The organism is Streptomyces sp. NPDC091289, from assembly GCF_044757365.1.
GTDB lineage: Bacteria > Actinomycetota > Actinomycetes > Streptomycetales > Streptomycetaceae > Streptomyces.
In genome coordinates, this window is record NZ_JBIVUT010000011.1 from 226,337 (window position 1) to 268,828 (window position 42,492).

Here is a 42,492-nt window from a genome sequence, read left to right on the forward strand (position 1 = left end):
TTCCACGCTCACACGGTGTAACTAGGCTTCAGCAGAGCGGAGACACGTACAAAAGGTTTTGTACGGGTTCTGACGGGTTGACAGCGGGACCGGAACGGGGAGAGCCAGGTCATGCAACCGGGAAAGCAGAGCGGCATCAGGCGAGTTACTTCGTGGCAATTGGTCGGGGCGCAGCTGCGCCACTTCCGCAAACTCGCCGGGCTGACACAGGCCGCCCTCGCCGAGCAGCTCGGGGTGGGCGAGGACACCATCGCTTCGATCGAGCAGGGGCGTCGGGCTCTTCAGCTGGACCTGGCCATCCAGCTCGATGAACTACTGGAAACCAAGGGCGCGTTACGGGTCGCGGTGGAGCGGATCCCGCGGAAGGAGCGCTATCAGGCGCTGGTCAAGGACTTCGTCCAGTACGAGCAGAACGCGGCGAGCCTGCTCTGGTACGAGACCCAGCTCGTTCCGGGGCTGCTGCAGACCGAGGCGTACGCGCGCTTCATCTTCGGCTGCGCCTACCCACCGATCGAAGAGGAGGAGATTGAGAAGCGGGTGACGGACCGGCTCGGCCGCCAGAAGATCCTGGAGCGCAAGCCCCGGCCGATCCTCCACTTCATCCTGGAGGAGAGCATCCTGCACACCGAGATGGGCGATCCCGACGTGATGCGGGAGCAGCTTCTTCATCTGCGGCGCTGCATGGATCTGCCGTTCGTCACCATTCAGATCATGCCCCGCAACACCCCCCGGCACGCCGGGCTCTCAGGGCCGCTCATCCTGCTGGAGACGCCCGAACACGACGGGCTCGCCTACGTCGACGGCCAGCTGCGTGGAGAGCTGTACGACGAACCCGCCGACGTCAGCGCTCTTATGCAGAGGTATGGGATGCTGCGTTCCCAGGCGCTCACCGTCGCGGAGAGCACCCGGCTACTGGACGCACTGCTTGACGCACTGCTTGGAGAGACATGTCCCGCGCAGCACACCCCGCCCCCGGTCCGACGGCCCTCCACTGGTTCAAGTCCAGCTACAGCAACGGTGACGGCGGAGCCTGCGTCGAAGTCGCCGCCCACCCCGCCGCCGTCCACATCCGCGACTCCAAGGTGACCGACGGTCCCGTCCTCACCGTCGAGCCCGCCGCCTGGAGCGCCTTCGTCCACGGCAGCAGCGCCGCCCTCTGAGCGCCCGGCACCGCCCCGGCCGCCGCCGCGGCCGGGGCGGTTCGCTGTCCGCCCGCTACCTCAGTAGCGCACCCACAGCTCGTACACGCCCGGCTTGCCCGCGAACGGGTTGCAGATGAAGACGCGGCTCCACAGGGCGTTGTCGGCGCCGGCGTTCCCCACCGCCTGGCACTCCGCCAGGCTGGCGTGGTGGCTGCGGAGCCAGAAGCCGGGGCCCGTGGCGGAGGCGGTCGAGGCGGTGCCGAGGAGCATCGCTCCGGCGGTCGCCACGGTCACCGCGAGAGCGGCAATACGTCTGCGCATGTCGGTAACTCCGTTTTCAGTCAACGCACATGACTGTGCGTCAGTGAATGAATGAGTCGAGCCGATCCGAACAGCGCGCGCCGCCAGGAGAAAGCTAGCGAGCCGGACACGCCCGCACAATAGGTCTGGACCAATAAGGCATTGCATATGCCCCATGGCCGTAAACCTGTGTCATGAGCGAAGGTGGCCGGGTGACTCTCCTGCTGACCCGTTCCCAGATCACCGACCTGCTCGACCCCGACACCGTGATGAACGGGCTTCGCGCAGGCTTCACCGCGCCCGCTCCGGACGTCCGGCCGTTGCGGGTACGCACGGATCTTCCCGGCCCGGGTACGGCGACAGCGCTTCTGCCCGGGTTGATCGACGGCATCCCGGCCTACACGGTGAAGGTCAACGCGAAGTTTCCCGATGCGGTTCCCGCGCTGCGGGGCCTCGTCTGTCTGCACGACCTGGCGGACGGGGAGTTGCTGGCCGTACTGGACTCGGCCTCGGTCACCGCTTGGCGCACCGGACTGGCCGCGGCTGTGGCGACCCACGTCCTCGCCGACGCGCATGCCGAATCGGTGAGCGTCGTCGGCGCGGGGGCCCAGGCCCGCATGGTGCTGCGGGGGCTCGTCCGACTGCGCACGGTGTCCCGGCTGACCGTGTGCGACACCGATCCCGCGCGGGCGGCCGCGTTCGCCGCCGAGCACGAACAGCTCCTGGGGATTCCGGTCGAGACGGTCACCGAGCCACGGCACGCCGCCGCACGCGGGGACATCGTCGTCCTCGCGACCTGGTCACGCAGCCCTCTGCTCTACGCCGCTGATCTGCTCCCGGGCCTGCACGTCACCACGCTCGGCGCCGATGAACCCGGCAAGGTCGAACTCTCCGCCGACGCCCTGCGACGGGCCCGCACCGTGGTCGACGATCTCCGACTCGCCGTCTCCATGGGCGCTCTCGGCAACAGCGGGCTGGACGCCGACGCGGCTCACGCCACCCTCGGGCAGGTGCTCGGCGGGGAGCGGTCCGGGCGCGAGACGAGCGACCAGATCACCGTCTACGCGCCCGTCGGGCTGCCCTGGCAGGATCTGGCCCTGGCCTGGCCCGTCTACCGGGCCGCCGCCGGAGAGGGCTCCTGCCCACGGGTCGACTTTCTGGCCTGACCGCGACGGGTGACGGGTGACGGGTGACGGTTCGGACGCAGGAACGGCCCACCGGGGCTTCCCGGTGGGCCGTTCCTGTGCGTGTCGCCTCAGCTGAACCGGGCGTCCTCCACGGTGCTGGTGACCGTGCCGGCGGTGGAGGTGGTCGCCCCCGCCGCGCCGTCGACCAGCTTGCCGAGGTCGCCGACGTCGTCCAGCGCGCCGAGGCTGACGGGCGGTTCGGCGGCGTGCGCGGTGTCGCCGCCTCCCGGGGGCGGGCTGATCGCGGCGATGACCGCTCCGGCGGCGAGAGTGACAACGGCAAGTACGCTTCGCTTCTTCATGCCGGGTTCAACGGTTCGTCCCTCGGAAAGGGCACGCCCGTTTTCGGCCCACGGTCCGCACGGGTCCCCACGCGCGGGCGGGCCTCAGAAGCCGCCGCCGTCGAACCCGCCGCCCCCGAAGCCTCCGCCGTCGCCGAAGCCACCGCCGCCGAAGCCCGAGGAGTCGAAGTCGGAGCCGGAGAAGTCGCCGCCGCCCCATTCGCCGCCCGCGCCGCCGCCGAAATCACCGCCGCCGTACTCGGAGGCGTACGCCGGGGTGGCGAGCATCGAGCCGAGCATGGTGCCGACCAGGAGGCCGGGGAGCAGGCCGCCGCCGAAGTAGCCGCCGGCCCAGGGGCCGTACGCCGGGCCCGCCTCCCAGTACGGGCGGCGGTTGCCGTCGCCCACGTCGACCGTGCGGCTCATCGGGTCCTCGCCCCGGCTGAGCCGGATCTCGTCCGCGCCGCAGACCGGGACCTCGCGGGCCGCGCCGCCGGACGGGGTCCACAGGACCTCCGTGACCGCGGGGCCGTGGCGCGGGTCGAAGAAGCACGGCGGGAGGCGGGCCGGTATCTCCGCGCCGGTGCGGCGGGCCTCCAGGACCGCGAGGGAGTAGCGGCCGTCCTCCAGGGACTGGGTGACTCCGCGGACGTCCGAGGGGTGGGTGGCCTTGTCCATCTTCGTCTTGGCGCTCTCGTAGGAGTCCAGGGCGCGTTCGTAGTCGCCGCGCATGGTGTCGTCCGCGCCCGGTTCGGCGGGGTGGAAGTCCAGGCGTTCCAGGGTTTCGCCGTACGCGGTGATGTCCTCGTCGACGACGACCCGGAGCTTGTCGAGCGCGATGCGCTCCTCTTCCTCCGTGCGGCGCTTGTTGCGGCGGGAGATCGCGTACGCGCCCGCGCCGCCCGCCGCGACCAGCACGCCGAGCGTGATCAGGCCGCCGACCGGGGCTCCGGGCTCGTCCGCCGCGCCTCCGCCGCCGGACCAGGAGGCGGGGGCGGTGCCCCGGGCCTGTTCGACGGCGCGGTCGACGAAGGCGTTGAGCTGGGAGGTCGCGTCGGTGGCGGTGGCCGGGTTCTCCACCGATGCGGTGAGGTTGTCGACCGCGCGGGTCGGCATGACCTGCGGGTCCGCGCCCGCGTCGAAGCCGTCGCCGAGCCGTATCGCGTAGACGCCGGTGATGCCGGTGTCGCTGCGCAGGGTCTGGAGGAGGCCTTCCTCGGGGAAGGCCGGGGTATCGGGGAGGACGGCCACGAACACCGGCTTGTCGGCGTCCGTGATCTTGTTCTCCAGGGCCTTCTCGTCAGCGACGGAGAGCTGATCGCGGGCGCCCGGGTCCACGTACACCGGGTCGTCGCGCAGGGCCTGGGCGGCGTCCTGGATGGTCGCGGCGGGCGCGGCGGGCGCGGCGGGCGCAGCCGACGCGGGGGAGGTCAGGGCGAGAGCCGCCGCTGCGATGATGAGCAGCAGGCCCGCCAGCAGCGCGGGGAAGAGCCTTTTCCTCATACTTCACGCTACTCCAGACGGGCGACGAACGCCGTCGCCCGTCTGGAGCACCGCTCTGCTACGCGGCTCGGTAGGCCGTGCGCAGCTTGGCCACCGCTCCGGTCAGGTCACCGGTGAGCAGCAGGTGGTCCGCCTCCGCGAACGGCCTGGACACCGCCTGGGTGAACTTTCCGCCGATCTTCTGCTGGACCAGCAGCCGGGCCTGGTCCACGATCGCCTTGCCCGCCGAGGTCTTCCCCAGGTGCGCCTTCTCGGCGACCTGGGCGGCCACCGCCAGGGCCGCGAGGGTGAGCTCGCCGCCGGCCGGGGGCTTCTTCAGCGTGGTCAGGCCCCAGCCGTACGGGAACTGCGGGTCGTAGGTCATATCTCCCACGTTGATGGGAAGCTGCGCCTCCGACTTCGGCCAGGTCACCGGGAGCTGTCCGGTGAAGGCACGCCTGCCGTAGATGACGTCGGCCACGCCGTCGCCCTCGGAGCCCGGCAGCCAGGAGGCCACCAGCGCGTTGATCTTCCCCAGCTGGTCCCCGATGAGCTGCGGGCGGCCCGAGACGATCAGGACCGCGCACTTCATGGCCGCGCAGACCTTGTCGACCGCTGCCTTGTCCGCGGCCGTCAGCTCCAGGTCGTGGCCGTTGCCCACGTCGCCGATGCCTTCGGCGTACGGGGTCTCCCCGACGACCACCACACCGACGTCGTACCCGTCCGTGGTGGCGGACGCGTCCTGCGAGAACGTCACGGACTCCGGGGTCTTCGCCGCCTTCTTCATGCCCTCCAGGATCGTCGTGCCCGTGGTGGTCTTCCCGGAAGAGCCCTGCCAGCTGATGGTCCAGCCGCCGGCCTGGTTGCCGATGTCGTCGGCGTTGGACCCGGCGACGTACACCTTCTGGTTCGGCTTGAGCGGGAGGACTCCTCCCTCGTTCTTCAGGAGCACCTGCGACTTCGCCGCCGCCTCACGGGCCACCGCGCGGTGCTCGGCCGAGCCGACCTTGTCGAGGTGGGTGGTGTCCGCGTACGGCTTCTCGAAGAGGCCTAGGCGGAACTTCTGGGTGAGGATGCGGGCGACCGCGTCGTCGATCCGTGCCTCGCTGATCCGGCCCGCCCCGACCTCGTCCTTCAGCGTCTTCGTGAAGTCCTGGTACGCGGTCGGGACCATGATCATGTCGAGTCCGGCGTTGACCGACGTCCGCACATCGCTCGCGTAGTCGCCGGGGATCTGGTCGATCGCCTGCCAGTCGCTGATGACGAAGCCCTCGAAGCCCATCCGGTCCTTGAGGACGCCGTTTATCATCTCGGCGTTGGCGTGCATCTTCACCGGGCCCTGACCGTCGCCCAGGATGTCGAGCGAGGAGTACGAGGGCATGACCGTGCCGACGCCCCGCTTCACCGACTCGGCGAACGGGGAGAGGTGCACCGCCTCCAGCTCCTCGCGGGTGACCTTGGTGATGCCCTGGTCGATCGTGTACGAGCCGGTGGTGGCGGAGCCGTACTCCGTACCGCCGTCGCCGACGAAGTGCTTGGCGCTGCCGAGGACCTTGTCGTTGCGGTGCAGATCCTTGCCGGACGGGCTGCCCTGCATGCCCTGGATGACCGTCTCCATGGCCTCGACCAGGGCCGGGTCCTCGCCGAAGGCCTCGTAGGACCGGCCCCAGCGTTCGTCGCGGGTGACGCAGACACAGGGGGCGAAGTCCCACGGGACGCCGGTGGCGCGGACTTCCTTCGCGGTGACCGCGCCCGTCTTCTCGGCGCTCTTCGGGTCGCGGCCCGCGCCGAGGCCGATGTTGTGCGGCATGATCGTCGCGCCGACGACGTTGTTGTGCCCGTGCACCGCGTCCACACCGTAGATCAGCGGGATCTGGAAACGGGTGGCCTGCGCGCGCAGTTGATAGGCGTCGACCATCTTGGCCCAGGCCGCTGCCGTGTTGGGGGTGGGGACCGAGCCGCCGCCGGAGAGCAGTGAGCCGAGGTCGTAGGCGGCGATGTCGCCCGGGGTGCGGAGCGCGTTGCGCTCGGCCTGGGTCATCTGGCCGGCCTTCTCGGCCGGTGACATCCGCGCCAACAGGTCCGCCACCCGCTGCTTCACAGGCAACTTCGCGTTCTGGTACGGGAGTCCGTGGGCGTCGATGACGACCTGCGGGTTCTCCGCGGGGGCCTTCGCGCCGGTGACGGTCAGTTCCAGAGGGATCGTCCTCGCCTCGGCCGGCTTCGACGCCTTCGCCGTGCGGACCGTCACCTGGTGCGTGGTGCCGGAGGCGGTGCCCGCGGGGAAGGTGTGGCTGCCGGTGACCGGGGTGTAGTCCTTCCCGGCCACCCCCGTGCCGCCCTTCGTGGCGTACGTGACGGTGACGGGCTCCTCGATGGGGGCGGAGCCGGTGGTGGCGACGGAGAGCGTCAGCTGGGCCGTTTCGCCGTTCTTCACCGGGCGGACGGCAGTGTCCGTGACCACGCTCGCCGTGAGGGCCGGGGTCGCCTTGCCGTACAGCTCGACGGCGTCCAGGGCGAATTCACCGGGGCTGCCGCCGGGCAGGGTGAGGGCGTAGCCCCACATCTCGTTCAGGCCGAGGACCTGGTCGATGCCGCCGACGGGCTGGTAGTCGGCGCGGTAGACGAAGTCCGCGAACGGGATCTCAACCAGGTGCCAGCCCTCCCAGTCATCGGTGAAGGAGGTGGTCCACAGCTCGGACGCGCCGCCGTTCGCACCGCCGTCCTTGATCTCGAAGCTGATCTTCTTGCCGGAGCCGGGTGGCAGTGGCGCGGTGTTCTGGCCGTACCACCAGAAGCGGATGCCCTGGTGGGCGGTCCAGTTCTGCGGCGGGGTGTCCACGGCGAACTCATGGCTGAACCCGCCGTACGCGCTGATGTCGTAGGAGCCTTCGAGGACCTTCTCCCCCTCGGGGGCGTCCGCGCGTTCGGCCAGCTTCAGCCGCGGGTGGTCGTCCGCGTCGCCGCCCCAGGTGAAGATCGCGTCGGCGGGCGGCTGACCGCCGAGCGGCACCTCTCCCTCGAAGCGGTCGACGAGGACGGGGGCCGGGTCGTCGGCCGCCGCCGCGGGGCCGGTGGCCGAGCCGGCGAGGAGCGTGGCCAGCACGGCAGCGGCGGCGAGGGCGGCCGTCGCGGGTCTGGCTCTGCCCTTACGGGGGCGGGGGCCGGGGTGCGGGGTGCGGGGCATCTGAGAGCGCTCCCATATATCGGGGCCGGGGTCGGGTATATCGGAGTCGAGGTCGGGGTTGCCGAACGTACAGGTGGGTCAGGGGTGTTGGCGGTGGTGCTGGTGCGCTACGCGGTGTCGTCGCGGGTGAGACGTATCGTGTCGCGGTACCACTTGGCGCTGTCCTTGAGCGTGCGGACCTGGGTGTCGTAGTCGACGCGGACGATGCCGAACCGCTTGTCGTAGCCGTACGCCCACTCGAAGTTGTCCATCAGCGACCAGGCGAAGTAGCCCCGGACGTCGGCCCCTTGCGCGCGGGCGGCGACGACGGCGTCGATGTGGTCGGCGAGGTAGGCCGTGCGGTCGGCGTCGGGGACCGAGCCGTCGGCGGCGACGGTGTCGTCGAAGGCCGCGCCGTTCTCCGTGACGACGGTCGGGAGCGCGTAGTCGCGCTGCAGCCGCACGAGCAGGTCGGTGAGTTCGGTGGGCGTGATCTCCCAGTCCATCGCGGTACGGGGCAGGTCGCGCTCCACGACGCGGGTGACGGGCAGGCCGTCGGCGTCGGTGGGTGATCCGTCCTCGGTGACGCCGGAGAACTGCATGCCCCGGTAGAAGTTGACGCCGAGGACGTCGAGCGGGGCGGCGATGGCGGCCAGGTCGCCTTCCCTGACCGGGAGTTCGATGTGCTGGGCGGCGAGGTCGGCGACGATGTCCTCGGGGTAGCGGCCGTGGACGAGCGGGTCGAGGTAGAGCCGGGTGCCCATGCCGTCGGCGCGGCGGCTCGCCTCGCGGTCGGCCTCGCTGTCGGTCTCGGGGGTGGCGGTGCCGAGGTTCAGGGTGATGCCGAGTTCCAGCGGGTCGGCCCCGGCCGCGTCCCGCAGCGCACCGGCGGCGAGGCCGTGGCCCAGGAGCAGGTGGTGGACGGCGGCCATGGCGTCGCCCAGGTCGCGGCGGCCGGGGGCGTGCAGTCCGTAGGCGTAGCCGAGCATCGCCGAGCACCAGGGCTCGTTCAGCGTCGTCCAGTGCTCGACGCGGTCGCCGAGGGCCTCGTACGCGAGGGCGGCGTACTCCGCGAAGCGCAGGGCGGTGTCGCGTGCGGGCCAGCCGCCCGCGTCCTCCAGCTCCTGGGGCAGGTCCCAGTGGTAGAGGGTGATCCAGGGGGTGACGCCGCGGCCCTGGAGCTCGTCGACCAGCCGCTTGTAGAAGTCGAGGCCCTTCGCGTTCGCCGGGCCCCGGCCGCCGGGCTGGATGCGGGGCCAGGCGAGCGAGAAGCGGTACGTGTCGACGCCGAGGCCCGCGATCAGCTCCACGTCCTGGGGCATCCGGTGGTAGTGGTCGCAGGCCACATCGCCGTGCTCGCCGCCCTCGACGGCCCCGGGCACCCGGCAGAAGGTGTCCCAGATGGACGGGGTGCGGCCGTCCTCGGCGGCGGCTCCCTCGATCTGGTACGAGGAGGTGGCGACGCCCCAGCGGAAGTCGGCCGGGAGTCCTCGTACCGGGGCGGGACGGAGGAGTCGCTGCGGGGTGGGGGCGAGGTTCATCGGGCTCCGTAGGCGTAGAGGCGTAGGCGTACGTGGGCGGGGCGGATGGTCAGCGGGCGGGTCCCGGCGTCACCTGGCCCGGGACGCCCGACTGTCCGGGCCGAGGTGCCCCGTGGCCGGGTACGTGCAGGTGGCAGGCGACCGCGCGGCCGGGTTCGTCAGTGGGCGGGGCCAGCACCGGGACCTCGGCGGAGCACGGTGCGAAGGCCTTGCCACAGCGCGGGTGGAAGGCGCAGCCGGTGGGCATCGCGGAGAGGTGGGGCGGGGAGCCGGGGATGCCGGTCAGTTCGCGGCGGGGGCCGTGGAGCGCGGGGAAGGAGTGCAGGAGCCCGTCGCTGTAGGGGTGGCGGGGGTCGCGGTAGATCTCCGCCGCACCCGCTTCCTCCACGATGCGGCCCCCGTACATGATCGCGATCCGGTCCGAGAATTCGATCAGGAGGGAGATGTCGTGGGTGATGAACACGACCGAGAAGTTCAGCCGTTCCCTCAACTGGACGAGCCGTCGCAGGATCTGCCGCTGCATGACGACGTCGAGCGCGGTGGTCGGCTCGTCCATGATGACGATCTCGGGTTCCAGGGCGAGCGCCATGGCGATCATCACGCGCTGCCGCATCCCGCCGGAGAGCTGGTGCGGGTAGGCGGCGAGCCGGTCGGCGGAGATGCCGACGAGGCTGAGCAACTCCTTGGCCCGGTCGGTCCGTTGGCGCTTCTTCAGCTCGGGGCGGTGGGCGGCGAGGACGTCGGTGAGCTGGCTGTGGACGGTGTGCACCGGGTTGAGGGAGTTCATCGCCCCCTGGAAGACGATGGACAGCTCCTGCCAGCGGAAGGCGCGCAGCTGGTGCGGTTCGAGGGAGAGGATGTCGACCCGGTCGCCGCCGGGCCGGTGGTAGTGGACCTCTCCCCCGGTGATGACGCCGGGCGGGGACAGCAGCCGGGTCACCGCGTAGGCGAGGGTGGACTTGCCGGAGCCCGACTCGCCCGCGAGGCCGAGGACTTCGCCGCGGTGGAGGGTGAGGTCGATGTCGCGCAGGGCGTGGACGGCGTTGGCGTCGGTGCCGTAGTCGACGTTGAGTCCGCTGATGGTCAGGACCGGCTCGGCGCTCATGGGCGCGGCTCCTTGATGGTGTTCCGACGAGGTCCGGGGGCGTCGCCGGTGGACTTCCGGGCTACGGGGGTGAAGCCGACGCGCATCTTGACCTTCCGGGAGGATCCGGTGGCGGTGCGCAGGCGGGGGTTGACGAACTCGTCGATGCCGAAGTTGATGAGGGCGAGCGCGGTGCCCAGCAGGGCGATGCAGAGGCCGGCCGGGACGAACCACCACCAGGCTCCCTGGGCGAGGGCTTGGTTGGACTGGGCCCAGAAGAGCACGGTGCCCCAGTTCCAGTGGGAGATGTCGGCGACGCCGATGAAGGCGAGGGTGATCTCGGTGAGGACCGCGAAGATGACCGTGCCGACGAAGCCGGAGGCGATGACGGCGGTGAGGTTCGGCAGGATCTCGAAGAGGATGATCCGCGGGGTCGATTCGCCGGTGGCGCGGGCGGCCTCGACGTAGTCGCGGCGGCGCAGTGACAGGGTCTGGGCGCGCAGGATCCTGGACCCCCAGGCCCAGGAGGTCAGGGCGATGGCGACGGCGATGACGATGTCGCCGGTGTCGGGGACGAAGCTCGCGACGATGATGATCAGCGGGAGTCCGGGCAGCACCAGGAAGATGTTGGAGAGCGCGGAGAGGATCTCGTCGACGGCCCCGCCGAGGAATCCGGCGCTGACGCCGATCAGGACGGACAGGACGGTCGCGATGACGGCGGCGAGGAGTCCGACGACGAGGACGCCGCGGGTGCCGACGAGGATCTGCGAGAAGACGTCCTGCCCGGTGTGCGTGGTGCCGAACCAGTGGTCGCCGGAGGGCGGCTGGAGCAGCTGGTCGCTCATGGCGTCGGGGTCGTACGGGGCGAGCCACGGTCCGGCGATGGCCAGCAGGACGAAGAACGCCAGCAGGATCAGGCCGGTGCGGGTCTTCCCGCCGCGCAGGAACCGGAGCCGGGCGCGGCGGGTGGGGGCCGCTGGTGCGGGTGCGCCGTCGAGGACGGCGACGTCGGTGGCGGTGATGGACATGGGGCCTCAGCCCTTCCGGGTACGGGATCGGGCGGCGTGAACGGCGGGGGCGGGCACGGTCACGCCTCCTTCCGGGTACGGGGGTCGAGGGCGGCGTAGACGAGGTCGGCCAGCAGGTTCGCGGCGAGGACGGAGAGCGTGATCACCAGGAAGACGCCCTGCATCAGGGGGTAGTCCTTGCCGCCGACCGCCTGGAGCAGCTGGAAGCCGATGCCCGGGTAGGTGAAAACCATCTCGACGAGCAGGGTGCCGCCGACGATGAAGCCGAGGGAGAGGGCGAAGCCGGAGATGTTGGGGAGCACCGCGTTGCGGGCCGCGTAGCCGAACATCACGCGCCGCTCGGACAGGCCCTTGGCCTGCGCCACCATCACGTAGTCCTCGGAGGAGACGGTGACCATCATGTTGCGCATGCCGAGGATCCAGCCGGCCACGGCGCTGAGGACAATCGTCACGCCGGGCAGGACCGCGTGGTAGAGGGCGCTGGAGATGAACGGCCAGTCGAAGGCCGGGACGAGCGCGTTGTCGTAGCCGCCGGAGTTCGGGAACAGCGACCACTTCTCGGCGAACAGGGCGATGGCGACGAGGCCGAGCCAGAAGTACGGGATGGAGGAGATGAAGGTGGTGACCGGCAGCAGGCTGTCCAGCCAGGAGCCGCGCTTCCAGCCGCTGTAGACGCCGATGCCGGTGCCGAGCACGAAGCTGATCAGGGTGGTCGTGCCGACCAGGGCCAGCGTCCAGGGCAGGGACTGGCCGATGACCTCGCTGACCGGGGTGGGGAAGAAGGTGAAGGAGAGGCCGAGGTCGCCGTCGAGGAGGTGGGCCCAGTAGTCGGTGTACTGCTGCCACATCGACTGCTGTTCGTCGAGGCCGAAGAGGGCCTTGAGGGAGTCGATGGCCTTGGTGTCGAGCTGTCCCTGGTAGCGGCTGAGGAGGGCCTGGACGGGGTCGCCGGGCATGAGCCGGGGGATGAGGAAGTTGATGGTGATGGCGGCCCACGCGGTGACGGTGTAGAAGGCGAGGCGCTGGAGGATGTACTTCACCGGGTGGCCTCCTTCGCGGCGGTGCCGTTGACGCCCTCGTACGTCCGTGTGCCCGTGCCCTCGTACGTCCGTGTGCCCGTGCCCTCGTACAGCCAGCAGGCCGCCCACTGCCCGTCGGGCAGGTCGAAGCGCGGCGGGAGTTCGGTGCGGCAGCGTTCCATCGCCTTGGGGCAGCGGGGGTGGAAGCGGCAGCCGGCGGGCGGGGTGATCAGCGAGGGCGGCTCGCCCGTGCCGGTCTCCTCCTGTTCCTCCTCGGCGACGATGCGGTCCGGGTCGGGCGCGGAGGCGATGAGGAGCTGGGTGTAGGGGTGGGCGGGGTGCTGGGTGACGGTCTCGCTGTCGCCGCCCTCGACGATGCGGCCCGCGTACATCACGAGGGTGGTGTCGGCGAAGTAGCGGGCGGAGGCGATGTCGTGGGTGATGTAGAGGATCGCCAGGTGGAGGCGTTCCTTGAGGTCGCGGAGCAGGTTGAGGACGCCGAGCCGGATCGATACGTCGAGCATGGAGACGGGTTCGTCGGCGAGGAGGACCTGCGGGTCCGCGCCGAGCGCCCGGGCGATGGCGACGCGCTGGCGCTGCCCGCCGGAGAGCTCGTGCGGGAACTTGTCCAGGAACTGCTGGGGCGGGGTCAGCTGGACCCGGTTCAGCAGGGCGGCCAGGTTCTCCTCCAGCTCCGCCTCCCCGTTGCCCGCCCGGCCGTGGATCTTCAGGGCGCGGGTGAGGTGGTAACGCACGGTGTGCACCGGGTTCAGCGAGGCGAAGGGGTCCTGGAAGATCAGCTGGACCCGGCGTACGTAACGGCGGAAGGACCGGCCACGACCGGCGACCACCGGCGCCCCGCCCAGCCGTATCTCGCCCGAGGTGAGCGGATGGAGCTGGGCCAGCAGGCGGGCGACGGTGGACTTGCCCGAGCCGGACTCCCCCACCAGGGCCGTGACGGTGCCGCGTCTCAGCCGGAGCGAGACGTCGTCGACGGCGTGGACGCTGCGGCGCTCGCGGGCGAACAGGTCGCGGGCGGTGCGGCGCAGGGGAAAGTGTTTGGTGACTCCGCGCGCTTCGAGCACCACATCGGTGCCGGTCGGCGCGTGCCCGGAGCCGGACGTCGCGTTCTCGGCGCCGGTCCGCGCGTGCTCGGGCTGATCGCTGATGGTCATGGCCGGTTCTTCCCGTCCTTCTTCCCGTCTTTCCCCGTGCCTACTTGGAGGCGGGCTTGAGGTTGAGCACGATCTCCAGCGCGGTGGGCTGGGTGTGCTGCGGCGGGGCGTACGGGTTGGCCTCGGTGGGCCAGCCGATCCAGTTCTTCGTGGAGTACTCGGCTCCGATGGGCGCGGCGGCCGTCGGGATGACGGGCGCCTCCTCGACGAAGATCTTCTGGATGGTGTTCAGGGCCTTGGTGCGGGCCGCGTCGCCGGTGGCGTTGGCGTACTCCTTGAGCGCGGCGGTGGCCTCGGGGCTCTTGAAGCGCCCGAAGTTGCCCTGCTGGGAGCTCTTGCCGATGGGCTGGAGGATCGCCCCGTCCATGATGTTCTGGTACATGTCGTAGGGGGTCGCGCCGCTGTTGGTCCAGTGCAGGGTGGCGTCGAAGTTGCCGTTGGCGACGTCCGCGCCCCAGGCCTCGGCGGTCTGCGTCTTGACCTTCGCGTCGATGCCGAGTTCCTTGATGTTGTCCTTGATGATCGCGAGCCCGGTGATGTAGTCGTTCCAGCCGGCCGGGTCGGTGAAGGTCAGCTTCACGGGCTTGCCGGACGGGTCCTTCAGCACACCGCCGCTGAGGGTGAACCCGGCCTCGCTGAGCACCTTCTTGGCTCCGGCGACGTCGGGCTTGGTGGTGGCGTCCTGGTATTCGGGCGCGAGGAAGGGCTCGCCGGCGGGCAGCGGGATGCCGGTCGGGTTGGTGATCTCCGGGTAGAGCGTGGCCTGGGCCTGGATGTGGATGGCCTTGCGGTCGACGACCATCGCCATCGCCTTGCGCAGCGCCGGGTTGTCGAAGGGCTTGCGGGCGGTGTTGAACCACAGGCCGTGGATGCCGAGGCCGGAGGGGAACCAGAGCTGGTGGTTCTTGGGGTCCTTGTCGATGAACAGCTGCTTGTGGTTCGGCATGAAGACGAAGGACCACTCGACCTTGCCGGTGGCCAGCGCGGTGGTGGCGGCGCTGTTGTCGTTGTACGCGGTGTAGCGCAGCTCCTTGACCTTGGGTGCGCCGTTCCAGTAGCTCGGCGTGGCGGTCAGGGTGGTGGTCTGCGGGGTGAACGTCTTGAGCTTGTACGGTCCGGAGCCGACCGGGGTGCGGTTGGGCCAGGTCTCCGGGTTCTTGACCTTCTCCCAGATGTGCTTGGGCACGATGAAGGTCTGGATGATCTTGTTCTGGTTGACGAACTGGGACTCCTTGAAGGTCAGGACGACCTTCCCGTCCTCGACCGCGATCCCGTCGAAGGGGATGCCGTTCCAGTTCAGCGCCGAGTGCTTCTTCAGAAGCTTGAAGGTGAACTCCACGTCGGCGGCGGTCAGCGGCTTGCCGTCGGCCCACTTCGCCTTCTCGTCCAGGGTGAAGGTGACCTTGGTGAAGTTGTCCTCCCAGGCCCATTCGCTGGCGAGCCAGGGGTCGGCCTTCTCGGTGGGCTTGATCATGTTCGTCATGGCCAGCGGCTCGTAGATCATGTAGCGGTAGCCGAGGACCGCGCCCGCCGAGGTGTTGAGGAACGGGTTGCTGTTGTTCGTCTGCGGTCCGTCCGGCTTGCCCAGGGTCAGTACGCCGGTGGCGGCGCCGCCCCCCTTGTTGGCGCCCGAGTTGGCGTTCGAGCAACCGGCGGCGAGCGCCACCACGACGGTGGCTGCGGCGACCGCTCTGAGGGTGGTGCGACGGCGTACGGACATGGCGACTCCAGGAAGGGGCTGCCGGGTCGGAGAGATCCCGGCGGGCGGAAGGTGCGAAGAGAGCGGGGCGCGGCCGTGCGGCCGGGTCCGTCACGGCGCCGAGTGGCGCACGACCAGTTCGGTGGGCAGCACGGCCGGTCCGTCCGGTACGGGCGTGCCGCCGAGGTGGGAGAGCAGCATCCGGGCCGCCGTCTCGCCCATCCGGCGGGTGGGCTGGCGCACGGTGGTCAGGGGCGGTTCGGTGTGTTCGGCCATCGGGATGTCGTCGAAGCCGACGACGGCGATGTCGTCCGGGACCCGGCGTCCGGCGGCCCGCAGGGCGCGGAGCACGCCGGCCGCGCTGATGTCGTTGTGCGCGAAGACGGAGTCGAACGCGACGCCGCGCGCGAGGAGTTCCTCGACGGCGAGCCGGCCGCCGCGTTCGGTGAAGTCGCCTTCGACGACCAGCTCGGTGGGCAGGACCGAACGGAATCCGGCTGTCCGGTCCCGTACGCAGCCGAAGTTCTGGGGGCCGGTCAGGATCAGGGGCCGGGAGCGTCCGGCGGCGCGCAGGTGGCGGGCCGCGGACGCGCCTCCCTCGTGGTTGGTGGTCACGACGGAGGGGAATTCGGGGTGGTGGCCGCGATCGTCGATGAGCACGATCGGCAGGCCGTCGCGGTGCAGTTCGGTGAGGTGGCCGAGGGTGTTCTCGGGCTCCACGACGACGAGCCCGTCGAAGGCGCGCGCGGACACCTGGCTGGTGAAGCGCTGGACGGATTCGGCCCCGCGGTTGCAGGTGAAGAGCAGCAGCCCGTAGTCGGCGGCCTCGACGGTGTCGACGACGCCCTGGAGCAGTTCGCCCATCCACGGCCAGGTCAGCGAGGGCACGAGCATGCCGACCGTACGGCTGGAGCCACGGGCGAGACCGACGGCTCCGGAGCTGGGTACGTAGCCGAGCTGTGCGATCACTTCACGAACGCGGGCGGCCGTGGAGCGGTCCACCTCGCCCTTGGTGTTGATGACCCGCGACACGGTCGTCTTGCTGACGCCGGCCTCACGGGCGACATCGGCGATGGTGACGCGCATCTGGGCCTCCGTTGGACCAGGCAGGGGCAGGACGGGGTGGTAAAGGGAGGTACGGGGAGGTATGGCAGGTACGGGGCAGGGCGGGGCGGGGCGAAGGGCATGCCGGGAGACGCGTCCGGTACCGGTTCCGGAACCGGTACCGGCGTTGCGGCAGGAGTTAACCCCGCCGACTCAGGGCCGTCAATACTTCACGTCGAGATTGGTCCGGACCCATCTGCTGACCAGGCAGGGCGCGTTGTGCGTTCACCTCTTGAACGCACGGGAGCCGCCGTCCCGACCTGCGGACGGCGGCTCCCGTGGGTGGGACGGGTCGCGCTACTCCGTGGGCTCCACGCCCGCGCGCAGCAGTCCGTAGGTGTACGCGTCCTCCAGCGCCTGCCAGGAGGCGGCGATGACGTTCTCGGCGACCCCCACGGTCGCCCAGTCGCCGGTGCCGTCGCCCGTGGTGATGAGCACCCGGGTGGTGGACTCGGTGCCGGTGCGGCCCTCCAGGATGCGGACCTTGTAGTCGACCAGCTCCAGCTTGGCGAGCTGCGGGTAGATCCGCTCCAGGGCGACGCGCAGGGCCCGGTCCAGGGCGTTGACCGGGCCGTTGCCCTCGGCGGTGGCGACGATCCGCTCCCCCTTGGCCCAGAGCTTCACGGTCGCCTCGTTGGCGTGGGTGCCGTCGGGGCGGTCCTCGACGATCGCCCGCCAGGACTCCGTACGGAAGTAGCGCCGGGCCCGGCCCTCGACCTCGCCGCGCAGCAGCAGTTCGAAGGAGGCGTCGGCGGCCTCGTAGGTGTAGCCCTGGAGTTCGCGCTCCTTGACCCGCTCCACGACCCGGCCGACCAGGGCGCGGTCGTCGCCGAGGTCGACGCCGAGCTCCTTGCCCTTCAGCTCGATGGAGGCGCGGCCCGCCATGTCCGAGACCAGCATCCGCATGGTGTTGCCGACCAGCTCGGGGTCGATGTGCTGGTACAGGTCGGGGTCGACCTTGATCGCGGAAGCGTGCAGCCCGGCCTTGTGGGCGAAGGCCGAGACGCCGACGTAGGGCTGGTGGGTGGAGGGGGTGAGGTTGACGACCTCGGCGATGGCGTGCGAGATGCGGGTCATCTCGGCGAGCGCGCCCTCGGGCAGCACCTTCATGCCGTACTTGAGTTCCAGGGCGGCGACGACGGGGAAGAGGTTGGCGTTGCCGACCCGCTCGCCGTAGCCGTTGGCCGTGCACTGGACGTGGGTGGCGCCGGCGTCCACGGCGGCCAGGGTGTTGGCGACGGCGCAGCCGGTGTCGTCCTGGGCGTGGATGCCGAGCCGGGCGCCGGTGTCGGCGAGGACGGTGGAGACGACGGCCTGGACCTGGGCGGGGAGCATGCCGCCGTTGGTGTCGCAGAGGATGACGACCTCGGCGCCCGCCTCGTACGCGGTGCGGACCACGGACTTGGCGTACTCGGCGTTGGCGCGGTAGCCGTCGAAGAAGTGCTCGCAATCCACGAAGACGCGGCGGCCCTGTTCGCGCAGGTGGGAGACGGTGTCGCGGACCATCTCCAGGTTCTCGTCCAGGGTGGTGCGCAGGGCCAGTTCGACATGGCGGTCGTGCGCCTTGGCCACCAGGGTGATCACCGGGGCGCCGGAGGTCAGGAGCGCCTTGACCTGGGGGTCGTCGGCCGCGCTGCCGCCGGCCCTGCGGGTCGCGCCGAACGCCACGAGCTGGGCGTTCTCGAACGTGATCTCCTGCTGGGCGCGGGCGAAGAACTCCGTGTCGCGCGGGTTGGCCCCCGGCCAGCCGCCCTCGATGTACCCCACACCGAAGGTGTCCAGATGACGGGCGATGGTCAGCTTGTCGGCGACCGTCAGGTTGATGCCCTCACGCTGAGCACCGTCGCGCAGTGTGGTGTCGAAGACATGGAAACTGTCGTCGGTGGCGGTGGCCGTGGCCTTGGTGGTCATGCTGATCTGACTCCTGTCGGATGAGTGGATCCGGACGATCGGCTTCCACTTGCCCCCATCATCCCGCGCACTCCGCTCCGGCCCGGATGCGGGCCGGAAAACGAAAAAACCCCTCGCGGGTGCGAGAGGTCTGCGCGCGGGTCTGGGGCACGATGGCCGCGCCGTACATGGTGGTACGGGACGGTCACTGCGGACCGGCGCGCCTGCTGCCAATAATCATGACGAACGAGGACACGGCAGAAGTCTCGCACAGTGACGCGTCCGTGACGCCGGTGTCTCAGGATGCGGTCGTGACGCTGGTCGCATCGTTCGGTCAGGACCCCGGCGTCAGTGTCTCGTCCAGGAACTCCGCCGCCTGGGCGAGCACCTGCTCGCGGCCCGTCCCCGGGATCCCGACCGTCACATGGATGCTGAACCCGTCGAGCAGCGCCCGCAGCCGGGTCGCGAACCGGTCGGCGTCCACCGGCCGGAACTCCCCGCGCGAAACCCCCTCGGCGAGCAGGGCCACCAGGTCCCGGTGCCAGGCGCCCTCGATGGCGGCCTGCCGGGCACGGGCGTCGTCGTCGGCGTCCTGCGAGCGGCCCCAGACCTCCAGCCAGAGCGTCCAGTGGGGGTCGCGGTGCCCGGCGGGGAGGTAGAGATCGATGTACGTGTCCAGCCGCTCGCGGGCGGCGCCCGGTCCGACGAGGAGGGCACGGCGCTCGGCCCCGAGGCGGTTCTCGCTCCACTCCAGGGTCTGGAGCAGCAGTTCGTCCTTGGTGCGGAAGTAGTAGAGCAGGTGCCCGCTGCTCATCCCCACCTCCCGCCCGAGCCCGGCCATGGTCAGCCCGTCGAGCCCGCGCTCGGCGATGGTGGCCATGGCGGCGGCGAGGACGTCCTCACGGGGCGGGGCGGCGTGGTGGGTGCGGCGGGGGGCGGGGGTCATGGGTTCGCTCGTACCTTCGACTGCTGCTGGGTGTCAGATCTTCGACGGCTGCTGGGTGTCAGATCTTCGGCTGCTGCTGGGTGATGCAGTGGATGCCTCCACCGCCGGCGAAGATCGTACGGGCGTCGACGAGGGACACCGTACGGTCCGGGAACAGGCCCCGGAAGATCGCGGCGGCCTCCTCGTCGCGCGGGTCGTCGAAGGCGCAGAGGACCACGCCGTCGTTGCAGAGGTAGTGGTTGATGTAGGAGTAGTCGACCCACTCCCCGTCCTCGTCGCGCAGCACGGTGGGCGCGGGCACCTCGACGACCTCCAGCGGGCGCCCCTTGGCGTCCGTGGCGGCCCGCAGCACGGCCAGCAGCTCCCGGGTGACCTCGTGGTCGGGGTGGGCCGGGTCGGGCTGGACGTGGGCGACGACGGTGCCCGGGCGGACGAAGGCGGCGACGATGTCGACATGGCCGAGCGTGCCGTACGTCCCGTAGTCGCCGGTCAGCCCGCGCGGCAGCCAGATGGCCTTCTCGGTGCCGAGGCGGGCGTGGATCTCCGCCTCCACCTGCTCCTTGCTCCAGCCGGGGTTGCGTTCCTTGCCGAGCTGGACGGTCTCGGTGAGCAGGACGGTGCCTTCGCCGTCGACGTGTATCGCGCCGCCCTCATTGACGAGCGGGGAGGAGTGCACGGGGGTCCCGGTCAGCTCGGCGACGGCCCGGGCGATGTGCTGGTCGCTCTCCCAGCGGGCCCAGCCCTGGGCGCCCCAGCCGTTGAACGTCCAGTCGACGGCGGCCAGCGTGCGGCCGTCGGTGACGAAGGTGGGCCCGATGTCCCGCATCCAGGCGTCGTCGAGCGGCCGCACGACCAGCTCGACGTCCGGCCCGAGCAGCGCCGCGGCCCCGTCCTCCTGCCCCGGCCCCACGACCACCGTGACCGGCTCGAAGCGGCGCACGGCCCGGGCGACGGCGGCCCAGGCGCGGCGGGCCTCGTCCAGCTCGGCGTCGGAGGCGAAGGTGGGGTTGGGCCCGGGCCAGGCCATCCAGGTGCGCTCGTGGGGGGCCCACTCGGGGGGCATGCGGAAGGGGGTGGGGGTGGCGGGCATGAGGGCTCCTGGGACGGCTACTTTAGAATGCCACTCTAACCGTGCTGGGAGCCTTGTGGGGAAGTCGGTCACGCCGTTTTCGAGCAGCACTCCATTCGGCCGGAGTCACTCGTCTCCTCGGTCGTACTCGGCGCGGGGCCCGGCCAGGAGCCCGGCGACGACGGCCAGCCAGCCGCTCGCCGTGTACGGGGCAGGAGGCTCGATCTCCATGCCCAGCTCGGCAACGGCAACGGCGTAGTCGACCTCTTCCAGGCCGAGAGCGAGCAGCTCGGCCACCTCTCCGGCGAGGCGCGCCAGGACAGTCGGAGCGACCGACCCCGTGTAGTCACGTACGGCGGAGGTGTGATCCTCGAACTCATCGGGCATGTCCTGCGAGAACCAGCCGCCCAGGAACTGGTGAAGTTCGGGAAAGCGGGCGCGCCACTCCCAGTGGGTCTCGGGCACTGCCACCGGTGGCGGGACGCGGCCCTCCTCGACGCTCTGTTTGATGTGGTCGGCGAGTTGCAGCAGCCACCGCTGGATCCCGTCCTCCGGAAGACCGATGTCGGGAACGGGGTAGAACTCTCCGAGGCGGTGCCTCAACCGGCCGGGCGGATTCTGGGCATAGGTACGGAGCTGTTGCTCGGCGATCGACAGGGCCCAGGGGCGGGTGTGCCAGGTGTGGCGCAGGTAGGCGGTGAGGGCCCGGCTGATCCGGTCGGGGGTGTCGTCGGCAGTGAGGCCGGCGTACGCGTCCATCACTTGGTCGAGCTCGCCGTAGCGGCGGTCGAAATCCAGAGGCTTCATGGGCATGGCTGGTGCCTCTACAAATAGATCGGGAATGTGGCGTGCACGACGAAGCCGAGCGGGCTCGTGGGCTCCCGCCGAAGCACCACCCGCGCCGCACGCACGTCCACGGCTCCACGCCCGGCCAGCGCCATGGCCTGGATGAGGACACGGCCGACCGGCTCGTCGCGGGAAGGCCAGGAGGCTTCGAGGGTCAGGCGTGGACGCGTACCTTGCGCCAGCCAGCGGTGGATGGCCTGCTCGTTGCGGGTGACGACTTGCTGGGCGGCCCACTGGGCGGTTTCCCGGTCGGGATAGGTGGCGGATCTGGTGAGCATGAAACCTTCCGGTTCGGCGTGGCGGATCAAGTGTTCTGAAAGTTCCAGAAGACGGCGACTTCGTCGTCGTTCACGGCAACCAGTCCGGCGTCCCAGTCGTTGCGACTGAAGGGGGCATGGCCCCAGGAGGACTGTTGGTAGAAATCGGGATGGTCGCCATTCCCACCCAGGTTGGTGTAGAAGCGGGTGCTGGCGGGAAAGCGCGACAGGACCACATCGGCACGCCGTTCCATCTCCGACCTGCGTTCTTCCCAGCCCAGCCTCTTAGGGACGTCCACGCCGCCTGCCGCGATTCCGAGCAGAACGAGAAGCGACCTCACTGAGGAGCGAGGAATCTCCTCCATACGCCTGTTGTAGCGTTCCACATCCGCAGGCGTGGAGGGCACCTCCAACCACGGGAAAAGCGGGTCCTCTCGGCGCTCATCCTCCCCGTCGTTGGGGTCGATGGACTCCCAGCCCCGCGGGTCACGGGTCTCCAGACGCATGATCGATCCCACATCGAGCCACCACTCATCGTGCTCGCGCCGAGCGACACTGACGAATGTGCAGAGCCACTCGTACAGCTTGAGCGCGTCCGACCATGTCGCCGCGTCGAGTCGGCCTGCTTCCATGATTCGCTCCTTCATTCAGGTGCCGAGGTGTAGACGACGAATGGCGGATTCAAATTCGGGTCGTACTTGAGGCGAGTGGTCACACCGAGAGTGTCCTTGGCTGGCGCTACCTCGCCGTTCAAAACCTGCACGGTGCGTCCGGTCACTGAGGAACCGGCGAGAGGGCCCTCGTTCGGGACCGAGCCGACCCTGATGGGCAGGTCCCTCTCGGGCGGTGGGTTCTTGAGCCAGTCCTGGATCTTCGGGGTGTTCTCCCGGATGTTGTACTGAGTGTATTTCTGAGCCGAATCCAGATCGGTAAAGGACGAGGAGGAGAGGATGCCGTACTTCCCATTCTTGCGCTGCTCGTCCTCGATCCGCTGCAACAACTGCTCGTCCGTCTTGCCGACATGCTTGTCGAGGGTGTGAGCGCCGTTGAGCCCCTCATTCGTCGCCAGATCCAGCGAGTACCTGTACGGGAACGGGCTCTCGCCGCCGATCTGCCAGCTGTGTTCCTTCTTGAACTCGTTGAGCGAGCGAGCACCGAATCCCTGCGCACGGGCAATCTCCGCCCGGTAGGTCGGAGCGCTCTTGATAGCGATGTCGAGTTCCGGGACGAGCGCCTTGAGCTTTCCCGCAGCCTCGGTGAATTCCTGGTGATAGGTTTCGACGGCCGCATCACAGCCCGACTTGTCCATATGAGACCGGAAGGTGACCACGATCCGGCCGACGACGCCACCGACCGCCAGCTTGGTCAGGTTCGACAGACTCAGATCGGTGAGGTCCGAGGCGGTGGCCTTCGCCGCGTTGATCCCGGCCTGGCTGGTGAACTTGGTGGTCTTCTCCCCGACGTCCGAGACATGCTCCAGCACATCCGCGATCTCGTCCGCCGTCTTCTTCAGAACGTCGACGATCGGGCGCCGCCTGGCCGGCGCGAGGTCGCTGGTGGTCCGCCACTCGCGACCCGTCGGGCTCCGCTTACCTTTCGCGTCCAGTTGCCGACCCCAAGTCGTCGTGCCCCAGATCGTCTGACCGAAGCTCCGCATGGCCGCCTGCCACTCCCCCTTGTCCTTCGGGTCGGTGATCCCGGCGATGGCGGCGTTGAAGTCGTCCGAGGCCTTGGCGGCGCCGGAACCGAGCTTCCTCCACGCCTTGGCCATGTCCCGGGTCTCCTCCTCCTTGATGCCGGGAGTGATCTCGTGGACCTTGCCGAGGCGCAGACCATGCTCGATGGCGGGTCGGATGACGTCCGCGAGGAAGTCGGGAAATTCACCGACGACGCCGGAGATCCACCAGGAATCGACATCTTCACCGGTACCCGACCACTTGATCGGGTTGACCGGGCCGTAGCGCGGAGGCTTGTCGATGACCACCGGCTCCGGCTTGCGGGCCGGCTGGGCGCCCTTGGCGCCGCCGGCCTCCCATTCGGCCAGCACGTAGTGGTTGGCCGTGTGGTTAAGGCCGACGGAAGCGCCTCCGACGCTGACCACGCTGCGGCCCCACACTTCGAGGAACTTCGCGGAGACCACCGCGTAGGCGTCCGCGCCGCGCCCCGTACCGGCGGACTGGTTGTACTTGTTCAATACGTCGACGAGGACGAACGCACGCTCTGCGTGGGCGAACTGGGCTTCCTTCACCAGTTCGGCCGCATGGTGGACATGCACCGGCTGAACGTCGAAGCCGCCGTTCGCCGCAGGAGAAGGCGGCGCACTCATCAGGCAGCCCCCCACCCGCGCAGCACGGCCCGGTGCGCGGCGGCATAGGTGATGCCGCCGTTCACGACGATGTCGTGCAGCCATGCCTGGGTGGCTTGGAGGTCCTGTGCGGAGTGGTCCCACTTGTCGAGCTCGTCGACGAAAGTCTGTCGTGCCTCGCCGTCCCAAGTGAGCACGGTCTTGGCGACGCGCCGGTAAAGCAGGTCCAGTTGTTCGTTGAGCGTCTTGAGGATCTCTTCGAGGTCCCCGGCCATACCCTGCAATGTCGCGAAGTCGACTGCTATGTGGTCGTCGCTCGACGGCATGAATCCCCCTGATGGCTCTGGTCCTGTTTACAGGTCTGCGATGCGGCTGCGCGGCCCCGCCTGCGACGTGGGCGCGGTATGGGGTGTGGAGATTGCGTCGACCTCCGCCTCAATGCCGGTGCGGGACTGAAGGCGTCTGAATTCGGCGAGGACTTCGAGCTCCTGGGCCGTGAACCCGTCCTTGCTCAGGCGGACCGCCTTGGCAAGCAGCTCCATCGTCTTCCGGATACGGACGGCGTCCTCGGCCGCGGCCCGGTGCTTGGTCCGGTAGGCCTGAGACGCCGGTCCTTGCCAGCGGGCCTCGATCCCGTCGACGATCCGATCCATACGGAGGAGCTACTTCCGCAGCACTTCCTGCATCGTGTCGAGGTCACCGGCGAGCTTCTCGGCCTCGACCGCCAGGTCGGCGGCGCTCGCCGACGTACCGGGCGTGTCAGCTCCGTTCACAGTGCGCTCTCCCCCGAGTGTGCATTCGACAGTCCAACTGAACGACCGCAGCAAATGCGTTGCAGAGGACCGGCGGCCCCTGGGCCGGCCGGCGCACGGCCGGATCATCGGCATACGCATCGGGCCCCACCCGGATCGGGTGGGGCCCTGAACGTCAGCGGAGGTCCTAGCCGAGCGGGTGCATCCAGCCGTGGGTGTCCTCGACGACGCCGCGCTGGATGTCGAGAAGGCGCTCCCGCAGCTTCATGGTGACCTCGCCGGGCTCGCCGCCGCTCTGGGTCCACTCGCCGCCCTCGGACTTCACCAGGCCGACGGGGGTGATGACGGCGGCGGTGCCGCAGGCGAAGACCTCGACGAGGGTGCCCTCGGCGGTGTCGTCGCGCCACTGGTCGATGGAGACCCGGCCCTCCTCGGAGCCGTAACCCAGGTCGCGGGCGACCTTGAGGAGGGAGTCACGGGTGACGCCGGCGAGGAGGGAGCCGGTGAGGGCGGGCGTGATGATCTTCTTCGAGCCGTCCTCCTGGGCGTACACGAAGTAGAGGTTCATCCCGCCGAGCTCCTCGACCCACTTGTGCTCGACCGCGTCGAGGTAGGCGACCTGGGCGCAGCCGTGCGCGGCGGCCTCGGCCTGGGCGAGGAGGGAGGCGGCGTAGTTGCCGCCGGTCTTGGCGTCGCCCATGCCGCCGGGGACGGCGCGGACGCGGTTCTCCGAGAGCCAGATGGAGACCGGCTTCACACCGCCGGGGAAGTAGGCGCCGGCGGGCGAGGCGATGACCAGGAAGAGGTACTCGTTGGCCGGCTTCACGCCGAGGCCGACCTCGGTGGCGATCATGAACGGGCGCAGGTAGAGGGACTCCTCGCCGCCGTGCGACGGGACCCACGCCTTGTCCTGCTGCACCAGCGCGTCGCACGCCGCGATGAACGTCTCGACGGGCAGTTCGGGCATGGCGAGGCGGGCGGCCGAGCGCTGGAAGCGCCGGGCGTTGGCGTCGGGGCGGAAGGAGGCGACCGTGCCGTCGGGCTGGCGGTAGGCCTTGAGCCCCTCGAAGATCTCCTGCGCGTAGTGCAGGGTCATGTTGGCCGGGTCCAGCGACAGCGGGCCGTAGGGGACCAGCTCGGCGTCGTGCCAGCCGCGGCCCTCGGTCCAGCGGATGGTCACCATGTGATCGGTGAAGTGCCGGCCGAATCCGGGGTTGGCCAGGATCGCCTCGCGCTCCGCGTCGGACAGCGGGTTCGAGGAGGGCTTGAGCTCGATCGTGGGCGTCGTCATGAGTGCGTGTCCTTCACCGGTCTTGTGTGTGATGGACCGCGCTCACGCCCGCCTCGGCCCGACGCTTTTCGGTCAGGTCCTAGGACGTCCGAGCTTTACCGCAAGCCACGGCCCCGCGTTCGATTATCTCTTGCGGGGGGCCATGCACGAAATGGTGTGAATGCGGTCCAGGGGTCGATGGTGGCACCCGGGGGCCGCACAGGTGAAGCCGCCGGGTGCTTTCGCTGACCCGGCGGCTTCGAATGGAGTCGTCGGGTCAGCTCGCTACGCGTACCGCGAGAGCGTCGCCGATCTCGTCGGTCGTCCGCGCAGTGGCCCCGTCGCGCTCCGCGAGATCGGCGGAGACGGCGTCCTCGATGCGCACGGCCTCGGCCTCGTAGCCGAGGTGGCGCAGCAGGAGGGCGACGGAGAGGACCGTGGCGGTCGGGTCGGCCTTGCCCTGCCCCGCGATGTCGGGGGCGGAGCCGTGGACCGGCTCGAACATCGACGGGAACGCGCCCGTCGGGTTGATGTTGCCGGAGGCGGCCAGGCCGATGCCGCCGGAGACGGCGGCGGCGAGGTCGGTGAGGATGTCGCCGAAGAGGTTGTCGGTGACGATGACGTCGAAGCGCTCCGGCTGGGTGACGAAGAAGATCGTCGCGGCGTCGACGTGCAGATAGTCGGTGCTGACCTGCGGATACTCGGCGGCGACCTTGTCGAAGGTGTTCTTCCAGAGGTGGCCGGCGTAGACGAGGACGTTGTTCTTGTGGACCAGCGTCAGCTTCTTGCGCGGGCGGGCGGCCGCACGCTCGAAGGCGTCCCGGACCACGCGCTCGACGCCGTACGCCGTGTTGAGGCTGACCTCGGTGGCGACCTCGGCGGGGGTGCCGGTGCGCAGCGAGCCGCCGTTGCCGGTGTACGGGCCCTCGGTGCCCTCGCGGACGACGACGAAGTCGATGTCGGGGCGGCCGGCGAGCGGGGTCGCGGTGTTCGGGAAGAGCTTGGAGGGGCGCAGGTTGATGAAGTGGTCGAAGGCGAAACGCAGCTTCAGCAGCAGGCCCCGCTCCAGGACGCCGGACGGCACGGACGGGTCGCCGATCGCGCCGAGGAGGATGGCGTCGTGGTTCTTGAGGGCTTCCAGCTCCGCGTCCGGGAGGGTGTCACCGGTGCGGTGCCAGCGCTGGGCGCCGAGGTCGTACTCCTTGGTCTCCAGCTTCACATCCTGCGGGAGGACAGCGTTGAGGACCTTGAGGCCCTGGGCCACGACTTCCTGGCCGATTCCGTCACCGGGGATCACTGCGAGATCGATGCTGCGAGACATGCCGGAAGCCTAACGGTGCGTCCCACCCCATGACATCCGGCGTCCACCATACGGACGGACCGTAAGGGCGTTCGAGGCGTTCGGGGGTGTTCGGGGTGGGGGCGAGTGAGTGGTACGCGGCGGCTCAGTGGCCGGTCGAGCCGCCGTTGTCGCGACGGTCGAGGGCGCGCTGGAGGGCTGCGGCGGCGTTCTTGCGGTCCGACTCCGACGGGCGGGCGGTGTGGCGGACGCGGCGAGCGGTGGTGGTGGCCATGATGGATCGACTCCTTGAGATCGCATGGATGCCGGGGGCAGGCCGCACAGCATGGTGCGGCGCCGGGGCCGGGCCGGGATCGGATTTCGAGGTGCCGGAAGGAGCGGGGAGCGTACGCCGCAGGGGTTACCTGCTTCGGGGCGTGCGCCCGCAACCGCCACAGTCGCTCGATCGAGCGATTCGTTCGGCTCCTACAAAGCTAGGACAGTCGGGCCGCTCTGTCTCCACAGTTACTCGGACTTCCTACTATCTGAGACGGCCGACTTCACGCGCTCCGCCCGCAGCTCCCGGATCAGCGCCCGCACGGCGAGCGATCGCGCCTGCTCAGGGGTGGTGAGATAGCCGATCGAGCGGGTGGGACGGTCGGGTCCGAGAGCGGTGATCTCCGTTCCGGCGGGTGCTCCGTACAGGGACAGACCGGGCATGATCGCCATGCCGAGGCCGCGGGACACCATCGAGAGCACCGCCCCGTCGTCCTCGGCCTCGACCGTCGCCCGGGGGATCCACTCCTGGGCCGCCCACCAGTCGCGGGTGTACGAGGTGCAGTTCTCGGCCCAGTCGACCAGGGGCAGGGTGCGGGGCGCCGCGTGCCCGGCCGGGTGCACCAGGGAGTACTCCTCCTCCAGCAGGACGCCGCCGACCAGTCCCGGCTCCACCGGCGAGGTCGTCCCCAGCGTCGCGACGGCCAGGTCCGCCCGCCCGTCCAGCACCTCGCCGGCCGTGCCCCGGCCCACTTCGCGGACCATCCGGACCACCGGCTCGATCCCCGGATGGCGGGCGGTGAGACGCTCCAGCGCCGGCGGCAGCAGATACAGCGCGGCGCTGCGGAAGGCGGCGATCCGCAGCGGACCGCTCACCGTGTCCACGCCGCCGGACCCGGCGGCGGCCCCCCGGGCCTCGGCGCCGAGCACATCGAGCAGCCGCAGGACGCGCCGGGCGTGCCCGGCGACCACCTCACCGGCCGGGGTGGGCGTGGCACCGTGGCGGCCGCGCTCGAAGAGCACCGCGCCGATCTTGCGCTCGCCGGAACGTACGGAGTGGGACACGGCGGACTGCGTCATGCCGAGGGTCCGGGCGGCGGCCGAGAATCCGCGGGTGTCGGCGACGGCGGCGATGACACGGAGCTCCTGCGGGAGGAGGTCGGTCACCGCTCCGCCCGCCCCGTGCACCGCACGTCAGGTGATCCCGCCCCCGGGACCCTTGCATGAATGCTGTTCATGGAAGGGATTGTTCCATCGACGCCGCCCCCTGCCCGACCGCCGCGTTCCCTCCTACCGTCACCGGCATGACGACACAGCGCACCGCCCGCTCCTTTCGACTCACCGCCCGCCCGCACGGTTTCCCGACGGCGGACCTCTTCGCCGTGGACGAGTCGCCCGTACCGGAACCGGCCCCCGGTACGGCCGTGGTGGAGAACCTCTATCTCTCGGTGGACCCGTACCACCGCGAGCTGATGGACGAGGGCGGCTGGGAGCTGGGCACCCCGCTGGAGGGCCGCGCCATCGGCCGGGTGACGGCCTCCCGCACCCCCGGCCTCGCGGAGGGCGATCTCGTCCTCCACCGTGCGGGCTGGCGGACCCATGCCGTGGTGACGCCCGGTGAGGGCGGAGTGCGGACGGTTCCCTCGTACGACGGGGTCCCGCTCACCGCCCATCTCTCGATCCTCGGCGGCACCGGGCTCACCGCCTATGTGGCGCTCACCCGGACGCTGGAGTTCCGGGCCGGTCAGGACCTCTTCGTCTCGGCGGCGGCGGGCGGGGTCGGCACGGCGGTGGCGCGGATCGCGCGGCTGCTCGGCGCCGGACGCCTGATCGGCAGCGCGGGAACGCCCGCGAAGGTCGCCCGGCTGACCGGGGAACTCGGCTTCGACGCGGCCTTCGACTACCACGACGGACCGGTCGGCGAACTGCTGGCGAAAGCCGCCCCGGACGGCATCGACGCCTATGTCGACAACGTCGGCGGGGACCACCTGGAGGGCGCGATCTCGGTCCTCCGCGACCACGGGCGGATCGCCTGGGTCGGCGCGATCTCGCAGTACCACTCCGCGCACGAGCCGCCCGCCGCTCCGCGCAACCTGTTCGACATCGTGGGGAAGAGCCTGCGTCTGGAAGGGGTGCTGGTGCGCGACTACGGGCACGCGCAGGCGGAGTTGGACGCGCTCCTGGTGCCGCATCTGCGGAGCGGTCTGATCACGCCGGACGTCACCGTCGTGGACGGCTTCGAGCGGACGGTGGACGGGTTCTTCGGGATGCTGCGGGGCGAGAACACCGGCAAGATGCTGATCCGGATCGCCGACTGAGGTCCGGGTCCCGCCCCGCCCGTACGCGAAGCCCCGCCCGTACGCGAAGGCCCGCCCGTACGCGAAGGCCCGCCCGTACGCGAAGGCCCGCCCGGACGCGAAGGCCCGCCCGGACCGGGGTGCGCGGCGGTCCGGGCGGGCACGGTGTTCCTGGCGGGGTACGCGGAGCAGGTGGTGGCTCAGTACACCGTCACGCCGTACGCCGAGAGCGCCTCGGTGACCGGCTGGTGGATGGCCGAGCCCGCGGTGCCCGAGCAGCCGGAGCTGCCGGAGTGGATGCCGAGGGCGACGGATCCGGCGAAGTGGGCGCCGCCGCTGTCGCCGCCGGCCGAGCAGGCGGTGGTGCGGACCATGTTGTAGACGGGCCCGTCGCCGTAGTTGACGGTGACGTTGACGGCGGTGACGGTGCCGCTGGTCACCTGGGTGGTGGAGCCGCTCTTGCTGATCGCCTGGCCGACGACGGCGTTGGCGGCGGAGCTGATGTCCTGGGTGGAGCCGTTGTAGAGGTCGACCGTTCCGGCGGGCGAGGAGCCGTCGGTGTAGCGGACGATGCCGTAGTCGTTGGTCGGGAAGCTGGTGCCCTCCCGGACGCCGATGACCGAACCGCCGGAGCTGGCCGACCAATTGGCGGAGATGTTGGTGCAGTGTCCGGCGGTCACGAAGTAACGCGCCCCGCCCTTGGTGACGTTGAAGGCCGCCGAGCAGCGGCTGCCGCCACCGTAGATCGCTCCGCCGCCCAGCACCTCGCGGTGGAAGACGCCGGGTACGCGCTTGATGTCGACCGCGCCGTCGAGCCGTTCGGCGACGGCTTCGAGGCGGGCCAGGCCCTGCGCGGAGACGGAGGAGTCGGCCTCGACGGCGACCCGGTTGGTGCGCGGGTCGACACCCCAGGAGGTGCCGGTGATCTTCGCCTCGGCCTCCAGGGTCGCCATCGCGGCGTCGAGCTGGGCGGCGCTGCGGGCCACCCGGCGGACGGTGGCGCCGGTGGCGCGGGCCTGCTCCTCGGCCCGGTCGGTGGTGACGGTGACGACCAGGTTCCCGGTCTTCGCGTCGAGGTAGGTGCCGGCGGTGGCGGCCCCGAGCTGTCGTTCGACGGCGGCGTCGAGCGCGTACGCGGAGGGGGCGGGGATCGCCGAGGGGGTGGGCTCCGGGGTGCCGGCGGCGGTGGAGGGGGCGGCTCCGAGGCCGAGGGCGCCGGCGACGAGCAGCAGGGAAACGCCCAGGCGCGCGCGGGAGTTGCGTCTCATGGGGGGACTCCTTCTGGGGTGACGTGTGGGGACGTACCGAGAAGGAATTTGACATGCTCATTACCTAGACCACAAGACCGCGTGCCCCGGGGACCCGCTGGGCGGACGGCCCGCACCGGTCACCGGTCACCGGTCATCGGACGCTGACCGGGACCGGCTCCGCGCCTGTCCGAAGTGCGGCTTCCGCCGGGCCGCCCCCGCCGCGCACACTGCGGCCATGTCCGACACGACGCCCGCACCCGCGCGGTGGTCGCCCACCCACGGCGACCCGTACCGCCCCACGCCCTACCGCCCCGGGCGGACCGCCCCCGAGGAGTCCCTCGCCCGCGCCGCCCGGCTGCGGGAGCGCATGGACGAGCGCAGGACCGTCCGCTCCTTCTCCCCCGACCCGGTCCCCGAGCAGGTGGTGCGCGACGCCATCGCGTGCGCGGCCACCGCCCCCTCCGGCGCGCACCAGCAGCCGTGGACCTTCGCCCTGGTCAAGGACCCCGAGGTCCGCCGCCGGATCCGGGAGGCCGCCGAGCACGAGGAGAAGGTGAGCTACGACGGGCGGCTCGGCGAGGAGTGGCTGGCCGCGCTGCGCCCGCTGGGCACGGACGCGGTGAAGGCCCATATGACGGACGCGCCCGCCCTGATCGTGGTGTTCCAGCAGCGCTACTGGCTGGGCGAGGACGGCACGAAGCGCAAGCACTACTACGTCGACGAGTCCGTCGGGATCGCGGTGGGCATGCTGCTCACCGCCCTGCATCTGTCCGGTCTCGCCGCGCTGATCCACACCCCGAGCCCGATGCGCTTCCTCGGCGAGGTCCTGGGCCGGCCCGAGAACGAGAAGGCGTTCGCCGTGATCCCCGTCGGCTATCCCGCCGACGACTGCGAGGTTCCCGACCTGGTGCGCAAGTCGCCGGATCAGGTGCTCGTGGAGATCTGAGGGGCCCCGCCGGCCCCGTACGAAGAGGCACATGGAAACCGCCCCCCGGCCGGCAGGGGGGCCGGTCGGGGGGCGGTGCTCAGGAGGCCTCCGTCACGGAGGCCCTGGTCCGGGGCGTCGTGCTGCGGCGCCCCGGGAGGGCGTCAGCCCTGGTGGGGGTAGGTGTACTCGGTCGGCGGGACCAGCGTCTCCTTGATGGCCCGGGTCAGGGTCCAGCGCTGGAGGTTCTGCGGGGCGCCCGCCTTGTCGCAGGTGCCGGAGGCGCGGCCGCCGCCGAAGGGCTGCTGGCCGACGACGGCGCCGGTCGACTTGTCGTTGATGTAGAAGTTGCCCGCGGCGTAGCGGAGCTTGTCCATCGTGTACGCGGCGGCCGCACGGTCGCCCGCGATGACCGAGCCGGTCAGCGCGTAGTCCGAGACGGACTCCATCTGCTCCAGCATGGCGTCGTACTTCTCGTCCTCGTAGACGTGGATCGCGAGGATCGGACCGAAGTACTCGGTCGTGAAGACCTCGCTCTCCGGGTCGGAGCAGACGATGACGGTCGGGCGGACGAAGTAGCCCACCGAGTCGTCGTAGGTGCCGCCCGCGACGATGGTGCACGCCGGGTCGGACTTCGCACGGTCGATCGCGGCCTTGTTCTTGGCGAACGAGCGCTCGTCGATGACGGCCCCGATGAAGTTCGACAGGTCGGTGACGTCGCCCATGGTGATGGAGTCGACCTCGGCCGCGAACTCCTCCTGGAAACCGGAGTTCCAGATGGAGGCCGGGACGTACGCCCGCGAGGACGCCGAGCACTTCTGGCCCTGGAACTCGAAGGAGCCGCGGGTCAGCGCGGTCTTCAGGATGGCGCGGTCGGCGCTGGGGTGCGCGACGACGAAGTCCTTGCCGCCGGTCTCGCCGACGAGCCGCGGGTAGGTGCGGTAGTTGGCGATGTTGTTGCCGACCGTCTTCCACAGGTGCTGGAAGGTGGGGGTCGAGCCGGTGAAGTGGATGCCGGCCAGGTCGCGGTGGTTCAGCGCCACCTCGGAGACGGCGATGCCGTCGCCGGTGACCAGGTTGATGACGCCCTTGGGCAGACCGGCCTCCTCCAGGAGCTGCATCAGCAGCACGGCGGCGTGGGTCTGGGTCGGGGACGGCTTCCACACCACGACGTTGCCCATGAGGGCGGGGGCGGTGGGGAGGTTGCCCGCGATGGCCGTGAAGTTGAACGGCGTGATCGCGTAGACGAAGCCCTCCAGCGGGCGGTGGTCCATGCGGTTCCACACGCCCGGGGAGTTCGCCGGGGGCTGCTCGGCGAGGATCTGGCGCGCGTAGTGCACGTTGAAGCGCCAGAAGTCGATGAGCTCGCAGGGGGTGTCGATCTCGGCCTGCTGGGCGGTCTTGGACTGGCCGAGCATGGTGGAGGCGGCCAGCGTCTCGCGCCAGGGGCCCGCCAGCAGCTCGGCGGCGCGCAGGATGATCGCCGCGCGGTCGTCGAAGGCCATCGCGCGCCAGGCCGGAGCGGCGGCGAGGGCCGCGTCGACGGCGTCCTGGGCGTCCTGCTCGGTGGCGCCGGCGAAGGTGCCGATGACGGCCCGGTGGTTGTGCGGCTGTACGACGTTGACCCGCTCACCGCCGCCCATCCGCTTCTCGCCGCCGATGGTCATCGGCAGGTCGATCGGGTTCTCGGCGAGCTCCTTGAGCTTCAGCTCCAGGCGGGCGCGCTCCGGGGAGCCCGGGGCGTAGGAGTGGACCGGCTCGTTGACCGGCGCGGGGACCTGGGTGACGGCGTCCATGGTTGCCTTGTCTCCTTGGTGTCGGCGGGGATGGGTGTGTCGGCCGTGGCCGGTTCAGCCCCGGGTCGGGGCCGGGCGCTCAGCCCTTGGTGAGGATCGAGCGGCCGAAGAACAGCAGGTTGGCCGGCTTCTCCGCGAGGCGGCGCATGAAATATCCGTACCAGTCGGTGCCGTACGCCGTGTAGACGCGCATCCGGTGGCCCTCGGCCGCGAGCCGGATGTGCTCGTCGCTGCGGATGCCGTACAGCATCTGGAACTCGTACTCATCCAGTTTGCGCCCGGCCTGGCGGCCCAGCTCCTGGGCGATGGCGATGAGACGGGGGTCGTGGGACCCGATCATCGGGTAGCCCTCGCCCTCCATCAGGATCCTGGTGATACGGACGTACGCCTTGTCGATCTCGGCCTTGTCCTGGTACGCGACGGAGGCGGGCTCCTTGTAGGCGCCCTTCACGATACGGACGCGGCTGCCGGCCTCGGCCAGGCGGCGGGCGTCGTCCTCGGTGCGGAACAGGTAGGACTGGATGACACAGCCGGTCTGCGGGAAGTCCTTCCGCAGCTCCTCGTGGATGGCGAACATCGAGTCGAGGGTGGTGTGGTCCTCGGCGTCCAGGGTGACCGTGGTGCCGATGGCGGCCGCCGCCTCGACGACCGGGCGCACGTTGGCGAGGGCCAGCTCGTGGCCGCCCTCCAGCGCCTGGCCGAACATGGACAGCTTCACGGACATCTCGGCGCGGGTGCCGAGGTCCAGGGCCTTCAGGCGCTCGACGAGCTCCAGGTAGGCGTCGCGGGCGGCCTCGGCCTGCGCGGGGGTGGTGATGTCCTCGCCGACGACGTCGAGCGTGACCTCAAGACCCTTGTCCGCGGCGTCCTCGACGATCGGCACGACCTGGTCGACGGTCTCTCCGGCGATGAAGCGGTCGACGACCTGCTTGGTGCCGGGCGCGGCCGAGACGAACCGGCGCATCTTGTCGCTGCGCGATGCGGCGAGAATCACGGGACCCAGCACGGGGCACCTCCACGAATGTACGGACGAGGGGCCGTAGCGGTACGGATGTGAACGGACCGGTACGGCACGGATAACCACCGTGAAATCTAGGGACCGCTCCGATCCTGTGCCATCGACACCTGTCACGCATCCGTGGCCGCCATCTCAGACATCTGTCTGAAGAAGACGGCGAAGGGGTGCAGAATGGCGGAGTGACAGGCGATTACCAGGAACTGGTCGACGAGATCTCGGCCCTTCTCGACGCCCCGGCCACCCTGGAGAACCGCGACTTCGGCCTGGTCGCCTTCGGAGCGCACGACAGCGACGACGACACCGCGATGGACCCGGTCCGCACCCGCTCGATCCTGACCCGGCGCTCCACGCCCGCCGTCCGCGCCTGGTTCGAGGGCTTCGGCATCACCCGGGCGACCGCCCCGGTCCGGATCCCCGCCGCGCCGGAGGCCGGAGTCTTCCGGGACCGCATCTGCCTTCCCGTACGCCATCGGGGTGTCGTCCTCGGTTACGTCTGGCTGCTCGACGCGGACCCGGGCCCGACCGACGAGCGGCTGGCCGCCGCGATGGAGGTCGCCGCCCGGATCGGGGCGCTGCTCTCCGACGAGGCGCGGGCGGGCGCGGACCTCTCGCGGGAGTTCGGCGCGGTGCTCGCGGCGGGCCCCGGCCGGCAGCACGACACCGCCGTCGCCGCACTGGGCGAGGCCCTGGGACGGGACGCGGAGGGGCTGCACACCGTGGTGTGCGTGACCCCGTGGGCGGACGACACGCCTTCGGTACGGGGAGTGGCCTCGGCGGCCGCGCTGGCGACGGTCGCCGCGCCGGGGGCCGCAGGGCCAATGTCCCTGGCCGCGCTCGTCCGGCTGCGCTCGGCGGACCGCCTGGACCCGGCCCTGAGCGCCGCGGACCGGCTGCGCTCCACCGCGGGACCGGCCGCCACCGGGGGGATCGCCGCGCCGCGCCGGGGCCTGGACGAGCTGACGGTGTCCTGGCGCGAGGCCACGGCGGCGGCCCGCGCGGCCCGGGCCGAGACCCGGTTCGGCCCGGTCGCCCGCTGGTCGGCGATCGGCCCGTACCGCCTGCTGACCGCCCTCCCGGGCACCGGCAACGACCCCGGCGACCCGGCGGTCGCCTCGCTGCTGACCCCGCTGCACCGGGAGCTGGCCCACACCGCCGAGGTGTTCCTGGACTGCGCGGGCCAGGCGAGCCGGACGGCCGCCGCGCTGGGCATCCACCGCCAGACGCTGTACTACCGGCTCTCCCGGATCCAGCAGATCACCGGCCTCGATCTGAACGACGGCGAGGACCGGCTGCTGCTGCACATGGCGGTGAAGCGGGCGCGGCTGTAGGGGCACTCCGCGGGCCGCTCACTTGCCGAAGCGGCGTTCCCGGTTGGCGTACGAGCGCAGCGCGCGCAGGAAGTCCACGTGCCGGAAGGCCGGCCAGTAGCAGTCCACCCAGTGCATCTCGGCGTACGCGGACTGCCAGAGCAGGAAGCCGGACAGCCGCTGCTCCCCGGAGGTGCGGATGATGAAGTCGGTGTGGTCGGCCACCGGTGAGTAGAGGTGCCGGGAGATGTCGTCGATCCCGAACCGGGCGACCAGTTCGGCCGGGTCGCCCCCGGCGGCCATGTGCTCCTCGAAGGCGGCCTTCACCGCGTCGACGATCTCGCGCCGGCCGCCGTAGCCGACCGCCACGTCCACCTTGAGCCCGCCGCGCCCGGTCGTGGCGGAGGTGGCCTCCTTGAGCACCCGGGCGCTGGTGCCGGGCAGCATGTCGAGCGAGCCGATCGCCCGGACCTCCCAGTCCCGGCCCTCGGCGGTGATGTCCCGGACGGTCTCCTCGATGACCTCGATCAGCGGGCCGAGCTCTTCGGCGGGGCGGCCGAGGTTGTCGTCGGAGAGCATGAAGAGGGTCACGTGCTCGATCCCGGCGGCCGTGCACCAGCCCAGGAACGTGGTCACCTTGGCGCCGCCCGCCCGGTAGCCCTCCCGGACGTCCGTGTGGCCGGCCTTCCGGGCCCAGCGACGGTTGCCGTCGACCATGATCCCGACATGCTGGGGGCGCGGCAGGCCCACCAGGGTGCTGGCGAGCCGGCGCTCGTACACCGCTTCGATCGGCCGTCGGAGGAACAGGGGGAGCAGCTTCACTTCATGAACCCTCTCCAGCGCGGGACGGCTGATGTCGATGGACCTTATCAGCGGCTCAGGCCGACTCCGGCCGGACCGGAGCGGGGTCGGGCGGGCGCCTCACAACGGGCCGTCGCCGTCCTCCGGTTCGGTAATCGGACGCTCGCTGACCAGGGCGGCCAGCACCAGCGGCGCGTCCCCGTCGCTGTGGCCGAGAGTCAGGCCGATCCATCGGCCGCCGGCGGCGACCGGGCCCCAGACCACCAGGTCTCCGTACAGGTCCTCGGCGAACAGCGCCTCGAACAGCGGCTCCACGGGCGCACCGCCCTGCCACCGCATCAGCGGCACATGCGGCCGCACCGTGCGGTGCGGACCCCAGCGGTCGCCCAACACCCGTGCCAGCACGGCAAGGTGAGCCTCGGCGGCCTCCTCGGCGTCGTTCCACTCGGGGGCGTACACGCCGGTGAGCGGGTCGCCCTCCCAGAGCGGCACGATCCGGAAGCCCGCCCCGACGGTGACCGTCCACTCCCCGGTGGCCGGGTCGCCCTCGGCGGCGGTGGGGCCGTCGGCCGGTACGGGAGCGGCCAGGAGCCCGGTCACCTCGGCGACCGCCCGCTCCGCGTCGAAGGCCTCGCCCGCCCGGCAGGTCACAGGACGGCCCGGTCCATCGGACGGGGCAGCGGGGCCAACGCCCCCGCCCCGCGCAGCCGCTCGTACACCCGGACCACCGTCGCACTGTCGCCCGGGGCCGCGATGCTCAGCAACTCCCCGCCGCCGGGCAGGGGTTCACGGACGGTCTCCAGGTCGCCGGGGACGAGGGCGGCGCGGGCCGGGGAGAGATAGCCGGTCCGGCCGACGACCGGGTCGCCGACGGAGTAGTCGGCGTCGTCCTCCAGCGCGTCCAGCACATCGTCGTCGCTCACATCGCCGAAGTCCGGTTCCCACACCCGGGCGACGAGGGTGAGGAGCGCCTCCTCGGGGACCACGGCCTCGTCCGGGGCGTGCAGGATGATCGCGAGCGACTGGAGCAGGAACTCCGGTGCTCCCCCGGCCAGTCCGCTGACCTCTGCCTCCCAGCCGCGCGCCCCGGTGCCGACGAGCCGCAGCCCGGTGCCGGTGAGGTCCGACCAGTCGGCAGCGCTCTGGGCGGTGCGGAGCGCGGTGAGCAGGGTGTCCCCGTCGGCGGCGAAGGCGGTCGCGGGGCCGTTGCCGTGGACCTGGCTCCAGACGTCGGCCGCCTGCGGGACCAGCTCGGCGAACCCGTCGAGGGTCCGCCGCCACCGGTCGGCCAGCGCCTCGGCCGACTCCGGCCGGGGACCCCAGAAGCCCCGCACTACACGTCGCATGCTCGTCTCTCCTCCGCGTCGGCCTGCCCGCTGCACGCGGCTCCCCCGGCCGGACGACGGCCGGGGTCACCACGCGTTGCAGGCTACTCGGCTACTCGTCGAAGGCTCCCGGTTTCCTCGTGCTGTCGCCGGGCTTCGTCGGGCTGTGGACCACCTTGACCGGCAGCCCTTCGTCGCGGAACGCCTTGCGCGCCGCCTTGGCCACGTCCGGGTCGGAGAAGTGCCACTCCACGGTCCGGCCCCCGGACGCCTCCACCTGGGCGCGGGCCTCGGTGACGAACTTGTCCTTGCCGGACTTCGTGAGCGTGCCGCTGTCGGTCTTGGAGAGATAGCTGCCGTAGCCGTTCTTGGCCTCCAGGAACGTCTGCCGCGAGGAGTCCCAGCCGTCGTACTCCACCGCCGGCTTGCCCTCCCGGGGGTGCGGAACGACGTACTCCTGGCCCCGGTTGGTGCCGGTGACCTGCTCCTGGTAGCGCAGCCAGGACTCGTTCTTCCAGTTGGGCGCGGGGTTGCGGTCCCGGCTCGCCCAGTAGCCGTCGCCCGCGTCGGCGTCCCCGAGCGTGCGGTTCTTCAGGTCGTCGGCCCAGGACGGCGGGTTGTAGTTGCGCGGGTCGGAGGTGTCGTTGCGCTGCGCCTCCGGGTACTTCTTCTTGTCCACCTCGGCCTTGCGGGCCCGCTCGGGCTCCTCCAGCCGCTTCTGCTCCAGGTGCGCGGCCCGCTCGGCGGCCCGCGCCCGGGCCGCGGCGGCCTTGGCGGCCTCGTCGCACCCGCCGTCGGCGAGGACGGTCCGGGCCGCGGGGCCGCCCGCCAGCACGCCGGTGCCCGAGCCCGGCACACCGCCGGTGCCGCCGGTCCCGCCCCCGCCGTACCGCACGAGCGGCGGCCCGCCCGCGATCGCACAGCCGGTGCGGCGCGCCGCGTCCTCGGCGGTGTCGGCCGCGTCGTCGGCATCCTTCGCCGCCTTCCGTACGCCGTCGAGGTCGCCGGCCTCCGCGGCCTTACGGGCCCGGCGGGCCGCCGCGCCCGCGTCGTCGGCGGCGCGGCCCACGGCTCCGGCGACCTTGCCCAGCACACCGAGCTTACCGACCTTGCCGACGACCTTCCCGACGTTGTAGCCGGGGATGAAGATCGAGCCGACGTTCCAGATCACATCGGTGACCGCGCGGGTCTTCTCGCCGTTGTTCCAGCGCTCGCGGACCTCGTCCCCGACGAAGACGTCGTCGCCGACCGTGATCACGGTGTTGACGGAGGCCTTGCCCCAGTCCCACACCGCGCCCAGGTAGTCGCCGTCCGCCCACTTGTCGCCCGCGCCCGAGGAGTCCTTGACCCACTGGTCGCCGAGCTGACGGCCGTAGTCGGCGAGCCCCGCCCAGGTCTCCGGCTTGAACAGGTCGATGATCCCGGAGATGTCGCCCCAGAGCCCGTCGACCACGAGCCCCTTGACGACCTGCGTCGTACGGTCCCAGGCGCAGCCGAAGAAGCCCCAGCCGCCGCAGTCCTCCTTCTCCTCGGCCTGCTCCCCGCCGCCCTCGCCCTCGCCGTCGTCGGACGCCGGTACGTCGTAGGCGGCCTCGGGCTCCTCGCTGTCCTCGGGGAAGGTGTCCTCGCCGGTGCCGGGGCGGCCCGCGTCGTCGGGTCCGCCGGTGCCGCCGGCGGTCGTGGTGGAGCCGGGGCCGCCGGAGCTCTCGCCTCCGGTGGAGCCGGCCGTACCGCCGCTGCCTTCTGTGCCGCCGGACCCGCCGGACCCGCCGGTGTCTCCCGTGCTGCCTGTGCCGCCTGTGGTGCCGCCGGTGGTCGTCGAGCCGCTGTCGGCTCCTCCGTCCGAACCTCCGTCCGAACCTCCGTCCGTGCCGCCGTCCGTGCGGTCGCCCGCCTCGACGGAGCCGCTGCCGGGCGAGACCGGGCAGGAGCTGCCGGTCAGCGAGCAGATCGCCGACTGGAGGCCCTCGGTGATCCGGCCGCCGAGGCCGCCCACGGTCAGGGCGGCGATCAGCGCGACGACGATCAGGACCAGGCCCAGATACTCCAGCGCGGTCTGCCCCCGGTCCCGCTTCCAGGTGATCATGTGCGGGAGCGAGAACTTCGGCGGCTGCCCGCGCTCGCCGGGCGGCAGCCGGAACCACTCCCGGCTCCCCCGGCGGTTGATCAGGACGATGATCAGGACCGGCAGGACCAGCTGGGTCAGCCCGTCCGGCGATCCGTCCCCGAGGTTGCCGAGACCGCCGAGGATCAGCCACACCTGGACGGCGACGACGCCCCACCGCACCCGCGTGGAACCGGTCCTGACATGCCGGGCCAGCAGCGCCGCGAGCACCCCGGGCGCGGAGGCGTACAACAGGATGCCGAGCACCTCGGCGCCCATCGCGTCCGCGGCGAGGGCCGATCCGGACAGGCCGATCGCGCCCAGCACCGTGGCGCCGAACAGCACGAGGAGAGCCACACGGACCACGGTGAGCGGGCCCGGGAGGTCACGCCGCGGGGCGACGGCCGGGGCCGGGCCTCCCGCTACGGGTATGCCACCGACAGCAGACATACGTGATCCGACCCCCGGCGCCCATGAGTGACATGACAACCGGTCACCCTAGGGTCGGGCACCCGCTCGCGTCGTGGGCCCCAGGACCCAACCCCGGGCCCAGCCGGGCGGGTTGACCCACAGAGGAAAAACGGCTGCCGGGCGCCCCCGGTTGAGGGGCGCCCGGCAGCCGGGGTCGTACGGGTGTGTCAGTCGGTGAGGTTCACCGAACGGGCCGAGGACGCGCCGATCTCCTCGGCGATCTCGGTCAGCACCGGCTGCGGGACCGTCTCGTCGACGGTGAGGACGACGAGCGCCTCGCCGCCCTCCGCGGCCCGGGACACCTGCATGCCCGCGATGTTCAGCCCGGCCTCGCCGAGGATCTTGCCGACCGCGCCGACCACGCCGGGACGGTCCTGGTAGCGCAGGACGACCATGTGGTCGGCGAGCGCCAGATCGACGTCGTGCTCGCCGATGGCGACGATCTTCTGAAGGTTCTTCGGGCCGGCCAGCGTGCCGGAGACCGCGACCTCCTGACCGTCGGAGAGCGTGCCGCGCACGGTGACCACATTGCGGTGGTCGGGCGACTCGGAGCTGGTGGTGAGGCGGACCTCGACACCGCGCTCCTGCGCGAACAGAGGGGCGTTGACGTAGCTGACGGTCTCGTCGACGACGTCCTCGAAGACGCCCTTGAGCGCGGAGAGCTCCAGCACCTTGACGTCGTGCTGGGTGATCTCGCCGTACACCTCGACGTCGAGCCGGGCCGCGACCTCGCCCGCGAGCGCGGTGAAGATCCGGCCGAGCTTCTCGGCGAGCGGCAGACCGGGGCGTACGTCCTCGGCGATGACGCCGCCCTGGACGTTGACCGCGTCCGGGACCAGCTCACCGGCGAGCGCGAGACGGACGGACTTGGCGACCGCGATGCCCGCCTTCTCCTGCGCCTCGTCGGTGGAGGCGCCGAGGTGCGGGGTGCAGACGACCTGGTCGAACTGGAAGAGCGGGGAGTCCGTGCAGGGCTCCTTCGCGTACACATCGAGGCCGGCGCCGGCGACGCGGCCCTCCTTGAGCGCGGAGTACAGCGCCTCCTCGTCGACGATCCCGCCGCGCGCGGCGTTGACGATGCGCACCGAGGGCTTCACCTTGTGCAGCGCCTCGTCGCCGATGAGACCGAGGGTCTCCGGGGTCTTGGGCAGGTGCACCGTGATGAAGTCGGCGACCTCGAGCAGCTCGTCCAGGCTGAGGAGCTTGACGCCCATCTGCGCGGCGCGGGCCGGCTGGACGTAGGGGTCGTAGGCGACGATCTTCATGCCGAAGGCCGACATGCGCTGGGCGACCAGGACGCCGATGCGGCCGAGGCCGACGACGCCGAGGACCTTCTCGCTGAGCTCGACCCCGGTGTACTTGGAGCGCTTCCACTCGCCGTTCTTGAGCGCGGTGTTGGCCTGCGGGATGTTGCGCGCGGTGGCCACCAGCAGACCGCAGGCCAGCTCGGCGGCGGTGACGATGTTGGAGGTCGGGGCGTTGACGACCATCACGCCGGCCTTGGTGGCCGAGGAGACGTCGACGTTGTCCAGACCGACGCCCGCGCGGGCCACGACCCGGAGCTTCTTGGCGGCGGCGATGGCCTCGGCGTCGACCTTGGTGGCGGAGCGCACCAGGATGGCGTCGACGTCGGCGATCGCGGGGAGCAGCTCGGCGCGGTCCGCGCCGTTGCAGTGCCGGATCTCGAAATCCGGACCCAGGGCGTCGACCGTTGCGGGCGACAGCTCTTCAGCGATGAGTACGACAGGTTTCGAGCTCACGTGAGTCCTCACAAGTCCAGTGCGGACGGCCGTCCCGACGGCCGCAGGCGGTGGAGGGGCTAGCCGCGTGGTAGACGCACGACACTGTGGGCCCTGACGCGTGTATGTGTTGAGAAGTGTAGTCATGCGGCGGGCCACTTACTGCGCCCCGGTGGAAGGATCACCCGGACGAGGGTGGACGTCGTGTACACCCGTACGGAACAGCCCCTCCGGTACCCCCGTACGGAGCGGCTTCTCCGGTTGTCGCGGAGCGGGGGGGGGGGGGGGGGGGGCCCCCCCCCCCCCCCCCCCCCCCCGCCCCCGGCGCGGGGGGCCCACCACAAAATAATGGGCCCCACAC

Annotated in this window: 37 protein-coding genes and 1 pseudogene; 6 read left to right on the forward strand and 32 right to left on the reverse strand. The window is 70.9% G+C overall.

Features of this window, described 5'->3' with window-relative positions; all coding sequences use genetic code 11:
* Window positions 1–111: 111 nt before the first annotated feature.
* A pseudogene (locus ACIQPT_RS17135) lies at window positions 112–906 on the forward strand (Scr1 family TA system antitoxin-like transcriptional regulator); the annotation flags it as partial.
* A 41-nt stretch (window positions 907–947) separates the two neighbouring features.
* The gene (locus ACIQPT_RS17140) at window positions 948–1,160 is read left to right on the forward strand and encodes a DUF397 domain-containing protein (RefSeq protein WP_146065871.1); all 213 of its coding nucleotides are present in this window, start codon (window positions 948–950) and stop codon (window positions 1,158–1,160) included.
* A 60-nt stretch (window positions 1,161–1,220) separates the two neighbouring features.
* Here the strand turns inward: ACIQPT_RS17140 and ACIQPT_RS17145 are convergent, their stop codons facing one another.
* Complete coding sequence (locus ACIQPT_RS17145; RefSeq protein WP_093441505.1) at window positions 1,221–1,463, reverse strand: hypothetical protein; 243 nt, start codon at window positions 1,461–1,463, stop codon at window positions 1,221–1,223.
* Between the two features lie 191 nt (window positions 1,464–1,654).
* Here ACIQPT_RS17145 and ACIQPT_RS17150 point away from each other — a divergent pair, with 191 nt between their 5' ends.
* Window positions 1,655–2,608, forward strand: coding sequence for an ornithine cyclodeaminase family protein (locus ACIQPT_RS17150; protein ID WP_401156729.1), 954 nt, complete (start codon window positions 1,655–1,657; stop codon window positions 2,606–2,608).
* A gap of 89 nt (window positions 2,609–2,697) precedes the next feature.
* Here the strand turns inward: ACIQPT_RS17150 and ACIQPT_RS17155 are convergent, their stop codons facing one another.
* The 23 genes from ACIQPT_RS17155 to ACIQPT_RS17265 form a co-directional block, all read right to left on the reverse strand.
* On the reverse strand, window positions 2,698–2,931 hold the full coding sequence (locus ACIQPT_RS17155) for a hypothetical protein (protein ID WP_401156655.1): 234 nt from the start codon (window positions 2,929–2,931) through the stop codon (window positions 2,698–2,700).
* 84 nt (window positions 2,932–3,015) lie between these two features.
* Entirely contained in the window at window positions 3,016–4,413 is a 1,398-nt protein-coding gene (locus ACIQPT_RS17160; protein WP_401156656.1) for a hypothetical protein, read from the reverse strand.
* Window positions 4,414–4,471: 58 nt separating this feature from the next.
* Window positions 4,472–7,579 (reverse strand): glycoside hydrolase family 3 protein, encoded by a 3,108-nt coding sequence (locus tag ACIQPT_RS17165; RefSeq protein ID WP_401156657.1) that lies wholly within the window; start codon window positions 7,577–7,579, stop codon window positions 4,472–4,474.
* 107 nt (window positions 7,580–7,686) lie between these two features.
* Window positions 7,687–9,099, reverse strand: a complete 1,413-nt coding sequence (locus tag ACIQPT_RS17170; RefSeq protein WP_401156659.1) for a GH1 family beta-glucosidase — start codon at window positions 9,097–9,099, stop codon at window positions 7,687–7,689.
* A gap of 49 nt (window positions 9,100–9,148) precedes the next feature.
* On the reverse strand, window positions 9,149–10,204 hold the full coding sequence (locus ACIQPT_RS17175) for an ABC transporter ATP-binding protein (protein WP_401156661.1): 1,056 nt from the start codon (window positions 10,202–10,204) through the stop codon (window positions 9,149–9,151).
* Complete coding sequence (locus ACIQPT_RS17180) at window positions 10,201–11,211, reverse strand: ABC transporter permease (protein WP_401156663.1); 1,011 nt, start codon at window positions 11,209–11,211, stop codon at window positions 10,201–10,203. The genes ACIQPT_RS17175 and ACIQPT_RS17180 overlap by 4 nt, the downstream gene beginning before the upstream one ends.
* A 59-nt stretch (window positions 11,212–11,270) precedes the next feature.
* Window positions 11,271–12,251: an ABC transporter permease gene (locus tag ACIQPT_RS17185; RefSeq protein WP_401156665.1), complete on the reverse strand. Its 981-nt coding sequence runs from the start codon at window positions 12,249–12,251 to the stop codon at window positions 11,271–11,273.
* Window positions 12,248–13,405, reverse strand: coding sequence for an ABC transporter ATP-binding protein (locus ACIQPT_RS17190; RefSeq protein ID WP_401156666.1), 1,158 nt, complete (start codon window positions 13,403–13,405; stop codon window positions 12,248–12,250). The genes ACIQPT_RS17185 and ACIQPT_RS17190 overlap by 4 nt, the downstream gene beginning before the upstream one ends.
* Window positions 13,406–13,445: 40 nt before the next feature.
* On the reverse strand, window positions 13,446–15,125 hold the full coding sequence (locus ACIQPT_RS17195) for an ABC transporter substrate-binding protein (RefSeq protein WP_401156668.1): 1,680 nt from the start codon (window positions 15,123–15,125) through the stop codon (window positions 13,446–13,448).
* A 90-nt stretch (window positions 15,126–15,215) separates the two neighbouring features.
* Entirely contained in the window at window positions 15,216–16,190 is a 975-nt protein-coding gene (locus tag ACIQPT_RS17200; RefSeq protein WP_401156670.1) for a LacI family DNA-binding transcriptional regulator, read from the reverse strand.
* Between the two features lie 315 nt (window positions 16,191–16,505).
* Window positions 16,506–18,119: a citramalate synthase gene (gene cimA / locus ACIQPT_RS17205; protein WP_401156671.1), complete on the reverse strand. Its 1,614-nt coding sequence runs from the start codon at window positions 18,117–18,119 to the stop codon at window positions 16,506–16,508.
* A 313-nt stretch (window positions 18,120–18,432) separates the two neighbouring features.
* Window positions 18,433–19,044 carry a TetR/AcrR family transcriptional regulator gene (locus ACIQPT_RS17210; protein ID WP_401156673.1) on the reverse strand — a complete coding sequence of 204 codons (612 nt, stop codon included), beginning with the start codon at window positions 19,042–19,044 and terminating at the stop codon, window positions 18,433–18,435.
* A gap of 58 nt (window positions 19,045–19,102) precedes the next feature.
* Window positions 19,103–20,134 carry an agmatine/peptidylarginine deiminase gene (locus ACIQPT_RS17215; protein ID WP_401156675.1) on the reverse strand — a complete coding sequence of 344 codons (1,032 nt, stop codon included), beginning with the start codon at window positions 20,132–20,134 and terminating at the stop codon, window positions 19,103–19,105.
* 105 nt (window positions 20,135–20,239) lie between these two features.
* Window positions 20,240–20,926 carry a contact-dependent growth inhibition system immunity protein gene (locus ACIQPT_RS17220; protein WP_401156676.1) on the reverse strand — a complete coding sequence of 229 codons (687 nt, stop codon included), beginning with the start codon at window positions 20,924–20,926 and terminating at the stop codon, window positions 20,240–20,242.
* 11 nt (window positions 20,927–20,937) lie between these two features.
* Complete coding sequence (locus ACIQPT_RS17225) at window positions 20,938–21,237, reverse strand: RNase A-like domain-containing protein (protein ID WP_401156677.1); 300 nt, start codon at window positions 21,235–21,237, stop codon at window positions 20,938–20,940.
* 26 nt (window positions 21,238–21,263) lie between these two features.
* A complete protein-coding gene (locus ACIQPT_RS17230; RefSeq protein WP_401156679.1) occupies window positions 21,264–21,848 on the reverse strand; it encodes a hypothetical protein in 585 nt (194 codons plus the stop codon).
* Window positions 21,849–21,859: 11 nt separating this feature from the next.
* The gene (locus ACIQPT_RS17235; protein ID WP_401156681.1) at window positions 21,860–23,542 is read right to left on the reverse strand and encodes an RNase A-like domain-containing protein; all 1,683 of its coding nucleotides are present in this window, start codon (window positions 23,540–23,542) and stop codon (window positions 21,860–21,862) included.
* Entirely contained in the window at window positions 23,542–23,847 is a 306-nt protein-coding gene (locus ACIQPT_RS17240) for a WXG100 family type VII secretion target (protein ID WP_384479499.1), read from the reverse strand. Before ACIQPT_RS17240 ends, ACIQPT_RS17235 begins: the two co-directional genes overlap by 1 nt.
* Before the next feature lie 27 nt (window positions 23,848–23,874).
* Window positions 23,875–24,174, reverse strand: coding sequence for a WXG100 family type VII secretion target (locus ACIQPT_RS17245; RefSeq protein WP_401156682.1), 300 nt, complete (start codon window positions 24,172–24,174; stop codon window positions 23,875–23,877).
* A gap of 286 nt (window positions 24,175–24,460) precedes the next feature.
* A complete protein-coding gene (locus ACIQPT_RS17250) occupies window positions 24,461–25,564 on the reverse strand; it encodes a branched-chain amino acid aminotransferase (RefSeq protein WP_401156683.1) in 1,104 nt (367 codons plus the stop codon).
* A 256-nt stretch (window positions 25,565–25,820) separates the two neighbouring features.
* Window positions 25,821–26,864, reverse strand: coding sequence for a 3-isopropylmalate dehydrogenase (locus tag ACIQPT_RS17255; protein ID WP_401156685.1), 1,044 nt, complete (start codon window positions 26,862–26,864; stop codon window positions 25,821–25,823).
* 124 nt (window positions 26,865–26,988) lie between these two features.
* A complete protein-coding gene (locus tag ACIQPT_RS17260; RefSeq protein ID WP_401156686.1) occupies window positions 26,989–27,117 on the reverse strand; it encodes a hypothetical protein in 129 nt (42 codons plus the stop codon).
* Window positions 27,118–27,347: 230 nt separating this feature from the next.
* Window positions 27,348–28,265, reverse strand: coding sequence for a LysR family transcriptional regulator (locus ACIQPT_RS17265; protein WP_401156688.1), 918 nt, complete (start codon window positions 28,263–28,265; stop codon window positions 27,348–27,350).
* A gap of 137 nt (window positions 28,266–28,402) precedes the next feature.
* Here ACIQPT_RS17265 and ACIQPT_RS17270 point away from each other — a divergent pair, with 137 nt between their 5' ends.
* A complete protein-coding gene (locus ACIQPT_RS17270) occupies window positions 28,403–29,416 on the forward strand; it encodes an NADP-dependent oxidoreductase (protein ID WP_401156689.1) in 1,014 nt (337 codons plus the stop codon).
* A 179-nt stretch (window positions 29,417–29,595) separates the two neighbouring features.
* Here the strand turns inward: ACIQPT_RS17270 and ACIQPT_RS17275 are convergent, their stop codons facing one another.
* A complete protein-coding gene (locus ACIQPT_RS17275) occupies window positions 29,596–30,663 on the reverse strand; it encodes a S1 family peptidase (protein ID WP_401156691.1) in 1,068 nt (355 codons plus the stop codon).
* Window positions 30,664–30,880: 217 nt separating this feature from the next.
* On the opposite strand from ACIQPT_RS17275, the gene ACIQPT_RS17280 reads away from it, so the two are divergent.
* Window positions 30,881–31,591 carry a nitroreductase family protein gene (locus ACIQPT_RS17280; protein ID WP_401156692.1) on the forward strand — a complete coding sequence of 237 codons (711 nt, stop codon included), beginning with the start codon at window positions 30,881–30,883 and terminating at the stop codon, window positions 31,589–31,591.
* 143 nt (window positions 31,592–31,734) lie between these two features.
* On the opposite strand, the gene pruA is transcribed toward ACIQPT_RS17280, so the two are convergent.
* Both pruA and ACIQPT_RS17290 read right to left on the reverse strand, forming a co-directional pair.
* Window positions 31,735–33,366: an L-glutamate gamma-semialdehyde dehydrogenase gene (gene pruA / locus ACIQPT_RS17285; protein WP_401156694.1), complete on the reverse strand. Its 1,632-nt coding sequence runs from the start codon at window positions 33,364–33,366 to the stop codon at window positions 31,735–31,737.
* A gap of 79 nt (window positions 33,367–33,445) precedes the next feature.
* Window positions 33,446–34,372, reverse strand: a complete 927-nt coding sequence (locus ACIQPT_RS17290; protein ID WP_401156696.1) for a proline dehydrogenase family protein — start codon at window positions 34,370–34,372, stop codon at window positions 33,446–33,448.
* Between the two features lie 191 nt (window positions 34,373–34,563).
* On the opposite strand from ACIQPT_RS17290, the gene ACIQPT_RS17295 reads away from it, so the two are divergent.
* Window positions 34,564–35,712: a PucR family transcriptional regulator gene (locus ACIQPT_RS17295; protein WP_401156697.1), complete on the forward strand. Its 1,149-nt coding sequence runs from the start codon at window positions 34,564–34,566 to the stop codon at window positions 35,710–35,712.
* Window positions 35,713–35,730: 18 nt separating this feature from the next.
* On the opposite strand, the gene ACIQPT_RS17300 is transcribed toward ACIQPT_RS17295, so the two are convergent.
* The 5 genes from ACIQPT_RS17300 to serA all read right to left on the reverse strand — a co-directional run bounded on the left by ACIQPT_RS17300 (window position 35,731) and on the right by serA (window position 42,152).
* Window positions 35,731–36,513, reverse strand: coding sequence for an isoprenyl transferase (locus tag ACIQPT_RS17300; RefSeq protein ID WP_401156699.1), 783 nt, complete (start codon window positions 36,511–36,513; stop codon window positions 35,731–35,733).
* Window positions 36,514–36,612: 99 nt separating this feature from the next.
* Window positions 36,613–37,143, reverse strand: a complete 531-nt coding sequence (locus ACIQPT_RS17305) for a hypothetical protein (RefSeq protein ID WP_401156701.1) — start codon at window positions 37,141–37,143, stop codon at window positions 36,613–36,615.
* Complete coding sequence (locus ACIQPT_RS17310; protein ID WP_401156703.1) at window positions 37,140–37,838, reverse strand: hypothetical protein; 699 nt, start codon at window positions 37,836–37,838, stop codon at window positions 37,140–37,142. Before ACIQPT_RS17310 ends, ACIQPT_RS17305 begins: the two co-directional genes overlap by 4 nt.
* A gap of 91 nt (window positions 37,839–37,929) precedes the next feature.
* Window positions 37,930–40,371: a Tox-REase-5 domain-containing protein gene (locus tag ACIQPT_RS17315; protein WP_401156704.1), complete on the reverse strand. Its 2,442-nt coding sequence runs from the start codon at window positions 40,369–40,371 to the stop codon at window positions 37,930–37,932.
* Between the two features lie 188 nt (window positions 40,372–40,559).
* Entirely contained in the window at window positions 40,560–42,152 is a 1,593-nt protein-coding gene (gene serA / locus ACIQPT_RS17320; protein ID WP_401156706.1) for a phosphoglycerate dehydrogenase, read from the reverse strand.
* Between the last annotated feature and the right edge of the window lie 340 nt (window positions 42,153–42,492).

Excerpts from the sequence above, each read along its gene's own strand:
- ACIQPT_RS17210 (WP_401156673.1), bottom strand. The coding sequence starts at position 19,044 with ATGACCCCCGCCCCCCGCCGCACCCACCACGCCGCCCCGCCCCGTGAG.
- ACIQPT_RS17225 (WP_401156677.1), bottom strand. The coding sequence starts at position 21,237 with ATGCTCACCAGATCCGCCACCTATCCCGACCGGGAAACCGCCCAGTGG.
- ACIQPT_RS17310 (WP_401156703.1), bottom strand. The coding sequence starts at position 37,838 with ATGCGACGTGTAGTGCGGGGCTTCTGGGGTCCCCGGCCGGAGTCGGCC.
- ACIQPT_RS17260 (WP_401156686.1), bottom strand. The coding sequence starts at position 27,117 with ATGGCCACCACCACCGCTCGCCGCGTCCGCCACACCGCCCGCCCGTCG.
- ACIQPT_RS17270 (WP_401156689.1), top strand. The coding sequence starts at position 28,403 with ATGACGACACAGCGCACCGCCCGCTCCTTTCGACTCACCGCCCGCCCG.
- ACIQPT_RS17145 (WP_093441505.1), bottom strand. The coding sequence starts at position 1,463 with ATGCGCAGACGTATTGCCGCTCTCGCGGTGACCGTGGCGACCGCCGGA.
- ACIQPT_RS17220 (WP_401156676.1), bottom strand. The coding sequence starts at position 20,926 with ATGCCCATGAAGCCTCTGGATTTCGACCGCCGCTACGGCGAGCTCGAC.
- ACIQPT_RS17275 (WP_401156691.1), bottom strand. The coding sequence starts at position 30,663 with ATGAGACGCAACTCCCGCGCGCGCCTGGGCGTTTCCCTGCTGCTCGTC.
- ACIQPT_RS17315 (WP_401156704.1), bottom strand. The coding sequence starts at position 40,371 with ATGTCTGCTGTCGGTGGCATACCCGTAGCGGGAGGCCCGGCCCCGGCC.
- ACIQPT_RS17180 (WP_401156663.1), bottom strand. The coding sequence starts at position 11,211 with ATGTCCATCACCGCCACCGACGTCGCCGTCCTCGACGGCGCACCCGCA.
- ACIQPT_RS17165 (WP_401156657.1), bottom strand. The coding sequence starts at position 7,579 with ATGCCCCGCACCCCGCACCCCGGCCCCCGCCCCCGTAAGGGCAGAGCC.
- ACIQPT_RS17245 (WP_401156682.1), bottom strand. The coding sequence starts at position 24,174 with ATGGATCGGATCGTCGACGGGATCGAGGCCCGCTGGCAAGGACCGGCG.
- ACIQPT_RS17160 (WP_401156656.1), bottom strand. The coding sequence starts at position 4,413 with ATGAGGAAAAGGCTCTTCCCCGCGCTGCTGGCGGGCCTGCTGCTCATC.
- ACIQPT_RS17215 (WP_401156675.1), bottom strand. The coding sequence starts at position 20,134 with ATGCCCGCCACCCCCACCCCCTTCCGCATGCCCCCCGAGTGGGCCCCC.
- ACIQPT_RS17190 (WP_401156666.1), bottom strand. The coding sequence starts at position 13,405 with ATGACCATCAGCGATCAGCCCGAGCACGCGCGGACCGGCGCCGAGAAC.
- pruA (WP_401156694.1), bottom strand. The coding sequence starts at position 33,366 with ATGGACGCCGTCACCCAGGTCCCCGCGCCGGTCAACGAGCCGGTCCAC.
- ACIQPT_RS17250 (WP_401156683.1), bottom strand. The coding sequence starts at position 25,564 with ATGACGACGCCCACGATCGAGCTCAAGCCCTCCTCGAACCCGCTGTCC.
- ACIQPT_RS17235 (WP_401156681.1), bottom strand. The coding sequence starts at position 23,542 with ATGAGTGCGCCGCCTTCTCCTGCGGCGAACGGCGGCTTCGACGTTCAG.
- ACIQPT_RS17175 (WP_401156661.1), bottom strand. The coding sequence starts at position 10,204 with ATGAGCGCCGAGCCGGTCCTGACCATCAGCGGACTCAACGTCGACTAC.
- ACIQPT_RS17230 (WP_401156679.1), bottom strand. The coding sequence starts at position 21,848 with ATGGAAGCAGGCCGACTCGACGCGGCGACATGGTCGGACGCGCTCAAG.
- ACIQPT_RS17195 (WP_401156668.1), bottom strand. The coding sequence starts at position 15,125 with ATGTCCGTACGCCGTCGCACCACCCTCAGAGCGGTCGCCGCAGCCACC.
- ACIQPT_RS17155 (WP_401156655.1), bottom strand. The coding sequence starts at position 2,931 with ATGAAGAAGCGAAGCGTACTTGCCGTTGTCACTCTCGCCGCCGGAGCG.
- ACIQPT_RS17200 (WP_401156670.1), bottom strand. The coding sequence starts at position 16,190 with ATGCGCGTCACCATCGCCGATGTCGCCCGTGAGGCCGGCGTCAGCAAG.
- ACIQPT_RS17240 (WP_384479499.1), bottom strand. The coding sequence starts at position 23,847 with ATGCCGTCGAGCGACGACCACATAGCAGTCGACTTCGCGACATTGCAG.
- ACIQPT_RS17170 (WP_401156659.1), bottom strand. The coding sequence starts at position 9,099 with ATGAACCTCGCCCCCACCCCGCAGCGACTCCTCCGTCCCGCCCCGGTA.
- cimA (WP_401156671.1), bottom strand. The coding sequence starts at position 18,119 with ATGACCACCAAGGCCACGGCCACCGCCACCGACGACAGTTTCCATGTC.
- ACIQPT_RS17280 (WP_401156692.1), top strand. The coding sequence starts at position 30,881 with ATGTCCGACACGACGCCCGCACCCGCGCGGTGGTCGCCCACCCACGGC.
- ACIQPT_RS17140 (WP_146065871.1), top strand. The coding sequence starts at position 948 with ATGTCCCGCGCAGCACACCCCGCCCCCGGTCCGACGGCCCTCCACTGG.
- ACIQPT_RS17255 (WP_401156685.1), bottom strand. The coding sequence starts at position 26,864 with ATGTCTCGCAGCATCGATCTCGCAGTGATCCCCGGTGACGGAATCGGC.